Here is a 54,138-nt window from a genome sequence, read left to right as displayed (position 1 = left end):
AAAACCGAAGCCGGGGGGGCGACGCTGATGTTCATTGGCCCCGATCACTGGCTCCTGCGCGCCGATCTGACCCGAGAGGGCACGCTCGACGCCGCCCTTCGCCCCGCCGAGGCCCCGCCAGAGATCTCCCTCGTCCGCGTCTCGGACACGCTCGCGTGGTTCCGCATCACCGGGCCGGACGCGGCGGAGGTCATGGCCGTGGCCTGCCCGATGGACCTGCACACTAGCCGTTTTGGCCCGGACGGTGCCGGCTTCACCGAAGCCTTCGGCCTCAAGGCGCTCGTCACCCGCTGCGCGGACGGATTCGATCTGGCCGTCGAGCAAAGCTTCGGCCCGATGGTGGCGGATTATCTGACCCGCGTCATATCCTGACCTGCACCATACCGTCCTGAACCCGCGCCTCCAGCACCCGCATGGGCCGCGTCGCAGGTGCCGCCACGGGCCGCCCGTCGCGCACGTCGAAGGCGCCCTGGTGCAGCGGGCATTCGATGACATGGCCGTCGAAATACCCGTCGCACAGGTCCGCCCCGCCGTGATTGCAGAGCGCGAGCGAGGCATAAACCCCGCTCGGTGTGTCATAGACGGCAATCAGCCGCCGCCCAACCTCCACCCGCGTGACCCAGTTCTTCTCCAGATCCGCCACCGCGATCACGTCGCGCCAGTCCTTGCCGCTCATCCCCGGGCCTCGCGGATCTGGCGCAGGATGTCGAGATGCGCCCCGAGATAGCCGCGCGGCTCAACATGGATATGGTCGCGCAGCTTCGCGTGCAGGCGCGGCAGGGCGTGATAGGGCACCGAGGCCACGTAGTGATGTTCGGCGTGGTAGTTCATGTTCCAGCACAGGAAGCGCCAGGGGGCGGAGACGAGGTTGGTGCGGGTGTTGTCGCTCATCTGCGCCACGGTGGGGCGGCCCACATGTTCGGTCATCCGGATGAAGCGCATCACCGGTTCGCCGAGGAACAGGGGAATGATCCAATACCAGACCAGCCCCCACCAGCCAGTCAGTGCCATGGCGGCGAAGATCACCGCATAGACCCCCAGCATCATCCGCGCGTCCCAATAGACGGCGGCATGTTCCTCCTTAGGGATGAAGCGCTTTTCGACATCGGAAAGCCGCCCGCTGGCATGGCGGAAAACCTCGGTGAACTTGGCCCGCCAGTAGGGAATGGCGGAGAGATACCGCAAGTATTCCCCGTAGGTCTTCGGCATCGGGATCTGTTCGGGGTCCTGCCCGGTCAGCTGCGTATAGGTGTGGTGGTCGCAATGCTCATACCGGAAGAAGCGGTGCGGAAGCAGGATGATCAACCCGCAGATCTGGCCCACGATATCGTTGAGCTTGCGCGTCCGGAACACGGTGTAATGCACGCATTCATGCTGGAGCGAAAAGTGGTGCACCAGCACGATCCCTTGCAGGAACATGGCGGGCCAGATCAGCCAGCTGTCCCAGGCCAGCGCGATCAGCGTGGTGGTGCCGGCCAGCACCAGCACCCAAAGCGCCAGCCGCCGCAGCGCCGGGCCGTCGGATCGTTGCATGAAGGATTTGAGCTCGTCCCGGGTCAGCTTGCCCTCTGCAAGCGCCTGGGTCAGGGGCGTGACGATGCCGTGTGTCATTGTTGGTGGTCCATGAGTTCTGCCGGTGCCGGGGGCCGCAAGGGGCGCCATCTCGGACAGGACCGGCACCGGAGACGGGAGTGCTCCGCACCATGGGGCCGCCTCACACCGGCCCCATTACCTATTGATTATGGGGCCGCCCGCGATTCTGGCAAGCCCCCTGCCGCTACCCGGTGGCGCGCAGGCCGATATCCCGGTCTGGCGCGGCGAAGAGCGCCGCAGCGCAGGGATAGCGGGCAAGGATCGCGGGCCCCTCGGGCAGACGCTCGGCGCGGAAGACGCCCTCTTCCCACAGGGTCACGCCATCGACCTCGATCGTGGGGTCGAAGATGTTCCAGCTGATCTCGCCCGGCGCATAGGTGCCACAGGTGTGGAAATGCAGGATGCGCGGGTTGCCGAAGGCCGCGCCGCCCCACCGTTCGTAGTTCTGGCGCATGTCCCAGGGATAGCCGCAGCCGGGATGAATGCCCGCATGCCAGGAATGGACGAAATCGCGGTCGATCCCGAACATCGACGACACCCGGTCGTATTGCGCATTGGCGCGGGCGACATCCGCCGGTTCGCCCTCGAACCCGGTCAGGCGACCGTTCTCCATCAGGGCAAAAACCGGTGCGCTGAATTCGGGCGAATAGTCGTCGTAATACTTCGAACCGGTGCCGGTCAGAAAACTCATCGCCGCGCGGCCCGAGAAGCTATTGGCGGGCACCGGGGTAAAGACCGACATCGGAAAGCGCAGGATCGTCGTGTCGCCCTCTGGCGTCAGGTTCATTTCGGGCCGGCCGGTGATCTCGGTTCCGAGCGGACAGGTGATCCGCACATGTTCCGCCCGGTCCAGCGTCTCGTTCACGGCGGCTTTTAATTCCAGAAACGCCGCGTGATGGCCATTGGCAAAGCCCGACCCGAACAGATCGCGCGAGAGCGCGAAGCTGACGATGATGGTCTTGCCCTGCGGCATGTCGGAAAAGCGCAGTTGATCGCCGAGCCGTGCAAGGAAGACGATGATATCGGCCGCTTCGAACCGGGCCAGCAATTCCGGCGGCAGGTGCGGGTTGTCGGGGTTGAACCCCACGTCGACCGCATCGACCCGAAGCCCGAGGCGTTCGGCAGCTCGGGAAACGATACTGACGGCATCGGCATCGAAATAGCCATATTCAGGTGGCTCATAGGCGATGAGCAGCCTGTCACCCGCCGCCGCATGGGCGCAATTGCGCAGCAGGTTGAGCGCACCTTTTTCCGGGGACGGGGTCGGCATCTGGTGGGCTCCTTTCCTGATCTACACCAAAAATGTTGACGGATCGTGAAGTCACTCTAAATCACGCTGGTTGCATTCAGCTATTTGATTCCCGTAATGGGTGCCATTAGACTGACTTATATGATCATCAACCTTCCCTTCTCTGCCCTGCGTGCTTTCGAGGCGGTGGTGCGCCTGTCGGGCTTCTCAGCCGCCGCGCAGGAACTGGGCGTCAGCCAGAGCGCCGTCAGCCAGCATGTGAAGACCCTGGAGGAATGGCTGGGGCATGAGCTGTTGATCCGTGGTGCCCGCAAATCGGAACCGACGCGCGAAGGCGATCAGCTGGCCCGTGCAATCTCGGACGGGCTGGGGCGAATCTCGGACGTCTGCGCACAGCTACGAGACCGGACGCGATCGGAAAACACCATTGTCATCAGTTGTTTGCCGGGCTTTGCCTTTACATGGCTGTTCCCCCGCCTGCTCAATTTCGACACCACGCATCCGCATCTGGCCGTGTCCATTGCGACGGATACCGGCCAGCACCCGTTTTCCGCCGCCGATGCCGATATCGGCATTCGGTACGGTCTTGGTGACTACCCCGGTTTCCACGTGGATCACCTGATGCATGAATGCCTGACACCCGTCTGCGCCCCCGCATTGCTTGATGGCCCGCCCGGCCTGCACCGATTGCAGGATCTGGCCCATCACACCCTGCTGCATGACGAAAACGAAAGCTTCGGCAATGCTGCCCCTACGTGGGACTTCTGGGCGCGGAATTGCGGCCTGACCCTGCCGAAACCGGCCAAGTCCCGACGCTTCGGGCAATCGAACCTCGTGGTGCAGGCGGCGATTCAGGGGATCGGTGTGGCGCTCGGGCGTAAGCCGCTGGTGATCGACGCGCTGTGCGACGGGCGGCTGGTGCGGCCATTCCCCGAGATTGCGCAGTCGCCGCTCTCCTATTGGCTGGTCCTGCGCCATGACCGGATGGACAGCGCCAAGGTGCAAAGCTTCCTGTCATGGATCAGGTCCGAGGTCGCCTCGGAACCGGACCTGCCGGACGCTGTTTTGCCAATGAATTAGCCTGCCTAATGGGTGCATTACCTCTGCCCCATGGCGCAACCCTGCGCCTTGCGGCAGGATGGGGCGGAGCCACCCGAAGAAAGGACGCCACCCATGTATCTGAGAAACTGCTGGTATGTTGCCGCCTGGAGCAAGGATGTAGGCCGCGAGCTGAAGGCGGAGACCTTTCTGGGCGAGCGTATCGTGTTCTACCGCAAGGAAGACGGCACGCCGGTGGCGCTGGAAAACGCCTGCCCGCATCGTAAACTGCCGCTGTCCAAGGGCAACCTGATCGGCGATACGGTGGAATGCGGCTATCATGGGCTGACCTTCGATTGCACCGGCACATGCACCGACAGCCCCACGCAGCGCGGCATGACCCCGCGCCGGGCGGTGGTGAAATCCTACCCGGTGGTGGACCGCTACCGCTTCCTCTGGATCTGGATGGGCGACCCAGGCCTGGCCGATCCCGATACCATTTTCCCGATCCCCAATTTCGACGATCCCAACTGGGGCAAGACCGATGGCGGGGTCATGGATATCGACTGCCATTACCTGTGGGTCTGCGACAACCTGCTCGATCCCAGCCACGTGGCCTGGGTGCATCTCAGCTCCTTCGCGGGGGCGGGTACGGATGACGAGCCGCTCAATATCGACCGCCACGACAACGGCGTCGTCGTATCCCGCTGGATCGAGAACAAGCCGCCGTCGCCCTATTATGCAAAGCTGGTCCGCTTCGAGGGCGATTGCGACCGGCTCCAGCATTACGAAATGTGCATGCCCGCCATCGGGGTGAATAAATCGATCTACACGCCCGTCGGCACAGGGGGTTACGGCAAGCCGCAGGTGGAGCAGACCTTCGTCAACATCTCCTACAACTTCATGACCCCGATTGATGAGGACCGGACCCGCTATTTCTGGTTCCAGCACCGCAATGATCATGCGGAGGATCAGGCGATCTCGGACTACATGAATGACGGTGCCAGGATGGCCTTCCTCGAGGACAAGGAGGTTCTGGAAGAGGTTCACAAGGGCATGAAGAATCCGGTGACACCCCATATCGACCTCGGGCTCGATGCCGGGGCCAAGGCGTTTCGGCTAATGCTGGACCGGGCGATAAAGGCGGAAACCTGATGGCCGGTCACTCCAGATCGTAGATCACGCCGGTGCCGTTGGCATTCGTCCAGCGCAGGCGTGTGGCGCTGATCACCGTCAGACTGTTGCCATTACCGCTTTGGAACCGGTCCAACGCAATGCGGTGGTAGGGGACGGGCGGGGAGGAATAGCCCTGCCGTTGCAGCGTGATCAAGTCCGGGCCGATCACACGCAGGATCTGACGCAGTTCCTGTCCGTCGGCCCATTGACCCAGATAGGTTCCCCCGGTGATGCCGGCCTGTGCCGCGATGGTTCGCGTTGCGGGATGGGTTGGGAAGAGGTCGGCCTTTGCGGGAAACACCCCCAACAGGAAAGGCGCGAGCAGCAACTGGCGGCGGGTAGGACTGGGCATTTGCAGGGCCTTTCTCGGTTTGGGGTATGTGGCCAGCCTAGGGGGCGGATGCCCGGCTGCGGATAGGGTCGATCCCCCAAACGGGGCTGTGGAGCGCAAGGAAAACCCCGCCAGCGCAGGGCTGACGGGGCTGCATGACGCGATTGCGCACGGGGGTGGTGGTCAGTTTTGATCGTCCTCCTCTTCGAGAATGCTGTAAGAGCTGCCGACGCTCGTTCCCTCTTCCACTAGAACGCCACGGTTGTCGCCGACGATGCCTTGTCCGACGCTGATCCCGATGGGGGCGCCAATGGCAACGGTGCTGATGTCGGGCCAGGAGGGGCATCGAATGCGGAACGGGTGTTCGGTATGCGCCAGTTCCGGGCAATAGCGCGGCCCGGTATCGGCATTCGGGATGCCGGGATTGGCGACGTAGTCGTTCGGTCCGCTTGCGGATTGGGCAAGGGCGGGGGCGGCAGAAAGCGCCAGCAGGGCGGCAAGAATGAAATTGGTCATGGGGTGGGCCTTTCGGGTAGGACGGTGTCTGGGAAGAAGATAGCCGGGACTTCGGTCACCCTGGATGAGGGCGATCCCCCAATTGTTCCCCGGCCTATCTGGACCGCGCGTCGATGTTCTCGAAGGTCAGCGCAGAGGCTGGCATGCTGACGGCCAGCGTCACCGCGGCGGCAACGGGCAGCAGCACGGCAATGACAAGGGCGGCGGTGAGAGCGGTCAGAGAGGATGCGCTGTTCATGAGGTGCTGTCCCTGTTTCATGATGAAGCCGGGATCAGGGATACGGTGCCCATACCTGCCGGGGCATGGGGCCAATACCTCAATCAGACGGGGCTAGCCGTTTTCGCGGAAATCGTCGTCGGCGCTGCGCAGCTCGGAGGGGCTGGCGAACCCGTCCTCGTTCGCGTCCACACGGCGAAAAGCAATGCGATAGGCGGCGAAATTGCGGATCAGCCGCGCCGTGGGCTGGCCAGTGCGGGCCATCTGGCGCACGAATTCGCGGAACTCGGGAAAGCTGAGCATCCCGTCGCCGTTCTCATCGGCGATTACAAAGGCATCGACCTCGCCCTCGGTCACGGGGCCGACGCCCTCCACCTCGGTCTGGGCAAGGGCGGTCAGGGGCAGCACGAGAGAAACAACAAGGACCAGCACGCGTATCATGACGTCCCCTTTATCACGCTGTCTGCCGGGATGCGGAGAGAAAAAACGGTGCCCTGTCCGGGGGTGGAGGCCACCGTCAGCGCCAGCCCGTGCTGCGCGGCCAGTTCGTGGCAGATCGACAGGCCAAGCCCGTGGCCGCTGCTGTCCTTGCCCGATGACCAGGCCTGCCGGAAGCTTTCCAGTTCGTCTGCCGTCATGCCAACACCTGTATCGAGAATCTCGATGCTGGCCCCGTCCACCTTGCGGCGCGCCCCGGCCAGAACGGTTCCCTCGGTGGTGTATTTGACCGCGTTCGACACGAGGTTCGATACGATCCGCATCAGGATCAGCGGCGGCACGGTGGTGGTCAGAGAGGACGGCACGATCCGCAGGCGCAGACCCTTGGAAACGGCCTCCTCGCGGAACATCTGGGCGACCGTGTTCAGGATCAGCGACAGGGCATAGGGTTCGGGTGTGTCCTCTGGCTCCTCTGGCGTTGGTTCGCCGGGCAGATCCTCCTCGGGGCGGGTATCTTCCAGATGACCAAGCGCCAGATCCTGCATGTAGTCGAACGCCTCGGACAGCCGTTCCCGGATCTCGGGTGACTGGTCGCGGGTCATGGTTTCCATCGTCATGCGCAGCGAGGCGAGCGGCTGGCGGATATCGTGGGACATCGTGGCAAGCTGCTGCCGTCGCCGGTCGGCCAGATCGCGGGCGTGGCTGTAGTTGCGCTCGGCCTCCAGCAATTCGCGGGTGGTCTCCGCCTCTTTCTGAAGCGCCACCATCTCTCGTTCCAGCGCCGCCGCATGTTCCCGCCGCATGTCGATCAGCCCGACTGAAAGCCCCGACATGGTGCCGAACGCGATGATTGCGTAGATCGCCTTGATCGCCCAGGTCATCGGGATCTCGACCGAACCAAGCCGCGCCAGCGCCAGAAGGATCAGCAGGCCAAGCCCGACGAAGGCGACCAGCACCACGATGCGAAACACCGGCCTTCGGGCGCCGGTCACCATGTCCCACTGGAAGCCGGCCAACAGGTGGCTCCCAAGCATCAGCACAAGCAGGATGTAGGAGGCGGGGGCCATGATTTCTGGCGGAAGAATGAAGACAAGGGCAATGCCGATGATCGAGACAAACGTCAGCCCCCGCATGGCCTGTTTCAGCTTCGGCCGCCGGGCGAAGCGCGCCAAGGACAGGGCGGCGGTGGCAAATCCGGCGGCACACAGCGCATAGAGCAGCGACAGGCCAACCGGCAGGTGCCAGGTGGGATGGGCGGGATAGAGAAAGCGGAACAGCAGAATGTCGATATAGGCGATGAAGATCAGCCCAAGGGCCAGAAGCCCCGCATAGGCCCCGCCCACATCGCTGCGCATGGTGGCGCTGAAGACCGCGAAGAACAGGATGCAGGAGCCGAGGAAGGCATAGAACCCGGCCAGCGTCAGGCCGTCAGTGAAGGTGCGGGCCTGATGGTCGGCGGGGGTCTCAAGGCTCAGATCCACCAGATCGGTCGCGCCATAGGTCATGCGCACCATCAGCAGCGCCCGTTCCCCGGCAGTCAGTTCCACCGGCGCGCTGCTCAGCCTTGTGGCGCTGAAATCGGAAGGGTCGAAGGGCTCGCGGATGTCGTGGGCCAGCAGTTGCTCGGTCAGGCCGCCATCGCGCACAAGGAACACATCAAGCGCCACCAACCCGTGCGTGTCAGAGGCCAATATCCACGTGTCAGGAGGGCGGCCCTCATCGGGGGCAATGTTCAGCAGCTCGGTCAGCGCCCAGATCGGCTGATAGGGGGTGGCAGGTGCGATCACCGCGTCGAAATCGCCGCTCAGGGCGCCGTCCATATAGGCGTTGACGATATCGGCAATGGGCTGGCCCACATCGCGGGCGAAACGCATGGCGGGCGCGATATCGGGCGAGGAATAGGCCGGGTCGACCTCCATCACCGGGGGCGTTTGCGCGGCTACCGGAAGGCTTGCGAAAAGCAGGGTCGCGCAAACAGAAAGGAATGATAGGATCGCCCGCAACAGATTGCCTTTTCAAAAGATAATGGGGGGAGCTTAGTTTGCCCGAGCCAAGATTTCACGCGGTTATTGCCGATGATCATGCCATCGTCCGGGCGGGGTTGCGCACGGCGCTGGAAACCCCTGGCATGGTGGAAACCGACGGCATCGCCGTGGTGGACGAGGCGGCGGACGGGTTGCAGGCGATATCCGCCGTGCGTCAGCACCGGCCGCATTTGCTGCTTTTAGACGTACAGATGCCCCATGCGGGCGGGCTGGAGGTGTTGCTGGAGGCGCGCCGCTGGTCGCCCGATACCAAGATCGTGATCCTGACCGGCGTGATGTCCGTGGGCAAGATCAGCGAACTGGTGTCAAGCGGTGTGGATGGCCTCTTTTCCAAGGGGGAGGACAATACCGAGCTCTATCGCCAATTGCCCAACATCCTGCGCGGGCGCCGTCACATCGCGGCGAGCCTCGTGGCCATGCTGGAGGACGCGCCGGACGCGCCCGACCTGACCGCACGGGAACGGCAGACGCTGAACCTGATCGTCGCAGGCCAGTCGAACAAGGAGATCGCAGAAACGCTCGGGATCAGCGCCAAAACCGTGGATCGCCACCGCACCAGCCTGATGCAGAAGCTCGACGTGCATTCCGTCGCGCAGCTGATTGCCTATGCACTGCGTGAAGGGCTGATCGACCCGGCGGGCGGGCTGTAGCGCCGCCGGGTCAATGCGGCCTCAGGGCCGGTTGATCGCGGGGGCCGGGCGGCCCGCGGCTTCGGCGAGGTCCATGATACTGTCATGGATTGCCTGCAGCGTGTAGTTCGGATTGTGGGCATAGCCGCCCGGATCGCGCGTCACGAACTGGAAGTTATAGGCAGCCGCCAACAGGCGCGGGGTCCAGCTGGCATATTGGTTGGGGAAGATCGCTTCGCCTTCGTCCACCTCTCCATTCCCGTTCGTGTCGTTGAAGAAATACGGGTAGCTGTGCAGCTCATAGAGGATGGGCGCACCTGCAACCGTTTCCGCATAGGCGGCGATTTCTGCGGCCAGGAGCAGGCGCAGCCCCTCGACCTCGGCGGCGATGCCTTCGGTGATGTCTCCATCGCCATCATAGTCGATGCGCGAGATGCGGATCGTTTCGGGATCGGCGTTTTCGTGGCAGGTCAGGCAGCCGTCGGTGACCACCTCCAGCGAATGCGGGTCGTGGCAGGAGGAACAGGTGGTGATCGGCCCGGTATGGCTGAAGGCCCCGTCATAGGTCCGGCCCATGTATTCATAAAGCCCCGCGACTTCTGACCCGAAAGTTGTCGCACCCGCCGCCGCATAATGCGGGTTCACGAAGCGCAGCTCGCCATTCGGCGTGTCCGGGTCCATCCCCTCCAACTGCCCTTGCAGCGTCGGGCCGGACGACCGGCCCTGGTGGCAGGTCAGGCAGGTGCCCGCATTGGGCAGCGCGGTCATGGTCACGCCAGAGGGGAAGGTGATCTCGGAAATCGCCGATACGCCGTCCGTATGGCAGGTGTCGCAATCCACGACGCCCCCCGGCGCGATGGTCTGGTCAACCGTGCCCACGGCCGTGCCATCCAGCCCGTGAAAATCACGAAAGCCAGCCCCGGAATGGCAGACCGCGCAGGCGGCGGGCACCTCGTCTTCGCCGTTCCAATGGGCGAAGGCCTCGGCGGCGGCATCGCCATGGGCCGATTGCACCCAGGCCTGCACGGCGGCAGCGGTACTGTTTTCCTGCGCGAGAATGGCAGAGGGTGCAATGGCAGTCAGCAGGGCCAACAGGGTGGCGCGGGCGGTCTTCATGACAGTCTCCTTCAGGGCGGGAAAAGCTTGGGTCCAGATATGCCCGATTGCTTCGGTCCTGGCTTTGACCTCCATCAATCCGGGGCAGGGCGTTAGGCGCTATGTTGGGCAGACAAGAGCCCGCGACATTTCACCGGAGAATCCCGAATTGCCCCGTATCAAAGGTGTCAGACTGCCCAATCAGGGCGCACCCCGGCAGGAGATCGGGCCGGTCACTCTGCCCGATTGTGTCGGGCTGATCGGGGCGGATTATCCGGGGATGAAGCTGCGCGCGGTGGTCGCGCAAGGGGATCGGGTGTCTGCCGGTCAACCCGTGCTGCACGATCATGCCATGCCCGAGAGGGTGGTGACCAGCCCGGTCAGCGGCACGGTGGAGGAGATCGTGATCGGGGCGCGCAGGCAGGTGGCGCGGATGGTGATCCGGCGCGGAACGGGAGAAGCAAGGCGATTCGACCCCGCCACGGCGGACGACCCGGATGGTCTGCGTCGTCTGATGCTGAGCAGTGGTTTGTGGGCGGCAATACTGCGTCGGCCTTTCGGGCGGGTGCCATCGCCCGATGAAACACCCGCAGCCATTGTCGTGACCGCGATGGCCACCGACCCCGGTGCCGCCGATCCCGCGCCATTGATCCGGGCCGAGGCGGGGAACTTCAACACCGGCATTCAGGCGCTGAGCCGCCTTGGCGGGGGGGCGGTCTTCGTCTGTCAGGCTCCGGGCGCGGAACTGGCCCGCATTGGTGAGCGTGTGCGCATCGCGGTCTTTTCCGGCGCGCATCCCGCAGGATTGCCCGGTGTGCATGTGGAACGATTGTGCCCCGCCACCGCGTCGCATCCTGTCTGGCAGATGGGCTATGCGGACGTCTTGGCACTTGGCCACGTGCTGCGCGATGGCGCGCTGCCAGCTGACCGGGTCGTGTCCCTGTCCGGGCCTGCGGCGGCGGACCCCCGGTTGCTGCGCCTTCCCATCGGGGCGGATATCGAGGCGCTGGCGGGCGGCGAGACGCGCGGCACCGCTTACCGCGTTCTGTCCGGCCCGGTGTTGTCGGGGCAGGAGGGGCGGTTCCTGCGTCGCAGGCATGTGCAGATCAGCCTGACCCCGCGCGAAGCCCCTGTACCGCATGGCCGCACGGGGCCGGCCCTTCAACGTGCGGCGCTGATTCCGAATGCGGCTGTCTCCCGCTCTCTCGGCCCGGATTTCCCGGCGGTTGCCCTGTTGCGGGCGCTCAGCGTCGGAGAGGTCGAACAGGCCGAGAGGATGGGGGTTCTGGGATTGCTGGAAGATGACATGGCGCTTGCCAGCTATCTGGCCGGAGGGGGCGAGGATTTTGGCATTCGGCTGCGGGCCGTTCTTGACCGGTTGGAGGCAGCATGACAGCGCGCGGGCTCTGGTCACGGGACATGATCGGGTGGGCGGTTGTCGCCGCCCTTCTGCCGCCCGCCGCCATCGTGGTGGTCGAGCAAGGGGTGGAAGGCGTGCTGCGCATGGGCGCGGTGCTGGCTGTCGCGTCGTTGTGGCAGCTATTGTTCCGCAGGCTGCGCGGGGTGCCCTGGTCGCCCTCGGGTGCGGTTCTGGCGGTGTCGATGGCGGTGCTGGCCCCGGCGGGCCTCTCGCCCATGCAATTGGCACTTGGGGCGAGCTTTGGCATCGTGCTGGCCGATCTGATTTTCGGTGGCTGGGGTCGCAACGTGGTCGGGGCCGCGCCCGTGGCGCTGGCGATGGTGTTCCTGACATGGCCGGGCGGTGCCGCGCCGGGGGCGGAAACCACGATGTTGCTGGCTGTGGCCGCCTCGTGGGCTGTGCTTCTGGCGCTTGGCATCCTGCCATTGCCAGCGCTGCTCGGCGGGGTCGCGGGCGTGCTTGGGGCGATGGCCCTGATCGGCGCGCCGTTGGAGACCGCTCTGCTGGCCGGGGGCGCGGGCTTCGGCTTGCTGCTGCTGGCCGATCCGGTCACGGCGCCGACAACGCCAGTCGCGCGGCTGGTCTACGGCCTGCTTGGCGGCACGTTGATCGCGCTTCTGGCTGGATCGGACGGGCTGGCGGGGGCGGAACGGGCCACGGTCTTCGCGGTGCTTCTGGCGCAGGTTTTTGCGCCGACAATCGACTATGCGGTGCTTGCGGCAAAGCGCCATGCAAGGGGGCGGCGACATGCCTGATCTGAATCCGATATCCCTGTGGCAACGACTGCTGGCGGCCCCCAATGACAGCCGGGGCAAGACGCTGACCATGGCGTTTCTGGTGTCCTTCGCGGCGGCGCTTGCGGTGTCCAGCGCGGCGGTGCTGCTTGGCCCAAGGCTCGACGCCAACCGGGAAGCCGAACGCCGCGCCCGGCTGGAGGCGCTGATCGCCGAGACGCCGGGACTGGCCGAGGTGCTGCCGGGCAGCGGCATCGACAGCCTTGAGGTCCTGACCGTGGATCTGCGCGACCTGTCGCTGGCGGACGCGGTGGACCCCACGCAGATGACGGAACTGACCCCGGACGACGACATTGCGGGCATCGGGACGCGGCACGATCTGCAACAGATCTTCATGGCCCGCGACGGGCGTGATCTGGCCCTGGTCATTCTGCCGGTCTACGGGCAGGGCTATCAATCGACGATCCGGGGCTATCTGGCGCTTGGGCCGGACCTGAACACCGTGATTGGCCTGACCATCACCGAACAGGGCGAGACACCGGGGCTTGGCGCGACGATCCAGACGCCGGGCTGGCTGGCGCAATGGCCGGGCACGCAGTTGATGGATGAGGCAGGTGAAATCCGCGTCGCCGTGGTGCGTGGCGGCGGTTCGACGGCATATGAGGTCGACGCGATCACCGGGGCAACCCGCAGTTCCAACGGCGTCCAGAACATGATCCGCTTCTGGGTCGGTCCGCTCGGGTTCGGTCCGGTTCTGGATGCCCTGCGCAGCGGGGACCTGCCATGAGAGCCGCGCTGAAACCCCTCTTTGATCCGCTTCTGCGCGACAACCCGGTCACGGTGCAGATCCTTGGCATCTGCTCGGCCCTCGCGGTCACGACCTCGATGACCACCGCCCTGACCATGAGCCTGGCCCTGACCGCCGTTCTGGTCGCCTCCAGCGCGGTGATCTCGCTGATCCGCCGCCATATCCCGGCGCAAATCCGGCTGATCCTGCAAATCACCATCATCGCTGCCATGGTCATCGTCGCGGACCTGATCCTTCAGGCCTATGCCTATGCGATCAGCCAGCGGCTTTCGATCTTCGTGTCGCTTATTGTCACCAATTGCATCGTGCTTGGCCGGGCCGAGGCTTTTGCCATGTCGAACCCGGTTGGCCCCAGTATCCTTGACGCGCTTGGCAACGGGGTGGGGTATTCCGCGATCCTGATGGTCATTGCCTTCTTGCGGGAGCTTCTGGGTTTCGGCACGCTGTTCGGAGCGACCGTCTTCCCGACGGTGGCCGAGGGCGGCTGGTATCAGCCCTTCGGCTTCATGCTGCTGGCCCCCTCGGCCTTCATGCTGCTTGGCCTGCTGGTCTGGGCCCTGCGCAGTTGGCGGGTGGAGCAGGTGGAGCCCGCAACGACCCGCGTAGACCGGGAGGAGGCGCTGTCATGACCGACCTTTTCCTGCGCGCCGTCTTCGCCGACAACCTGATCCTCAGCTTCTTTCTTGGGGTCTGCACCTTTCTGGCTGTGTCGAAACGGGTGGAAACGGCGCTTGGCCTAGGCGCCGCGATCATCGTGATCCTGACCATCACGGTGCCCGTGAACCAGTTGATCCTGACATGGCTGCTGGCCCCCGGCGCATGGGGCTGGATCGGGGCGGGGGAGGTCGACCTGACCTTTCTCAGGCTCATCGCCTTCATCGGGGTCATCGCGGCCATGGTGCAGGTGCTGGAAATGGTGCTCGACCGCTTCGCCCCGGCACTATACGCGGCGCTTGGGATCTACCTGCCGCTGATCACGGTCAATTGCGCCATCCTGGGGGGCAGCCTGTTCATGGCGGAACGCAGCTACGGGTTCGGTGAGTCCATCGTCTTCGGCTTCGGCAGCGGGTTGGGATGGGCGCTGGCCATCGTTGCGCTTGCCGCGATCCGGGAAAGGCTGGCCTATGCCGACATGCCCGCCGGTCTGCGCGGGCTTGGAATGACTTTCATCGTCACGGGCCTCATGTCCATGGCGTTCACCGCCTTTGCCACGATGGCCGCGCCATGACCCAGATCCTGCTCGCCACCCTGCTGATGGTTGCGCTGATCATGGCGCTGGCGCTTGGTGTCATGGCCTCGCGGGCGGTGCTGGTGCCGTCGCGCCCCGTTCGCCTGACGGTAAACGGGCGGCGCGATGTTGACGCGCGAACCGGGGAGAAGTTGCTCGACGCGCTGAAGGCCGGGGGCATCCCGATGCCGTCAGGTTGCGCCGGGGCGGGCACCTGCGGGCTGTGCCGGGTGACCGTGGCAGATGCTGGACCACCGCTTGCCACGGAAACCGGAACCCTTGGCAAACCCGCGACGGACAGGGGTGAAAGGCTCGCCTGCCAGACCGTCCTGCGCGGGGCGATGGCGGTGCAGGTGCCCGAGGATATCCTGTCGGCGGAGCGATATGAGTGCGAGGTCATTTCCAACCAATCGCTTGCCCCGCTGATCAAGGAACTGGTGCTGGCCTTGCCCGATGGGGCCGATTTCGATTTTACCGCCGGGGAATACGGGCAACTGACCGCCCCTGCCTACGCGCTCGATTTCACCGATATCGACGCGGGTGCATTTGCCGATATCTGGGACCGTCGCGGGCTGCGCAGCCTGTCAGCCCACAGCCCCGAACCGGTGTCTCGCGCCTATTCCATCGCCAACCGGCCCGAGGATACGGGAAAGGTGGTGTTCAACATCCGCCTCGCGCTGCCGCCTGCGGGCAAACCCGGTGTTCCGCCCGGCATCGTGTCCTCCTACCTGTTCGGCCTGAAGCCCGGCGACCGGCTGGCCCTGGCTGGTCCCTATGGCACGTTCCGCGTTCGTCCGTCCGACCGGGAGATCGTGCTGATCGGCGGCGGGGTCGGCATGGCCCCCTTGCGCGCCATTGCCCATGAGCAACTGGCAGGCCCCGACGCATCACGGCGCATCTCCTATTTCTACGGCGCGCGCAGCCGGTCGGACCTGTTCTATGACGACGAGTTCAAGGCCCTTGCCGCCGCGCATCCGAATTTCAGTTGGACCGTCGCCCTGTCCGATCCGCTACCGCAGGACGGATGGACCGGCGAAACCGGCTTTATCCACGATGTCGCCCTGCGCGCCTATCTGGGCAATCATCCCGCGCCCGATGCCTGCGACTACTATCTCTGCGGTCCGCCCCTGATGATGCGGGCCGTGATCACCATGCTGGACGACCTCGGGGTCGAGCCGGATGCCATCTTCTTCGACGATTTTGCGAGCTGACCCATGACCCTGACCCGCCGCCATTTCCTCGCCCTTTCCGCCGCTACGCTGACAGCGCGACCCGCGTTCGCCTCGGACCCGCAGGTGATCGGGGGGCAGGCCTTCGGGTCCTACTGGCGCGGGATGTTTGGCAGCGATTTGCCCGCGGGCGATGTCTCGGCTCTGATCAGCAGGGTCGTGGCCGATGTGGACGCGCAGATGTCGCCCTATCAGCCGGGATCGGAACTGTCGGTGTTCAACCGTGCGGGCCAAGCAGCCCTGTCCGGGGACGTGGCCGAGACCACCCGCGCCGCGTTGCAGATCGCGTCGGACACGGGCGGGGCGTTTGACCCCACCGTCGGGCCATTGGTAGCGCGCTACGGGTTCGGCCCGATCGAAGGGGCCGAGCGGGCGGGCTGGCAGGCGCTGAGCCTGTCCGGCGACCGGCTGACCCGCGTGGCAGAGGGCATAACGCTGGATCTGTGCGGCATCGCAAAGGGGCATGCGCTGGACCGGATGGCGGATGAGCTGGAGATTGCCGGGGCAGGGGGCTTCGTTCTGGAACTGGGCGGCGAAGTGGTCGCCCGTGGCCAGCACCCGGAGGGCCGCCCATGGCAGGTGGGCATCGAGGATGGTGCGGGCGGTCTTGCCGGTGTGGCGCGGTTCGACGGGATGGCCGTTGCCACCTCGGGGCTGTGGGATCAGAGCTATGCCGTCGGGCAAGGGCGTTATGGCCACCTGATTGACCCGATCACCGGCGCACCCGCGGGCGACACCCTGGCCTCGGTCTCGGTCTTCCATGACCGGGCGATGATGGCGGACGGGCTGGCCACCGCGCTCTTTGTGATGGGGGCTGCGCGGGCAGCGCAGTATGCACAAGCCAACGGGCTGGCCACGGTCCTCGTGGCACGCGGCGGAGGCGTCACCGTCACCGGCGCGGCACAGAGTTTCGTCGAGACAGGAGGGTTGGGCTGATGGGTGTCTTTCTGGCGGTTCTGGCCGTCTTCCTTCTGGCGGCCCTTGGCCTTGGCCTTGGGCTTCTGTTCGGGGGAAAACCCGTGCAGGGCAGTTGCGGCGGTCTGTCTTGCGGGGCCTGTGAGACCTGCCCGAGAAAGAGGGCCACCGAATGACCCAAGGCGCCACGATAGACCGCTACATGAGCCGCAACCTCGTGACCCTGTCGCCGGATATGGAGGTGACCCGCGCGGTTGCCACGCTGATCGAACATGACATTTCCGCCGCTCCGGTGGTGGATGATCTGGGCCGTCTGGTGGGCATCCTGACCGCCAGGGACTGTTTCCGCGCGGTGCTGCATGCCCATTACCATCAGGAGCTTGGCGACACTGTCGCGGGTTACATGACCGCCGATGTGACAACGCTCGACAGCGGTATGGGCGTCGTCGCCGCCGCGCAGGCGTTCATGGACAGCAATCACCGCCGCTATCCGGTGATGCAGGACGGGCGGCTTGTGGGCATCATCACCCGAATGGACCTGCTGCGCGCGTTTCAGGCGGAAGGCTAGGGCAGGCTCAGGGCCTCTCGTCCGACCGGTCCCATCTGCCGGGTGATCTGGTCTGTCAGGCTTTGTGCGGCCATGTGGGCCACCCGTTCCGGCAGGTTCCCCAGTTCCCCGGCCCGAGCGACAACGGTGATGGATCGTGAGAAGCTGGCCGCAGGCAGCGGGCGCAGTGACAGAGGCATCTGTTCGACAAACCCGTCGATCAGCAGGCTTGGGGTCAGGATGGTAAAGCCCAAGCCCTGCGCCACACAGGCGGTGACCATGCTGGACCGGTCCGCCTGAATGACCCGGGGCACCGCCAGTTTCAGCCGCCGCAGATGCTGTTCGGTGCGCCGCCCGACACTGGTGGTGGCGGCAAATCGAACCAAGGGCAGGTTGTCGAGGATGTCGGACAGCGACCCGCTTGGGCCACGGTAGCGTTCGGGCAGGACCAGCAGAAAGGTCTCGGTCAGCACATCGTGCCGTTCCAGCCCGTCCATGTCGTAGAACGGGTTCGAGGTGACCACCAGATCGGCGCGTTTGCTGCGCAACAGTGCTTCGTGATCACCGCTTTGGCCCGCATGCAGGGTCAGATCCTCGACCCCGAAATCGGCCTTGGTCAGGTTGACCAGCGGCGGGGTCAGGGTGGTGGCGATGGAGGCCAGCATTCCCACCCGCAGCACGCTGATCGGGCGGGGGCCTTCATGGCGCATGGAGGTTGCGAGGTCTTCGATGCTGTTCAGGATGCGCTGTGCGTGGCGCAGGCATAGCTCGCCCGCCTGTGTCAGTCTGAGCGGCCTGACGGACCGGTCCACCAGCCGTGCGTCGCAGGCCTCTTCCAGCGAGGCCAGTTGCTGCGACGCCGCAGATTGGGTGATGCCAAGCAGTTTCGCCGCGCGGGTCACCTGGCGGGTTTCGGCAATGGCCACGAAGACCTCCAGTGCGGTGACAAGGTTCTTGTCGGACAGCAGCCGCGAGGACAGTTTTTCCTGCATCATAAGAATACCTAATGCTGTGTGGTTTCATTTGCCGTGGTGCGGGCCGTTGGGTCAAGCTCTGGTGAGGCGAAACAGGGGTTTGGCATGGCAAGGCGTGGCAAGAGACGAGAGGTGGATCAAAGCACCATTCGCGCGCCTTATATTGATCGCAAGATCGGGCCGCTGCCGGTCCTGTCGCAGGAAGGGCTGGAGCTGATCGAGGCCAATGCCGACCGCATCCTTGCCGAAACGGGCATGGAGTTTCACGACGATCCAGAGATTCTACAGATTTTCGAGGAGGCCGGGTGCGATATCGACGGCACACGGGTGCGGTTCGCGCCCGGTTTCTGCCGCCGGACCATCACCGCGACAGCCCCCGCCAGCTACTCGCAACATGCCCGCAACCCCGCGAAATCGGTCCGTGTGGGCGGCAGTACCAGCGTGCTCTGCCCGTCCTGGGGCCCTCCCTTCGTGCAAGACCTTGACCGGGGGCGGCGCTATGCGTCCTACGATGATTTCACCGATCTGGTGAAGCTGCACCATATGATCCCCTGGCTGCACCATTCCGGCGGCGTGGTCTGCGAACCGGTGGATCTGCCCGCCAACAAGCGCCATCTCGACATGCTTTACGCCCATATCCGCTGGTCCGATCGGCCCTTCATGGGGGCCTTTATCGGGGCGGAACGGGCGGGGCACGCGATTGATATGGCGCGCATCTTGTTCGGGGCGGACTACGTGGCCGAGAACCCGGTGCTCTACTGCGTGTCGAACACCAACGCGCCGCTGGTGATGGATGCGCATATGTCGGGCGCGCTGAAAACCTATGCCCGCGCGGGCCAGCCCGTGGCCTGCACGCCCTGGACCCTGACCGGCGCGATGAGCCCCACGACCGTCGCCGGAACGCTGGCGCAGGTGCTGGCAGAGGCGATAGCCTGCCTTGCGCTGGTGCAGCTGGTCAATCCCGGCGCGCCCTGCCTGATGGGCTCTTTTGCCTCCACCATGTCGATGCAGACCGGCGCGCCTACCTTCGGTACACCGGAAGCGGGGCAGATGGTGCTGGCCGCGGGGCAACTGGCGCGGCGGCTTGGGGTGCCGTTTCATACCGTTGGCACGCTGTCCGCGTCGAAATTGCCGGACGGGCAAAGCCAGCAGGAAGGCACCTGGGGCCTGCTCATGTCGATGTTCGCGGGGGCCAATATGATCAATCACGCCACCGGCTGGCTGGAGGGTGGGCTGGTCACGGGATATGAGAAAACCATGATGGACGCGGATCTGTGCGGCAAGGTTGCAAGGTTCTTCGACGGCATCGACCTGTCCGAGAACGCGCAGGCGATGGAGGCGATTGCCGAAACCGGGCCGGGCAAGCATTTCCTGGGGTCCGAGCATACGCAGGCAAATTTCCTCGGGGCGCTGTTCCGGCCCGACCTGCCCGACAACAATTCCTATGAGCATTGGTCCGGGGCGGGTGCGTTTGACATGGCGCAGCGGGCGAATGGGCTGTGGAAACAGCGGCTTGCGGAGTATGATGATCCGGGGCTGGACCCTGCCGTAGACGAGGAACTGCAAGACTATATCGCACGCCGCAAGTCCGAGACCGAAGACAGGGCCTATTTCTGATGCGCGTCCTCGTCCGCCGCCTGGCAGAGCAGATCGAAGAAGGGCCTGTGATGCGCGTCGTAGTCGGTATAGGGCGCACCGAGCGCCGCAAGCTCCGCCCGGTAATCCCGATCCTCTGCCGGTTTGATCCCCGTGGAGGACAGCACCTCCGCATGCCACGCCTCGACCGATTTCCAGCCCTCGGGCACGTCGCTGTCCCAGCTCAGCGCCTCGGGGCAGTCGGGCAACCCCACGGCCTGCCAATAGCGCGCCATCTGCCCCGCGGGATCCGCGCGCAGCGCCGCCGAGCGGATGACGACCGGCTTCAGCCCCGCCGCGCGCAACTGTTCGTAAAGCCGCCACAGCCCCTCGATGCCGACCTCTTCGCAGGCGAAACCGGGGTCCTTGCGGTGGTAGGACAGGATGCTTTCAGCCGGATCGCGGACCAGAAACGCATGGCTCATGGCGCGCATGAAGTCCGGGTCGGCGGGCAGGCTGTCCTGCACGTAGTAGGCCATGTCCTTGAAGAAGACCGGGCGGTCCGCGCCAAGGCGCAGGATCATGTCTCGGATGCCCGCGTAGTCGGTCGGATGGCCCGGTTCCGGCTCGAAATTCTCGAAGGGTTTGTTCCCCGCACCGATATAGTAGTCATACATGAAGGGTTCATGCAGGACGGTCAGATCGCCCCTTTGCCTCATGATGCGTTCAAAGGCGGTCGAGACGGAGCGGGGGTGGCACCAGAGCGCGTGAATGGTCATGCCTGCGAAGCTGCGCCGGTTCGAACGCCCTGTCAATTCCCCGCGATAGGAGGCCCCGCATGAGCCGTACCATCATCATCGGCGGCGGGGCGATTGGCCTGTCATTGGCGTATCACCTGGCGCAGCGTGGGGCGCGCGATGTGGTGCTGCTGGAACGCAACCAGCTGACCTCCGGCACCAGCTGGCACGCGGCGGGGATCGTTGGCCCCCTGCGCGCAACGCCCAATTTGACGCGGCTGGCGATGTATGCCGGAGAGTTGTTTCCACGGCTGGAGGCCGAGACGGGGCAATCGACCGGCTATCGCAAGACCGGCGGCTATTGGCTGGCGCGGGTGCCGGAACGGATGGATGAGTTGCACCGGATTGCAGCCCTCGGGCGGCATCTCGGGTTGTCACCCCGGATGGTCGGTCCCGATGATCTGGCCCGCGATGTACCTTGCGTCGATCCCGCTGGTCTGGTCGGTGTGATGGACGTGGCCGAGGATGCCAGCGTCAATCCGGTGGACCTGTGCATGGCCTATGCGCGGGCGGCCAGGGCGGCGGGGGTGGAGATTCGGGAAAACACGGGCGTGGAGCGTCTGCTGATCGACGGGGGCCGGGTAACTGGCGTGAGGCTGGCGGATGGCACCGAGATGCAGGCCGACCACGTGGCGCTCTGCGCGGGCGCTTGGTCCAAGCGGCTGGCCGCCACGGCGGGGCTGGCGCTGACCTTGCAGCCGGTTGAGCACATGTATGTGGTCACCGAACCCCGGCCAGAGTTCGCGGGCTTCCCCGTGTTGCGTGACCTCGACCGGGGGATCTACATCAAGGGCGACACGGGCAAGCTGGTGATCGGTGGGTTTGAGCCGAATGCCAAATGCTGGGACCCGCATGGGCCGGAAGGCAACCGCCCTTTTCTTGAGATGGCCGAGGATTGGGATCAGTTCACCCCCTTCATGGAGGCGGCGCTGGATCTGATTCCGGCGCTTGAAACGACTGGCATCCAGCATTTCATGAACGGGCCGGAGAGTTTCACCGCAGATACCAAACCACTCATTGGGCAGGCACCCGGCATGGACGGGCTCTTCGTGGCGGCGGGGATGAATTCGGTCGGTGTCATGTCGTCGGCGGGCGTGGGCCGCGTGCTGGCCGATTGGATCGTGGACGGAACCCCGCCCATGGATCTTTGGGAAGTCGATATCGCCCGCTGCGATCCGCTTGCCGCCAGTGACACCCACATGGCCGCGCGGATGGAAGAGGCGGTGGCCGACCTCTTTGCCCTGCACTGGCCGTTCAAACAGCCCAAGGCCGGGCGGGGATTGCGGCTGTCACCGCTGCACGATCGCTGGCAGGCGCAAGGTGCTGTCTTTGGCCTGACCGCCGGGTGGGAGCGCGGGTTGTGGTATGCCGAGAGCGAAGCCGAGCGCAGCTTGCCCTATTCCATCGGCGCGCAGCCATGGGAGCCCATCGTCGCGCGGGAAGCCGCGCGGATGGAGACCGGCACCGTCCTGCTCGATCTCTCGCCGTTCAGCAAATTCCACATCCACGGGCCAGAGGCGCTGGCTTTCATGGAGCAGATCGCCTGTTCCCGGATGGACGTGTCCGAGTGCAAGGTCGTCTACACCCAGCTTCTGAACGCGAAAGGCGGGATCGAGGCGGATGTGACCGTGACGCGGCTGGCCGCCGACCGCTTCCGCCTGACCTCGGGCGCGGTAACACGCTGGCGGGATGGGGCGTACTTGCGCCGGGCGTCCCGTGGCTTCGACGTGACCGTGACGGATGTAACCGAAGAAACCTGCGTGATCGGCGTCATGGGCGCGGGCGCGCGGGATCTGCTGACGGTGGTGGCGGGCGATCACTGGCAGGATTTTCCCTTCGCTACCGCCCGCACGATCCCCTTCGCCCGCAAGGATTTTCGCGCCACGCGGATCAGCTTCGTGGGCGAATTGGGATGGGAGCTGAGTGCCACGCCTGATGTGGCCGGGCCGCTTTTCGATCAGTTGATCGCGGCAGGGGCGCGGCCCATGGGGCATTACGCGGTGGATGCCTGCCGGCTGGAAAAGGGCTTCGTCCACTGGGGCCATGACGTCGGGCCGGAGATCACGCCACTGGAGGCCGGGGTGGGTTTCTGCGTCGATTGGTCGAAGGACTTTACCGGCAAGCCTGCGCTTGTGGCACAGCGCGGCAATCTCACCCGCAAGCTGGTGCTGTTGCAGGTCGAGGGCGATCCGCTTGCCCTGCACGACGAACCGGTATGGGAAGCGGGCCGCGTCGTCGGTCTGACCACCTCTGGCGGGCGCGGCGCGCGGACCGGGCAGACACTGGCCTTCGCGCTGCTGGACCTGACTGACACGCCTCTCTCAGACCGGCTGTTCGAGATCGACATCGCGGGGGCACGCTATCCGGCGAAGGTGCTGCCACAGCCCCCCTATGACCCCAAAGGCGAAAGGATGCGCGCATGACCGAGGCGCAGGTTTTCATTATTGGCGGCGGCGCCATGGGCGTGTCGCTGGCCTATCACCTCGCCAAGGCGGGCTGGTCCGACGTGGTGCTGACGGAAAAGAACGACCTGACCCATGGCTCGACCTGGCACGCGGCGGGGCTGTGCACCCATTTCGCCCATAGCGCCACGATCCAGGCGCTTCGGGCGCATTCGGTGAAGCTATATCGTGACGTGCTGCCGGAAGAGACCGGGCAAAGCTGTGGGTTCCATCGGTCCGGCGCCATGCGGGTAACGAAGAACCCCGACCGGATGGACGAGTTCCGCCATGTGGCGGGGCTCTCGGCCTTTACCGGTTACCCGCTGGAGGTACTGACGCCGGACCGGATCGCGGAACTGCACCCGCTGGCGCGGCTCGACGGTCTGTTGGGCGGGATATATGAGCCCGATGACGGCCATGTCGACCCCTCGCTGGCCACCAACGCGATGGCGCAGGTTGCGCAGCGGAACGGGGCCACGATCCTGCGCCAGAACCCGGTTCTGTCCATTGCGCGCGAGGACAAGGCCTGGATCGTGGAAACGCCCAAAGGAACAATCCGCGCCCGCCAGATCGTGAATGCCGCCGGAACCTGGGGCTTCGAGGTCGGCCAGATGATGGGGGTGAACGTGCCCTCCGTCCCCGTGCTGCACCAGTACCTTGTCACCGACACCGTGCCCGACGTGGCCGAGCGTATCGCGGCAGGTCTGCCCGAACTGCCCATGATCCGCGACCCGGAAGAAAGCTGGTATCTGCGGCAGGAACGCGACGGGCTGATCCTTGGCCCCTACGAGAAAGAAGCGCAGGTTTGGTCTGTCGATGGCGTTCCGCCGGAGTTCGGGGCCGAGCTGATGCCGCCCGATCTGGACCGGGTGGAGCATATCATCGAGGCCGCGATGGCCCGCGTTCCAGCCGTGGGGAATGGCGGGGTCAAGACGGTGGTGAACGGCCCGATTACCTTCACCCCCGACGCCAATCCGCTGATCGGTCCAGCCCATGGGGTGCCGGGGGCGTGGTTGCTGACAGGGTCTTCCATGGGGGTGATGGAAGGCGGCGGCGCGGGCTGGTTCCTGGCCCATTGGATGACGCATGGGGCACCGCCGATGGATGCGCTTGCCGTGGACAGCCGCCGTTTCGGGGCTTGGGCGGATCGTGACTTCCGCGTGGCCAAGGCGGTGGAATGCTTCGGCCTGCAATTCGGCGTGCACTACCCGTATGAGGAACGCCCCGCCGGGCGCGGGTTGCGCCTGTCGCCGTTGCATGACCGCATGGTTGCGCGCGGTGCCGTCATGGGCGCGGCGCATGGCTGGGAGCGGCCCAACTGGTTCTCCGACAGGCCCGATGATCATGCGAGGGAGAGTTTCCAGCGGACAAACTGGTTCGAGCCCGTCGCGCGGGAGGTCGCCTGTGTGACGAACAGAGTGGCGCTGGCCGATCTGTCGGTTTTCTCGAAATTCGAGGTCACCGGGCCAGGTACGTCAGACTTCCTCGATACGCTCGGGGCCAACAGGCCGCCGCGCATCGGTCGGATCGGGCTGATCCATGCGCTGACCCCGGCAGGGGGCGTGTTGTCGGAATTTACCGTGGCCCGGCTGGCCAAGGATCACGCCTATCTGACCAGCGCCGCAGCGGCGGAGGAGATCGACCTCGACCTGTTGAACACGCATGCGTCGGGCTTCAATGTGGCCGTGACGAATGTCACCGAGCGGCTCGGGGTCATCGGCCTGATGGGGCCAAAATCGCGCGATGTTCTGGGGGCGCTGACCGATGCAGACCTTGGCGACGGCTTCCCGTGGCTTGCCGTGCAGGAGATCACCGTCGCGGGTCTGCCGGTGCGGGCGCTTCGCGTCTCCTATCTTGGCGAATTGGGGTGGGAACTGCATGCCGAGGCAGCGCACCTGCCCGCGCTTTTCGATGCGTTTGAAGAGGCTGGCCAGCCCCATGGGATTGGCTTTTACGGGGCCTATGCCGCCAATTCCATGCGGCTCGAAAAAGGCTATCGCGGGTGGGGCGCGGACCTGACCACCGAACGCTCTCCGCTGGAAAGCGGGCTTGCCGCCTTCACAAAGAGCGAGGGCCGCGACTTCCCCGGACGGCAGGCCCTGCTGACGCGCCCCAACGATTGGCAGTCTGTCCTGCTGCGAATCGAGGACGGTCGGACCGATCCGTTCTATGCCCACCCTGTCCGGCAGGGCGACCGGATCATCGGCATCGTCACCTCGGGCGGGTTTGGCCATAGGGTTGGTCAGGCTCTGGCCCTTGCTTTGCTGCGCGAACCGCTGTCGGGTGAGGCCCTGAGTATCGAAATCCTGGGCCAGCGCCGCACCGCCACCGTGCTGGACCGCCCGCCCTTCGACCCCGACAACAGCCGCCTGCGCGCGTGAAAGGAGCCCAAGATGACCGACCTACCCATTGACTGGACGACCGAAGGCACCGCTCGCCGCCGCGACGCCTATTACGCGGCAACACAGACGAAATTCGTGCCCTTCAAGGATCCGATCGTCTTCCGCAAAGGGCAGATGCAATACCTGTGGGATGCGGAGGGCAACAAGTATACCGACCTTCTGGGCATGAACGTCTGCATCTCGGTCGGCCATTCGCACCCCAAGGTGGTCGCCGCCGCCCAAGCGCAGGCCGCCGATCTGACCCATTGCACGACGATGTTCTATCACCCGGTTCCTGCCCATCTGGCGGAGGAACTGGCCGCGACCATGCCCAAGGGCCATGACTGGGTGGTGCATTTCACCAATTCCGGGGCCGAGGCCATCGACCTCGCCATGACCATCGCGCGGACCTATACGGGCAATCTTGACCTGCTGGCGCTGCGCACCGCCTATCACGGGCCGACCGCCGCCGCGCAATCCGTCACCGGCATTTCTACCTGGCGCCACCCCGGCATGCCCGGCAACGTCGCCTTTGTGGCCGACCCCAACCAGTATCGCGGGATCTTCGGGGAAAACGCGGGGGCGGCCCCGTATCTGGATGAGATCGAGCGCACTATTGCCACCGCGACCTCCGGCAGGATCGCCGGGATGCTGGTGGAAAGCGTGCAGGGCTATGGCGGCATCATCGAGATGCCCAAGGGCTACATGTCCGGCGCGGCGGAGCGGGTGCGCGCAGCGGGCGGGCTTTACATCGCGGATGAGGTGCAATCGGGTTTCGGGCGCACGGGCGATCACATGTGGGGGTTCGAGGCCGATGGCGTGGTGCCCGATATCGTCGTCATGGCCAAGGGGATCGGCAATGGCTTCCCGCTTGGGGCCGTGGTGACCCGAAAGGACATCGCCGCGCCGATGGCGGAAAAGTTCATGTTCCACACCTATGGCGCCAATCCCACCAGCTGCGCGGCGGGACGCGCGGTGCTGAAGGTCATCCGCGAGGACAAGGTGCAGGAAAACGCCCGAACGGTCGGCGCGGCACTGCTCAAGCGCCTGCATGAGTTGAAGGACAAGCACGAGGCCATTGGCGACGTGCGGGGCAGGGGGCTGATGCTGGCCATCGAGATGGTGAAGGACCGGCGCAGCAAGGAACCCGACCGCGACACCACATCGGCGGTGTTCGAGAACTGCCGCGCCTCGCGCCTGATCCTGTCCAAATCCGGGCCCACGCAATCGGTGCTGCGCATGGTGCCGCCGATGTGCCTGTCTTTGGCAGATGTGGACGAGGTGGCGGAAGGGCTCGACCGGGCCTTCACCGCGCTCGGCTGACGGGGCATTGCCTGTCGCGCCCATCTGCGCTTTGACTTGGGGACAGTCGTCCAACTGAAAGCAAGCCTCATGACATTCACCACGCGGCCCGAAATCTCCGGCACGTTCGGCATGGTCACCAGCACCCATTGGCTGGCCACGGCGGCAGGCATGAAGATGCTGGAGGCGGGCGGTAGTGCAGCTGATGCGGCGGTGGCCACGGGCTTTGTTTTGAACGTGGTGGAGCCGCATCTGAACGGGCCTTTGGGCGACATGCCGCTGCTTTTCCGCGCTGCCGGGGCGGAGGAACCCGTTGTGATCTGCGGGCAGGGGACCGCGCCTGCCGGGGCGACGATTGACCATTACCGCGCCCAGGGGCTGACCCGTATCCCCGGTTCCGGCCTGCTGGCCACTGTCGTGCCGGGGGCTTTTGACGCGTGGATGTTGCTGCTCCGCGACCACGGTCGCCTGCCGCTGGCCGACGTGCTGGCCCCCGCGATCCACTATGCGCGCCATGGGCATCCGATCCTGCCGCGTGTCGCGAATGAGATTGCGGGCATGGCGGATGTGTTCCGAACGGAATGGCCAACCTCCGCCCCGGTCTGGCTGCCCGGTGGATCAGCACCCCAAGCAGGCGCGCTCTTCGCCAACCCCGCACTGGCCGATTTCTGGGAGAGGCTGGTCGATGAGGCCAAGGGCGCGGGCGTGGACCGGGTGGCGCAGATCGAAGCGGCGCGGGTTGCTTTCTACGAAGGGTTTGTCGCAGAAGCGATTGACGATTTCCTGCGCGATGCCGAGGTGCTGGACGCCTCGGGCCAACGCCACAAGGGCGTGATGACCGGGCAGGACATGGCCGATTGGCGGGCGAGCTTTGAGGCCCCGATCTCGGTCGATCATGCGGGCTGGACCGTCTGGAAATGCGGCGGCTGGACCCAGGGTCCGGTGCTGTTGCAATGCCTGCAAATGCTGCGCGGCGACGATCTGGCCGGGATGGACCCGATGGGGGCGGAGGTCGTTCACCTCGTCACCGAGGCGCTGAAGCTCGCCTTCGCGGATCGCGACGCCTATCTGGGAGAGCCGAATGGCAAGGATCTGCCGCTGAAAACGCTTCTGTCAGCCGAGTACGGCGTGGCGCGGCGGGCCGAAATCGGGGATAACGCCAGTTTCGATTTCCGGCCGGGCTCCATCGCGGGATATGAGGGATGGGCCAATGCCTTCCGCGCCCACGTGGCGGAACCCGTGCCGGACAATACCGGTATCGGCATCGGTGAGCCGACAATGGCGCATATGACGGCGAAAAAAGGCGATACCTGCCACGTCGATGTGGTGGACCAATGGGGCAACATGGTGTCTGCGACACCGTCGGGCGGATGGCTGAAATCCTCGCCCGTGGTGCCGGGGCTTGGGGTTCCGCTCAACACCCGTGCGCAGATGTTCTGGTTGGAGGAGGGGTTGCCCACCTCGCTCGCCCCCGGTCGCAGGCCGCGCACGACACTGTCGCCCTCGATGGCCCAGGCCCCGGACGGGGCGAGGCTGGCCTTTGGCACACCGGGCGGGGATCAGCAGGATCAATGGCAGCTGACCTTTCTGCTGCGGCTGATCCATCACGGCATGAACATGCAAGAGGCCATCGACGGGCCGCTTTTCCACACGGGCCACCTGCTGGAAAGCTTCTATCCGCGCGGCACCAGGCCCGGACGTCTGGTGATCGAGCCGAACTTCCCCAAGGCGACGCTGGCCGAACTGGACCGGCGCGGCCACCGGCTGGAGGTCTCGGACCCATGGGCCATCGGGCGGCTGACCGCCGCGCGCATCCGGCCTGACGGGATCATGTCCGCCGCTGCAACGCCGCGCCTGATGCAAGCCTATGCCGCCGGGCGTTGAGGGGCGCAGCCACATGATGCGGTCAGCGGTCCGGGCTTGTCCTGCCATGAGGGCGGAGTTCTGGCACATTCGATATATTCTCTGAGACATAATGAGCCCTTGCCATCGGGCGGCTCATGCGGCTAACTCCTTTTCATGTCCCACCCCGACCAGTTGCCATCACCACCCTCCCGCTTGCGCCTCAGACTTCTCTTCGGAGATGACCTGATGCTTGGCCCCGGCAAGGCGGATCTGCTGGAGGGCATACGCGACACCGGTTCGATTGCCGCTGCCGGACGGGCCATGTCCATGAGCTACAAAAGGGCGTGGACCCTTGTAGATCAGATGAATGGCGCGTTTCGAACGCCGCTCGTCGACAGCGTTCGGGGCGGGGCGAAAGGCGGCGGTGCAAGATTGACCGAAGCCGGGGAACAAGTGCTGAAGCATTATCGGAAACTGGAAGACATCGCTGCCGAGGCAGGTGCCGCGCGGATCAATGCCATATCGGATCTGTTGAAGACCGGGGATGCCGCCCCGGACAATCAGGGGCACGGCTGATGTCAGCGATGTGTTTCAGTGGCCATAACGTGGAGGGGATCACTCATCAACCCGGACCCGCGCGCCTTGTCTGTTTCATGGCATCTTTGTTGGCCATGATCTTGGCCTCTGCCCCGGCAGCAGCCGAAACGGTGACGGTCTTCGCTGCCGCCAGCCTGACCACGGCGCTGACGCAGGTTGCGGAGCAGTATGAAGACACAGAAGGCGGGGAGATCGCGCTTTCCTTCGCGGGATCGTCGGCCCTTGCGCGCCAGATTCAGCTAGGCGCCCCTGCCGATATCTTCATTTCCGCCAACCCCGATTGGATGGACCTTCTGCAGGCGGGGGATCTGATCGACCCCGACAGCCGAACTGACCTGTTGGGCAATAGCCTTGTGCTGATCGCGCATGAGCCAATCGACCATGTCGACCTAAACGCTGACCTGGATCTCTCCGCGCTGCTCGGCCCCGGTCGCCTCGCCATGGCGCTGACGCAAGCCGTGCCCGCAGGGATCTACGGACGCGCGGCGCTGAACACGCTTGGGCTGTGGGATCAGGTGGCCACGCAGGTGGTCGAGACGGATAATGTCCGGGCGGCGCTGGCGTTGGTTGCGCTTGGCGAGGCCCCGCTTGGCGTGGTCTATGCGACCGATGCACGGGCCAATCCCGAGGTTCACGTGATCGCGACATTCCCCCCGGACAGCCACCCGCAGATCACCTATCCGGCTGCCCTGTTATACGGTCCGGCCGGAGAGGAGGCCGGAGGGTTCCTGACCTTCCTTCTAGGCCCCGATGCCCGCGCGGTGTTCGAGGCTGAGGGCTTCACAGTGTTGGGGGACTAGGCCGGTGGACTGGCTGGGACCGGAAGAATGGCAAGCGGTGGCCCTGTCGCTGCGCGTGTCGCTTTGGGCGACGCTGGCCAGCCTGCCGCTTGGCATCTTTACCGCCTATGCGCTGGCGCGCTGGAGGTTTCCGGGGCATGGTTTGGTCAACGGACTGGTACACCTGCCGCTGATCCTGCCGCCCGTGGTCACCGGTTACCTGTTGCTCCTGACCTTCGGGACGCGCGGGCCTGTCGGGTCGGTTCTGCAAGACATAGGCATTGTCCTGGCCTTCCGCTGGACCGGTGCGGCGCTGGCTGCCGCCGTCATGGCCTTTCCGCTGATGGTGCGCGCCATTCGCCTGTCGATCGAAGCCGTCGATCCCAAGCTGGAACAGGCGGCCGCCACGCTCGGGGCCTCTCGCCTTTGGGTCTTTGCCACCGTGACCTTGCCGATGATCCTGCCCGGCATCATCGCGGGCGCGATCCTGGCCTTTGCCAAGGCCATGGGGGAATTCGGCGCGACGATTACTTTCGTGTCCAACATCCCCGGCCAGACCCGCACCGTGCCCTCCGCAATCTATGCCTTCCTGCAAGTGCCGGGCGGTGAAGACGCGGCGATGCGGCTTGTGCTGGTCTCGGTCGCCGTGGCCATGACCGCGCTGCTTGTTTCGGAAGTCATCGCGCGGAAGATTGCCGCAAGGGTGTCCGGCACATGACCCTGTCGGTCTCCCTTCGCCACGCTTTGCCGGGGTTTCTGCTGGACGCGGAGTTCGACGCTCCGCCCGGCATAACGGTGCTGTTCGGGCGGTCCGGGTCCGGCAAGACCACGATCGCCAACGCGGTGGCGGGGCTGCTTCGGCCAGACCGGGGGCGGATTGTGGCCGCGGATCAGGTGCTGATGGATAGCGACCGGGGCCTGTGGGTGGCGCCGAACAGGCGCCGGATCGGCTATGTCTTTCAGGAGGGACGGCTGTTTCCACATCTGACCGTGCGCCAGAACCTGGCCTATGGCCGCTGGTTCGCCCCCAAGGGCGCACGGATCGAGGACTTGGCGCATGTGGTCGATCTTCTTGGGATCGGGAACCTGCTGACCCGTCGCCCCGGAGCGCTGTCAGGCGGTGAAAAGCAGCGGGTGGCAATCGGTCGGGCCTTGTTGTCCGCGCCACGGCTGATCGTGGCGGATGAACCGCTTGCTGCCCTCGACGAGGCACGCAAGGCCGAGATCCTGCCCTTTCTGGAACGGTTGCGCGACGAGGTTGAAATTCCGATCCTCTATGTCAGTCATTCGGCTGCCGAGGTGGCGCGTCTGGCGACAACGGTGGTGGCGCTTGAAAACGGGCGGGTGATCCGGCAGGGGGCCGCGGCCGAGGTGCTGTCCGATCCTGCCGTTACCCCGCTCGGGGCGCGATCCGCCGGGGCACTGCTGATGGCTAGGGTGGTTGCCCATCATGACGACGGGTTGACACAGCTTGATGCCGGGGGATGTCCGCTGTTTCTGCCGCGCATTCCGCAACCGCCGGGCCATGCGGTCCGCATTCGCATCGCGGCGCATGACGTGATTTTGTCGCGCGTAAGGCCAGAGGGGCTGTCGGCGTTGAACATCCTGCCGGGGACCGTGCGGGATATCCGGGCAGGCGACGGGCCCGGCGCTATCCTGTCGCTCGACACTGCCGCAGGGGTGGTGCTGGCAAGGGTCACCCGCAGGTCAGTCGCATCGCTTTCGCTGGTGCCGGGAACGTCCTGCCATGCGGTGATCAAGACGGTGGCCATAGCGCCTGAAGATGTCGGCGCGCTTTAGCCAGCAAGATTTTTCCGGAAAAATCTTGCGGCGAAGGTAGGAAGACTTTTCTGGAAAAGTCTTCATGGTCTGCGAGAAAAATCTTCTGGAAGATTTTTCCGCGCCCGCTCAGCCAAGCAGCGATTGTGTCAGGGGGTGGTCTGCCTGTTTCAACCCGTCGATGACATCGAAATGGTGACGGCCGGGATCGTAGACCGCGGGAGAGAGGTTCGTCTTTTCGGCCCAGGCTTCTGCCAGGATCTGCGACTGGCGCAGGAACTCCGGACGTTCCAATGCGCCGGTCCAGCAGGTCACGGATTTGCCGGGCAGAGGGTCGAGCAGCACAGGGCTTTCGCTCTTGGCCTCATGCCCATCAATCTGCAGTGTTTCGTTCATCGAATGCAGGCGCACGGGGCGCAGATCGTGGACGCCGCTGATCGAGACAACGCGATCGATACGGTCGCTGACCGACGTGGGCAATGGTCCGCCTTCGCAGATCATCCGTGTCACCAGATGCCCGCCAGCGGAATGCCCGGCCAACCGGATCGGCCCGTCGACCATCGTGGCAGCCTTGCTGATAGCCGCGCCGATCTGGCGTGTGATGCCCGCGATCCTGGTCTCGGGGGCCAGCGTATAACTCGGCATCGCCACGGCCCATCCATGGGCAAGCGGACCGGCGGCCAGGTCGGAATACAGTCCCTTGTGCATCCGCATCCAGTAGCCGCCATGGACAAAGACGACGAGGCCTCTGGTCAGCCCATCCGGGCGGAACAGATCGAACCGTTCGCGCGCGGCGTCCCCATAGGCGATATCGGTTTCCGCATGGGGCCAGCTGTCGCGGAAGGCATGGGCGCGCTGTTCCCAGATCGCCGGAAAGCCGTCGCCGCCGGGAATGTGATCGGCGTTGGTGAAGGCGTCTTCCCAGTCGATTCCGCTCTCTGGTGCTGCGCTGTTCATATCTGCTGTCCTATGGTCGCAAAAAACCCGAGGCGCAGAGTAGACCCGCCTCGGGGGAATGATCAAACGGGAAAACTGCCGCTCAGATGATCTCTTCGAACAGCGCTTTGACGTTCTCTGCCGTCAACGTGACCGGATTGCCGCCGCAGGACGGATCTTCCAGCGCCATGGCGGTCAGCTCGTCGATGCGGTCGCGACCGACGCCCATCTCGGACAGACTGTGCGGTATGCCGAGGCTGTCGTTGAACGCCTGCACGAAGGTCTGGAACCCGGCAAACCCGCCCTCGATGCCCAGATAGGCGGCGGCGCGGTCGAAGCGTTGCTCGATGGCGGGCGCATTGAGGCGCAGGACGGCGGGCATGCAGACGGCGTTGGTGGTGCCGTGATGGGTGCCGTAGACCGCGCCAATGGGGTGGCTCAGCGCATGGATCGCGCCAAGACCCTTCTGGAAGGCAGTCGCGCCCATGGCGGCGGCGCTCATCATCTGGGCGCGGGCCTCGATATCGGTGCCGATGGCGTAGGCGCGCGGTAGGAACTCCTTCACCAGCCGCATGCCTTCCAGCGCGATCCCCTGGCTCATCGGGTGGTAATGCGGGCTGCTGAATGCCTCCACGCAATGGGCGAAGGCATCAAGCCCGGTACCTGCCGTGATCGCCTGAGGCATACCGACGGTCAGTTCCGGGTCGGCGATGACGACAGAAGGCAGCACTTTGGGGTGGAAGATGATCTTCTTCACATGGGTCACGGAATTGGTGATGACGCTGGCGCGCCCCACCTCGGACCCTGTGCCAGCCGTCGTGGGAACGGCGATGATCGGTGCAATGCCATCGGGGTCTGCCCGCGTCCACCAGTCGCCGATATCCTCGTAATCCCAGACGGGCCGGGTCTGGCCGGACATGAAGGCGACCATCTTGCCAAGGTCGAGCCCCGAGCCGCCGCCGAAGGCGATGACCCCGTCATGCCCGCCCGCCTTGTAGACCTCCAGGCCCGCTGCGAGGTTCATCTCGTTCGGGTTCGGGTCCACATCGGCGAAGATCGCGCGGCCTAGCCCGGCGGCTTCCATGATATCCAACGCCGCCGTGGTGATCGGCAGATCGCGCAGGCCCCGGTCGGTGACCAGAAGCGGGCGTTTCATGCCGGTTTGGGCGCAGGCCTCGGGCAGTTCTGCAATGCGGCCTGCGCCGAATTTGATCGCGGTCGGGTAGGACCAGTTTCCGGTGAGACTCATTTGGTCACCTTCTTGAGATGGTAGGATTTGGGACGCGTCAGGTTGTGGTAGCCGATGACCGACAGGCCACCGCCGCGCCCGGTGTTCTTGCAGCCGGTCCAGCACAGGCCCGGGTCGAGATAGTCGGCGCGGTTGAGGAAGACGGTGCCTGTTTCCACCCGGTCGCCCACGGCCATGGCCCGGTCGATATCGGCGGTCCAGAGACTGGCGGTCAGGCCGAACTCGCTGTCATTCATCAGGGCGATGGCCTCTTCGTCGTCTATTACGGGCATGATGCCGACGACGGGGCCGAAGCTTTCATCGCGCATGACGCGCATGTCATGGGTGACATTGGTCAAGATTTGCGGGGTCAGGTAGGCACCGCCGTCATCCTCGGCGAAGGTGGGGATATGGGCGGTTGCGCCTGCCGCGACGGCCTCGGCCACCTGCGCGCGCACCTCGTCGGCAAAGCGGGTGCTGGCCATGGGGCCAAGCGTGGTTTCCGGGTCCAGCGGATTGCCGAGCCTGTAGGTGTTGACCAGCGCCACGGATTTTTCGACGAAGGCGTCGAACAGGCTTTCGTGGACGTAAATCCGCTCGATCCCGCAGCAGCACTGGCCGGAATTGAACATCGCCCCGTCAATCAGCGTGGCGACGGCGGCGTCCAGATCCGCGTCTTCCATCACATAGCCGGGGTCCTTGCCACCAAGCTCCAGCCCAAGGCCGGTAAACGTCCCCGCCGCTGCCCGTTCCATGGCCTGGCCGCCCCCGACAGACCCGGTGAAGTTGACGAAGTCGAAGGCTCTGTCAGCGATCAGCGCGGATGTCGTGTCATGGTCAAGGAAGACGTTCATGAACACATCCTCCGGCACGCCCGCAGACTGGAAAGCGCGGGCCATGCGTTCGCCAACCAGCAGCGTTTGCGTGGCATGTTTCAGCACCACCGTGTTGCCCGCGATCAGGGCAGGCGCGACCGTGTTGATGGCGGTCATGTAGGGGTAGTTCCACGGCGCCACGACGAAGACGACGCCATGCGGCACCCGCCTGATGTAGCGCTTGAAGGTGGCGTCCTCTCCCACGGCGATATCGGTCAGCGCCTCCTCGGCAATCGCGGCCATGTGGCTGGCGCGTTCGTTGAAGCCGCCGAATTCGCCGCCATAGCGCACCGGGCGGCCCATCATATGGGCCAGTTCCGGCACGATCTCGTCATTCATGGCACCCACGGCAGCGACACCGGCCATGACCAGTTCAGCACGCTCGGACAGAGGCCGGGCGGCCCAATCCGCCTGCGCCGCGCGGGCACGGTCCACAAGCGCACGGGCAGCCCCGGCTTCTAGGGTTGTGCGTTCGGCGAACACCGATCCGTCAATGGGTGAAATACACTTCAGAACACTCATTCGGAGATTCCTGTCTGGTCATCCTCAAGCTCATTGAGGCTGGTGTGGCGAATTTTCCAGTGGCCATCGGGCTGCCGGAGAAAGGTGTTAAGGCTGGAACCAAAGACGCGCTCGGTATTGCCGCCCTCGACCGGGACATGCGCGGAATAGATCAGCGAACAGAACGCAATATCGCCATCAACCCGCGCCTCCAGGATGGTCATCTTCTTGTCGGTCTCTCCTTCGGAAAACCATGCCTCATGGGTTGCGACAATGGCGGCGGTCCCCGTGACCGGCGGCCCGTAGGGTGAAAAGATCTGCCCGTCGCGCGTGTAGGCCGCGGCACAGCCCGCAGCATCGTGGGCCGTGTAGGCTTGCAGATAGCTGTCGAGTACCTCTTGCAGCAGGGCGCGGGCCGACATGCGATCAGGCCCGCTCGAACCCGCGCGCGACCTCGTAATCGGTCACCACGCGGTCGAAATCCTCGATCTCCACCTCGGCGGCGCGGGTGTAGTGGTCGACCACCCAATCGCCCATGGCCTCGCGCAGCATGGCTGAATTGCGCAGCGTCTCTGCCGCGTCGCGCAGGGTGCCGGGGATATGGCCCACATTGCCCTCATAGGCGTCGCCCTTGAAGGGGGCCTCAAGCTCCAGCTTGTCCTCGATGCCCTTGATGCCAGCGGCCAGCATCGCGGCCATGGCCAGATAGGGATTCATGTCGGACCCGCCGATGCGGCATTCCACGCGCACGGCCTTGCTGCCATCGCCGCACAGGCGGAAGCCCGCAGTGCGGTTGTCCACCGACCAGACGGTGCGGGTGGGCGCGAAGCTGCCCTTCTGGAAGCGCTTGTAGCTGTTGATATAGGGGGCCAGGAAACACGTGTAGTCGCTGGCATATTTGATCAGCCCGGCCATGTAGCTTTTCATCAGCGCCGACATGCCGAGCGGGTCGGTTTCATCGTAGAAGACCGGCGCGCCGTCCTTCCACAGCGACTGGTGCACATGGCTGGAACTGCCCACCTTGTCGTGATGCCACTTGGGCAGGAACGTCACCGCATGGCCGTTTTGCCAGGCGATTTCCTTCACCGCATTCTTGGCGATGGTGTGGTTGTCGGCGGTGTCGAGCGCCGCGGAATAGCGGATGTTCAGCTCTTCCTGGCCGGTTTCGGCCTCACCTTTCGAATTTTCCACCGGGATGCCCGCAGCATAGAGGTGATTGCGGATCGGCCGCATCACGTGTTCTTCCTTGGTGGTCTGGAAGATGTGGTAATCCTCGTTATAGCCGCTGATCGGCTGCATGTCGCGGAAGCCCGATTTGCGGATCTCGTCAAAGCTCTTCTCGAAGAGGAAGAACTCGATCTCGGTCGCCATCATGGCGTCATAGCCCATGGCCTCCAGCCGCTTGACCTGTTTCTTCAGGATCGCCCGGGGCGAGTGCGGCACGTCCTCATGGGTGTGGTGATCGAGCAGATCGCACAGCACCATGACGGTTCCCTCAAGCCACGGAACCGGGCGCAGCGTGGTCAGGTCCGGCTTCATCACATAGTCGCCATAGCCCGCGCGCCAGCTGGTCGAGGCGTAGCCATCGGGCGTTGCCATTTCCAGATCGGTGGCCAGCAGGTAGTTGCAGCAATGGGTTTCCTTCCACGCGCTTTCGACGAAGTTCACGGCATGGAAGCGCTTGCCCATCAGGCGGCCCTGCATATCGACCGCGCAGACAAGAACGGTGTCGACCGAACCGTTTGCAACTTGGTCTTTCAGGGCATCGAAACTCAGGATGGCGGACATGGTGTGTTCCTGTAAGGCAGTGGGGATGCCCCGGCCCGGTGGCGGGCCGAGGCAAGCGTTTGATCAGGTGTAGCGATAGGGCCGGCCAGCGGCCTGCATATCGGCGTTATACTGCCGGAAGATTTCCACCACACGCCGTTTCGTTTCCGACTCGGCTGCGATTTCTTCCCAGAAGTCCTGTGCAGCAGCTTCGACCTGGGCCCATTCCTCATCGGGGATAGAGGTCAGTTCCATCTCGGTCCCGTGGACGCGCAGCGCGGCCTCACCGCCCCAGTACCACCACTGGCGGTAGTAGTGCGACTGGTCACAGCAGACGCGGAACAGGGTCTGCAGGTCTTCGGGCAGTTCGTTCCAGCGATCCATATTGGCAAAGAACGATCCGGCCCATGCGCCAGAGATGTTGTTGGTTAGGAAGTAGTTGGTCACGTTGGCCCACCCGACGGTGTAATCCTCGGTGATGCCCGACCAGGCGATGCCGTCCAGTTCGCCGGTTTGAACAGCCACCTCGATATCTTCCCAGGGCAGGGTCACCGGCACAACGCCGAACTGGCTGAGGAAGCGGCCCGCGGTCGGGAAGGTGAAGACCCGCTTGCCCTGAAGATCGGCGAGGCTGCGGATCGGGTCGACGGTGGCGAAATGGCAGGGGTCCCAGGCACCGGCGGAAATGTGTTTCACACCAACCGCCGAATAGGCTTCGTCCCAGATCTCGTTCAGCCCGTACTGGTTGAACAGCACCGGCACGTCGAGCGAGTAGCGCGAGGCGAAGGGGAAGTAGCCACCGAACACCGTCACTTCCGTGGGCGAGGCCATGGAGTCGTCGTCCGACTGCACCGCGTCGATCGTGCCGCGCTGCATGGCGCGGAACAGCTCACCCGTGGGCACCAGCTGATCGGCATAGAACAGCTCGATCTGCATCCGGTCGCCGGCAATCTGGTTGAACATGTTGATCGCCGGGGTGATCACATGCTCGGCCAGCGCCGCACCGGCATAGGTCTGCATCCGCCAGGTGATGGTGTTCTGAGCGATGGCAGGCGTTGCCAGCCCGGCCGCCGCCGCGCCGACACCTGCGGTTTGCAGGAACTTACGTCTTGTCGTCATGTCACTTCTCCTTGTTGATGGGGTGCCCCGGTTCGCGGGGTCTGTTTGCTATCGGTTGTAGACATAGTCTGGCAGCCACAGCGCGATCTGCGGGAAGACCATGACCAGCGTCAGGGCCAGCACCATCACGAGCGCGAAGGGAATGATGGATCGGTAGATGTCGCGCAGGCCGATCTCGGGCGGGGCCATGGCGCGCATCAGGAAGAGGTTATAGCCGAAGGGTGGCGTCATATAGGCGATCTGCGTGGTGATCGTATAGAGCACGCCGTACCAGATCAGGTTGAAGCCAAGCTCATCGACCAGCGGCACGTAAAGCGGCGCAACGATCACCAGCATCGCGGTGTCATCCAGAAACGTGCCCATCACGATGAAGGAAAGCTGCATCAGGATGAGGATCATCCAAGGCGACAGTCCCCATTGTTCGGTGAAGAGGCTCTCAATCGCGTTCACCGCGCCAAGCCCGTCGAAGATCGCGCCAAAGCCAAGTGCGGCCAGGATGATCCACATGAACATGCAGGAAATGCCAAGCGTATTGCGCACCGAGGTCTCGAACACCTCTTTCGTCATCCGCCCCTTCAGCACGGCGGCCACGAAGGCCGTCAGCGCCCCTATGGCAGAGCTTTCCACCAGCGATGTCCAGCCATTGACGAAGGGGATCATCATCGTCGCGAAGATCACCAAGGGCAGCAGCCCCGCGCGCAGCAGGCGCAGTTTCTCGGCCATGGGAACGTTGCGTTCCTCTTCCGGCAGGACGGGGCCTAGGTTCGGCTGAATGCGGCAGCGGATATAGATGTAGATGATGAACATCGCCGCCATCATCAGACCCGGCAACACGCCCGCCAGCCACAGCTGGCCCACCGGCTGGCGCGCGATCATCGCGTATAGGACCAGCACGACCGAAGGCGGCACGAGGATACCGAGCGACGACCCGGCCTGAATGACCCCTGTCACCATGATCTTGTCATAACCCCGGCGCAGCAGTTCCGGCAGCGCGATGGTGGCCCCGATGGCCATGCCCGCGACCGACAGCCCGTTCATGGCAGAGATCAGCACCATCAGCCCGATCGTGCCGATGGCCAGACCGCCCCGGACAGGCCCCATCCAGACATGGAACATCTTGTAAAGATCGTCGGCGATCTTCGATTCCGACAGGATGTAGCCCATGAAGATGAACATCGGCAGCGTCAGCAGCGGATACCACCGCATCAGCTTCATCGCGTTGGCGAAGGGGATCTCGATGCCGCCCACACCCCAAAGCAGCACGCCCGACAAAGCCGCAACAAAGCCGATGGCCCCGAAGACGCGCTGCCCGGTGAACAGCATCAGCATCATCGAGCTGAACATCATGATGGCGATGAGTTCATAGGACATCACAGATCCTCCCCGCGAATGCGGCCGATATCGCGGAAGAATTCAGCCGAGGCCTGAAGGATCATGAGGAAGACACCGATGCAAAGCGTGACCTTGATGGGCCACAGGATGGGACGCCACGCCGTGGGGCTGCGTTCGAGAAAGCCGATTTCCTCTGCCGCGCCGCTGAACCCGCCGGTCAGGAACGCCCAGGCCAGATCGCGGAAGAAGGTGAAGGGCTCCATCCCGAAATAGCCAAGCGCATAGGCGGTGGAACTGACCGCGCCGATGAACAGCACGACGAGGTAGTACATCAGGAACAACACGGTGAAGGCATCGACCCAGGCTTTGGTGCGCGGGCTCCAGTTGCCGTAGAACAGGTCCATCCGCACATTCGACCCCAGTTGGATCGAATAGGGACCGCCAAGGATGTAATAGGCCACCATCACGAATTGCGCGGTTTCCAGCGTCCATTGCGCCGGGTTGAAGAAGGTCTTGGAAATCGAGCTCCACAGCAGAATGCCGATCAGGACGAAGATCAGGTACATCGCGATGCGCCCGATGAAACGGTTCATCCGGTCGATGGCGCGGATATAGGCGAGGATGACCCTAGGCATTCCCGGCCTCCCGGTCGGTCAGGCCCAAAGCCGCCAGCGCGGGGACCAGAAGCAGGTGGATTTCACGGGCAAGCGCGGCCTGATCGGCCTCATTCGCCAGCAGGTCGTTGCGAATCTCGATCATCACATTCGGCAGATCCCGGTCGATCCCGTGCAGGCGCAGGGAATGGGTGACGCCATCGGCGGGGCCGTAGGGTTCATTGCGGTCAACGCGCCGGTGCGGCAAAGCGGTGGCACGGTCCAGCATCGCATTGGCAACGCGGCTGTCGGTGTCGTGCAGAATGCCGATCTCAACCGCACGGGTGCGTCCGTGAAACACCGGGGTGAAGCTGTGGACGGTCACCAGCGCAGTGGGAGACTGGCTGACCCGGCGACCGTCCAGAACCGCCCCGACCGCATCGCAGAAAGGGCGGTAGACCGTGGCTTCCCGCTCGGCCCGTTGATCGGCTGAAAGGCCATGATTTCCAGGCACGTCTATGGCTTCGGACCGGGCGGGCATGGCGCTGGCGGCCTCGGGCGGGCGGTTGCAATCGTAGACAAGGCGCGACACGCGGCTGGCCACGAGAGGCGCATCCAACAGGTTGGACAATTCCCGCGCGACGCCAAGCGCGCCGGGGTCCCACGCGGCATGGCTATGCCGGTCCTGTGGGGCCAGCCCAAGGCCGTCATAGCGGGCGGGAATGTGATGCGAGGCATGTTCGCACAGCAAGACGACGGGGCCTTTGCCCCCGCGATTGATCACCTCAACCGCATCGCTCTCTGTCATGTCGAGTGCCGCAGACATGCCGATTCCGTCCCTGTTCTGTAAATATTGTTTCCTTGTGCGTCGTTTCTGTCAATATATTTCCAGAGCGCTTGGACCGGGCTGCGCCAACTGCTAAGAACTGCAGCCAACCTGCCCGGGATTTCGGCAGAACCTGTCTGGTGGAGGGACTTCATGGCCGCAACGACCGTCCGGGAGCTGATCCGCGAACACTATTCCCTGCTGACCCAGTCAGAGCGCAAATTCGCCAATGCGCTGTTGGAAAACTATCCTTCCGCCGGTTTGGCCTCGATCACTGCCGTTGCCGCCAATGCGGGCGTCTCCACGCCGACAGTGGCGCGGATGGTGCAAAAGCTTGGGTTCAAAGGATATCCGCAGTTTCATCAGGCTCTGTTGAAGGAGCTTGAGGCGCGGGCATCCGGCCCTACACAGCGCCGGGCCACATGGGCGGCGGCGGCGCCGGATACCCATATGCTGAACCGGTTCGCCGAGGCGGTGCAGCAGAATATCGGGCAGACCTTCGAGAATATCGACACCGCGAAGTTCGATCAGGCGGTTGAACGGCTGTCCGATACATCCGGGCGGCTTTACGTGGTCGGCGGGCGCATCACGCGGGCTTTGGCCGACTATTCCTTCACCCATTTCCAGGCGATTCGACCGCGCGTCACCCATATGACATCGTCCTCTGCCACCTGGCCGCATTACGTGCTGGACATGGTCGAAGGCGACACGCTGCTGATGTTCGACGTGCGCCGCTATGAAACCAATCTGGAACGGCTGGCCGATCTGGTGGCCCCGCGCGGGGTGAACATCATCCTGATCACCGATCAATGGGCTTCGCCCGTGGCCAAGGTGGCGGGGCAGGTGTTCAATTGCTGGGTGGAAATCCCGTCGGCCTGGGATTCCAACATCGCCACCATGATGCTGGTCGAGGCGCTGATCGCTGCCACTCAGGAAAAAAGCTGGCCCGATACAAAGGACCGCTATGACCGTCTGGACGAGCTTTTCGATATGACCCGGCTGTTTCGCAAGTTCACCTGATCCGTCTGCCCGATGCCCGGATTTTGGGCATTCACGGCTGGACTGCCCGACCATTCAGCATCCATGTATGGGGGAACGCCCGGATTTTATGCTCGGCCTTCCGACTCTGGCGACATCGGGGGCACCTCTGGTGTCGGACAACCCGACGGAGGCTCCCATCAACAAGCCGCTCTCAGCGCATGACCTGTCCGGGGTCGCAAGCCAGCCAAGGGCAATCGGCGCGGCACGATTGACCGTCGGGCCGTCAGGATTGCGCGGATTGCGGCAATCCGGGTCGATGCGCGTGCTGTTCCCGCGACAGACGCCGGGCTGGCCGCAGGCGGTGCTGCTGAACACCTCGGGCGGGGTGACGGGCGGTGACTGCTTCACCGTCGAGGCCGACGCAGAGCCCGCCGCGCGCCTGACCCTGACCACGCAGGCCGCCGAACGCATCTACCGGGCGCAGCCGGGGGAAACCGGACATGTGGACGCGCGCCTGACCATCGGCGCGGGCGGACGCATCGACTGGCTGCCGCAGGAAACCATCCTGTTTGACCGAAGCAGCCTGCGCCGGCGTCTGTCGGTGACCATGGCCAAAGACGCCAGCCTTCTGGTCGTGGAACCGCTGGTCTTCGGTCGCCGTGCCATGGGTGAGGTGCTGCACGACATTCGCCTGTCTGACCGGATCGAGATTTTCCGTGGTGGCGCGCGTCTCTTCACCGATGCCACCCGGTTGACCGGCGATGTGTGCGGGCTGATGCAGGGCCATGCCATCGGTCACGGCGCGACGGCACTGGCAACGGTGATCTTCGCCGCGCCGGGGGCCGAGGCGTTTTTGGGCGATGTCCGCGATCTGCTGCCGGAAACCGGTGGTGCAAGCCTGATCCGCCCCGATCTGCTGTTCATCCGCATTCTGGCCGAAGACAGCTTCGCCCTGCGCGCCAGCCTGATCCCTGTCATCTCCCTTTTGCACCGGGCGGACCTGCCCCGAACATGGATGTTGTGACATGAACCTGACCCCCCGCGAAAAGGACAAGCTGCTGATCGCCATGGCTGCCGAGATTGCCCGCAAGCGGCTGGCGCGCGGCGTCAAGCTGAACCACCCCGAGGCCATCGCCCTGATCACCGACGCGGTGGTCGAGGGCGCGCGCGACGGGCGCAGCGTCGCCGACATGATGGAGGCGGGCGCCCAGGTGATCACCCGCGACCAGTGCATGGAGGGCATCCCCGAGATGATCCACGAAGTGCAGGTCGAGGCCACCTTCCCCGACGGCACGAAGCTCGTCACCGTTCACAACCCCATTCGCTGAAAGGAGTCACCGATGAAATACCTGTTGCCGGGTCTTGGACTGATCCTCGCCACTGCCGCGCAGGCCCATGAGGGCGGCCACCTGCACCCGCATGAGGCCAACGGATGGTTCGCGGGCGCGCTTTTGCTGGCGGCGGGGTTGGCGGGCGGCTACCTGATCGGCCGGGTCCGCCGATGATCCCCGGAGAGCTGTTTCCCGCCGAGGGCGATCTGGTTCTGAACGAGGGGCGCGAGGCGATCACGCTTATGGTGGCCAACACCGGCGACCGGCCCGTGCAGGTGGGCAGCCACTACCATTTCGCCGAGGCCAACAGTGCGCTCGAGTTCGACCGCACCGCCGCGCGCGGGCACAGGCTCGACATTGCCGCGGGCACCGCCGTACGCTTCGAACCGGGACAGCGGCGCGAGGTCAATCTCATCCCCATCGGGGGCGCACGCCGCGTCTTCGGCTTCAACCAACAGGTGATGGGAGAGCTCTGATGGCAACACTACCCCTTCTGACCGACGATCAGCTGACGCCCGAAGCGGCGGCGGTCTTTGCCGATATCCGCGCCACGCGCGGCACGGAGTACGTCAACAACTTCTGGCGCGCGCTGGCCCATAACCCGGCGCAGCTGAAGGCGACGTGGGAAGGGTTGAAGCCCGTCATGGGCCCCGGCGCGCTGGACCCGCTGGTGAAAGAGATGATCTATATCGCCGTCTCGGCCGCCAATGCCTGCGAATATTGCTGTCATTCCCACGCGGCCTCGGCCCGCGCCAAGGGGATGACGTCCGAGATGTACAATGAACTGATGTCGGTCGTGGCCATGGCCAGCAGCACGAATGCGCTGGCCAACATGCTGCAGGTGCCCGTGGACGAGGCGTTCCGCGCATAACGACCGGCCCAAACCAGGAGCCTCCGATGCCCGCCACCCTATCCCGCCGCGACCATGCCGCCATGTTCGGCCCCACCACGGGCGACCGGCTGCGGCTGGCCGATACCGACCTGATCATCGAGGTCGAACGCGACCTGACCGGCCCCTATGGCGAAGAGGTCAAGTTCGGCGGCGGCAAGGTGATCCGCGACGGCATGGGGCAGGGGCAGGCGACGCGGGCCGAGGGCGCGGTCGATACCGTGATCACCAACGCGCTGATCGTGGACTGGACCGGGATCTACAAGGCCGATGTGGGCCTGAAGGACGGGCGCATCCACAAGATCGGCAAGGCGGGCAACCCCGACACGCAGCCGGGGGTGACCATCGTTGTCGGCCCGGGGACCGAGGTCATCGCGGGCGAGGGGCGCATCCTGACGGCGGGGGGCATCGACAGCCACATCCACTTCATCTGCCCGCAGCAGATCGAGGATGCGCTGCATTCGGGCCTGACCACCATGATCGGCGGCGGCACCGGACCCGCGCATGGCACGCTCGCCACCACCTGCACGCCGGGGCCGTGGCATATCGGGCGGATGCTGCAGGCCGCCGATGCCTTCCCGATGAACCTTGCCTTTGCGGGGAAGGGCAACGCCTCGCTGCCCGCCGCGCTGGAGGAACAGGTGCTTGCGGGCGCGTCCTGCCTGAAGCTGCACGAGGACTGGGGCACGACGCCGGGTGCCATCGACTGCTGCCTGTCGGTTGCGGACGCCATGGATGTGCAGGTGATGATCCACACCGACACGCTGAACGAGTCGGGCTTCGTGGAAAACACCGTGAAGGCCATGAAGGGCCGCACGATCCACGCCTTCCACACCGAGGGCGCGGGCGGCGGCCATGCGCCTGATATCATCAAGATCTGTGGCGAGGAGCACGTGCTGCCCTCCTCGACCAATCCGACGCGGCCCTTCACGGTGAACACGCTGGAAGAGCATCTGGACATGCTCATGGTCTGTCACCACCTCGACAAGTCGATCCCCGAGGATGTGGCCTTCGCCGAAAGCCGCATCCGGCGCGAAACCATCGCCGCCGAGGATATCCTGCACGACATGGGGGCGTTTTCGATCATCGCCTCGGACAGTCAGGCCATGGGCCGGGTGGGCGAGGTCGTGATCCGCACCTGGCAGACCGCCGACAAGATGAGGAAACAGCGCGGGCGGCTGGCGGATGAGACCGGTCAGAACGACAATTTCCGCGTCCGCCGCTACGTGGCGAAATACACGATCAACCCGGCGATCGCCCACGGGATCAGCGCCCATGTGGGCAGCATCGAGGAAGGCAAGCGCGCTGATCTGGTGCTGTGGTCGCCCGCGTTTTTCGGCGTGAAGCCCGAGATGGTTCTTCTTGGGGGCACCATCGCCGTGGCGCAGATGGGGGACCCGAACGCCTCGATCCCCACGCCGCAACCGGTCTATACGCGGCCCATGTTCGGGGCCTATGGCCGGTCGGTTGAACGCTCTGCCGTGACCTTCGTCTCCGCCGCCGCGCAGGAGGACGGGATCGGTCGGACGCTCGGGCTGGCCAAGGATACGCTGCCGGTGGTCAATACGCGCGGCATCGGCAAGCGCGACCTTCGGCTGAACGATGCGCTGCCGCAGGTCGAAGTGCATCCCGAAACCTACGAGGTGCGCGCGGATGGCGAGTTGCTGACCTGCCAGCCCGCCGAGGTGCTGCCGATGGCGCAGCGGTATTTCCTGTTCTGAGGCGCGCGGATGTTACCAGGGTTCGATCAGTTCGATGTCCTCCTCCTGCGGGACCGGCCCCGGTCGCGGAAGGGGCTTGGTGACGACCGTCCGCGTCGTGCTGGTTTTCCAATACCTGTCGTCGCGGTGAATGGCGTCGGGCAGGGCGTTCATGTCGATGCTGCGCCGGCTGCTTTCACGGACCGTCACGACAAAACGGCTGCCCGCGACCGGGCCGTTGTTGCGCGCATCGAGCAGGGCGGCGCGCAGCTCCGCCTCGCGCTGCTTCAGCGCCTTGATGTCTTCGCGGACCGCGCCAAGCGCATCGGCGAGGTCGCGCGGTGTCGGGTGGCTTCTGTTCATGCGGGCATCCTGTCACGCGAAGATGAACGCCCGGTTAACCGCCCGCGGGCCTTGCGCCCTGCTTTTTCGGAGTTCCAACCATGACCGACCTCACCGCCACCGCCTATCACGGCCATGCCCATGCAACGCCCGTCGGCACCGTCCGGCTGGATTACGAGGGGCGGTTCCTGCGCCGCAAGGTGCTGAGCCTGACCGATGGCCGGGCGCTGCTGGTGGACCTGCCCAAGACGACCTCGCTCGATCATGGCGGGGTGCTGGTGACGCCCGAGGGCGAGATCGCCATCGAGGCCGCGCCCGAGCCGCTGCTGGAGATCACAGCGCCCGATCTGGCCCGCATCGCGTGGCACGTGGGCAATCGCCACACCCCCTGCCAGATCGAGGCCGGGCGGCTGCTGATCCAGCCCGATCACGTGATCGCCGACATGCTGGCGCGGCTCGGGGCTACGACGCGCGAGGTTCTCGAACCCTTCACCCCCGAAGGGGGCGCCTATGGCCACGGGCGCACCCACGGCCATGATCACGGCCACGCCCACTGACCCGATGACCGACGCCGCGACCCTTCTGACGCTCATGCAATGGTTTTCGCCTGCCTACCCGGTCGGGGCCTTCGCCTATTCCCATGGGCTGGAACAGGCCGTTGCCGAGGGGCGCGTCAGCGATGCGGCCAGCGCCGAGCGGTGGATCGGCGAGGTGCTGACCCTCGGCAGTCCGCGCACCGATATCACCCTGCTGCGGGCGGCCCATGACGCCGACGCCCCGGCGTTGGTGCGGATCGACGCGCTTGCCCGCGCGCTGGCCCCGTCGAGGGAACGGCTTCTGGAAACCGTGCAGCAGGGCCAGTCCTTCGCGCAGACCACCCGCGCGATCTGGGGCGGGGATCTGCCGGTTCTGACCTATCCCGTCGCCGTAGGGCGGGCGGCGCGGCTGATGGGCTTCGCGCCGGCAACCGTCGCCACGCTCTACCTGCATGCCTTCGCCGCGAACCTGACCTCCGCCGCGATCCGCATCGTGCCGCTTGGCCAGACCGAGGGGCAGGCGGCACTGGCGCGGCTGTCGCGGCTTTGCTCCGCGATCGCCGCCGAGGCCCTGCAAGACACGCTCGACGATATCGGCAGCTGTGCCTTCCTGGCCGATATCGCATCGATGCGCCATGAAACCCTGTATTCGAGGATATTCAGATCATGAGCATGAACGGCCCCCTTCGCGTCGGCATCGGCGGCCCCGTCGGCGCTGGCAAGACCACGCTCACTGCGGCCCTGTGCGAGGCGATGCGAGATCGCTGGTCCATCGCCGCGATCACCAACGACATCTACACGCAGGAGGACGCCGAGGCACTGATGCGCCTGCAGGTCCTGCCGCAGGAACGGATCATGGGCGTCGAAACCGGCGGCTGCCCGCATACCGCGATCCGCGAGGATGCCTCGATCAACCTTGCCGCCATCGCCGAGCTGACCGCGCGCATTCCCGATCTCGACGTGGTGCTGATCGAAAGCGGGGGCGACAACCTGTCGGCCACGTTCAGCCCGGAACTGGCGGATATCACGCTATACGTCATCGACGTGGCGGCCGGAGAGGAGATCCCGCGCAAGGGCGGGCCCGCGATCACGAAGTCGGACCTTCTGATCATCAACAAGACCGATCTGGCGCCTTACGTGGGGGCGCGCCTTGACGTGATGGACCGTGACGCCACCCGGATGCGGGCCGGGCGGCCTTTCCTCTTCGCGCAGCTCAAACATCGCAAGGGGGTGGACGGGGTCGTCGATCAGATTGCGCGGATCGGCGGGCTGCCTATGCGGAACGCCGCCGGGGCCTGACCGGGGTCAAGAGGCGGATTATCAGCTTCTGCCACGGATACCTTCAGCCAAGACAGGGCGCATTTGACTGTGGTGCGGGGGCCGGGCTTCGGGTTTGATGGGATCTGACTGTCCTGATCGGAGCCTGCCCAGAATGCCCCCCCGCACCTACCATGCCCCCACGGGCGGCTTGCCGCCGCAAACGCAATTGCTGACGGATCGGGCCGTGTTCACCGAGGCCTACGCGGTCATCCCGCGCGGTTGCTTCTCTGACATCGTCACCTCGCAATTGCCGTTCTGGGAACAGTCGCGCTTTTGGGTGATCGCTCGTCCCATGTCCGGGTTTTCCGAGACCTTCTCGCAATATATTGCCGAGGTCCAGCCAGGCGGTGGCAGCGACCGGCCCGAGACGGACCCCCGCGCAGAGGCCGCCATTTTCGTCATGGAAGGTCATCTGGCGATCACCATTGCCGGGACGGATTACGAGATCGGTGCCGGCGGATTTGCCTTTGTTCCTGCCGGTACCGAGTGGCGCCTGCGGGCCATGGCAGGGGTGCCGGCCCGGTTCCACTGGATACGCAAGGCCTACCAGCCGGTGGATGGGCTGGGGCTGCCGGACCCGTTCGTAGTGGCGAACGAGGCGGCGATAGCGCCCAATGTCATGCCGGACACGGACGGAGCCTGGGCCACGACGCGCTTCATGGATCATGACGATCTGCGCCATGACATGCACGTCACCATCGTGACGCTGCAAGCCGGGGCGGTCATTCCCTTCCTGGAAACCCACGTGATGGAACACGGGCTTTACGTGCTGGAAGGCAAGGGTGCCTACCGGCTGAACCGGGACTGGGTCGAGGTCGAGGCGGGCGATTTCATGTGGCTGCGCGCGTTTTGCCCTCAGGCTTGTTACGCTGGCGGTCCGGGGCCGTTCCGTTACCTGCTCTACAAGGATGTGAACCGGCACGCGGTGCTCTGACGTCTCACATGGGGCGGGGGAAGGATCTTCCAAGATCCTTTTGAATTTTCTTGCAAGAAAATTGGGCCGCGCCTGTGGTTAGGCGCGGCCCTTTCACGTCTGCGATGTGCAGCTTGGCTTACCGACCGTGGCCGGACATGCCGCCCGAGACTTCCTCGGTTGCCTCAGCGGCCAGTTCCTGCGGAAGAACCAGGTTCAGCACGATGGCGATCAGGGCCGCTGGCAGGATGCCGGAGGTGGCCAGAACCTTCAGCGTGGGCGGCAGGTACTGCAGCGCACCGGGTTCCAGTTGCAGGCCAAGCCCGAGCGACAGGGCGATTGCGAAGATCACCATGTTGCGGCGGTTCCAGTTCACGTCCGACAGCATCGAGACCCCGGCCGCGACCACCATGCCGAACATGACGATCACGCCGCCGCCAAGCACTTCGATCGGCACCGTTGATATGGCGGCACCGATCTTGGGCACCAGGCCACAGGCAATCAGGAAGATCGCCCCGATGGTCACCACGTGGCGGCTCATCACGCCGGTCATGGCGATGAGACCCACATTCTGGCTGAACGAGGTGTTGGGCAGCGCGCCAAAGAGGCCGGAGACAGCCGTGCCGATCCCGTCCGCGAAGGTTGCGCCCTGGATCTCGGTATCGGTCGCCTCGCGGCCCGCGCCCCCCTTGGTGATGCCGCTGACGTCGCCCACGGTTTCGACCGCTGAAACAAAGCTCATCAGGCAGAATCCGACAATGGCGGCGACGCTGAATTCCAGCCCGAAATGCAGCGGGTTGGGCAGCGCGAAGCTGGCTGCGCGGCCGATGCCGCTGAAGTTGACCATTCCCATGGCCATGGCCACGACATAGCCAGCGATCAGCCCGAGCAGCACCGCAGACACGGACAGCATGCCACGGGTGAAGAACTTGAGCCCGAGGGTGACGAGGATCACCACGCCCGCAACCGTCCAGTTCTGAAGCGACCCGTATTCTTCGGTCCCGATGGCGGGCACGCCGCCCGCGGCATACTGGATACCGACCTTGACCAGTGCCAGACCGATCATGGTGACGACAAGACCGGTCACCAGCGGCGGCAGGGCAAAGCGGATCTTGCCGATGAAGAGGCCAAGGCAGGCATGGAAGAGGCCACCCACAAGAATGCCGCCCATCAGCACGGCAATCGCATCGACGCCCTGGCCCGCGACCAGCGGGATCATGATCGGGATGAAGGCAAAGGACGTGCCCTGCACGATTGGCAGCCGCGCACCCATGGGGCCGATCCCGATCGTCTGGATCAGTGTCGCGACGCCCGCAAAGAACATCGACATCTGGATCATGTAGATCATCTGCGGGAAGTCGGGCGAGTTCGAGCCGAACCCGAACCCGGCCGCGCCGCAGACGATAATTGCCGGTGTGACGTTCGAGACGAACATCGCCAGCACATGCTGGATGCCGAGTGGCACAGCCTTGGCCAGCGGCGGTGTGTAGTTGGGATCGCGCAGTTGTTCTGCGGTCCCGATTGACGTGTCAGCCATCTCTCGTTTCCCTATTGTTTGATGGTGCCGAAAATCCCGCTCTTGCTGGCGGGTTCAGATCATCGGGCCGACCTTCAGCGGTTGATCGAACCAATGCTCCTCCAGGTTGTCGCCGGGGCCGATACGGTCGACCACGGCGTAGAGCCCGCGTTCCCCAAGCGGGCAGAGTACCCCGTGCCAGACCCCGCGATGGAGGTTCACGGACTGGCGGGGATGGGTGACGAAAGCCCGGATGTTGACGGGCGTGCCGCCGTCATCCTCGGCCACGATCACGAGGAATGGGGTGCCCGAGATGGGAATGAAAGCCTGTGACCCAAGCGGGTGACGCTCGACCATGGCAACCTCGCAGGGCAGGTGCCGCGCCTCGGCGTCGAATAGGCTGATCCCCGCATGGCCATCGGCGAAATCGAGGCTGGCGAGGTCATGGTGCCGCCCGCACATCCCCTGATTGATGATCTTATCGGGCGCGTCCTTCAGCTCGACCACGTCCCCGAAGGGCGCGAATTCGGCCTGCGTCAGGGGGCGTGGGGTCAGCAGAGTCACGGCAGAAGGTCCATCAGCCTGAATTCCGCGATGCGCTCGACCTGTCGGCAGGCCTCGGCGAATTCGGTCTCGGTGTCATTGTCGATGCGGCGTTCGAAATTGGCACGGATGCTGGCCTTGTCATGATCGCGCACCGCGATGATGAAGGGAAAGCCGTGCTTGTCCACATAGGCCGTGTTCAGCCCGGTGAAGGCCTCGCGTTCCTCGTCGGTCAGCATGTTGAGCCCCGCGCCCGCCTGTTCCGAGGTCGATTCCGCCGTCAGCCTGCCCGCCGCCGCCAGTTTCCCGGCCAGATCGGGGTGGGCGCGCAGCACACCGAGCCGTTCTTCACGGCTGGCGCTGCGGAAGGCACGGGCCAGCGCGTTGTGCACCCCTGCGGCGCAGTCATGGGCGGGGCCAAGCTCCAGCCCCCAGGCCCGTTCCGCGATCCAGGGGGAATGTTCGAAGATGCCGCCATAGGCCGCGACGAAGTCTTCGCGGCTCATCTGCGAGGGCAGGGGGCTGTCCATGGGGGGATGTTCCCGCGCCCAATGGTCGGCGATGTCGATGCGGCGGGCGAACCAGACGCCCTCATGCCCGGCGGCATAGTCGAGGAAGCGCTTCAACGCCATCACCCGGCCCGGTCGGCCAATGAGGCGGCAATGCAGCCCGATGGACAGCATCTTGGCCTGTCCGGCCTCGCCTTCGGCATAAAGCGAGTCGAAGCTGTCTTTCAGGTAGGCAAAGAACTGGTCGCCCGAATTGAACCCCTGCGGCGTGGCGAAACGCATGTCGTTGCAGTCGAGCGTGTAGGGGATGATCAACTGATCCTTGTCGGCAATCTTCACCCAATAGGGCAGGTCGTCGGCATAGGTGTCGGAGATATAGTCCATCCCCGCCTCGGCGGCCAAGGCAACGGTGTTCACCGAACAGCGCCCGGTGTACCAGCCGCGAGGCCGGTCGCCCGTCACTTCCGTGTGCAGGCGGATGGCCTCGGCGATCTGCGCGCGCTCCTCCTCCTCTGGCATGTCCTTGTGTTCGACCCATTTCAGTCCGTGGCTGGCAATCTCCCACCCCGCCAGTTGCATGGCACGCACCTGTTCGGGGCTGCGGGCGAGGGCCGAGGCGACGCCGTAGACCGTGAGCGGAATGCTCATCGAGGTGAACAGCCGATGCAGCCGCCAGAACCCGGCGCGCGCGCCGTATTCATAGATCGATTCCATATTCCAGTGACGCTGACCCGGCCATTGGGCGGCGCCTACGATTTCCGACAGGAAGGCCTCTGACGCCGCATCGCCATGCAGGATGCAGTTCTCGCCGCCCTCTTCGTAGTTCAGCACGATCTGCACGGCGATCTTCGCGCCGCCCGGCCATTTCGGATCGGGCGCGTCGGGGCCATGGCCGCGCATGTCTCTGATATAGCGTGTCACGGGGGGTCTGTCCTTGTCGCGTTTTTGTTACCATATAATAGGGAATGCCTTTTGACTTTCTGGAGATTTTTGAAACTGCTGTTGTCGGAGCGGCAGTGCGCAGAGCGTCGCAACGCTGCATAAACAGGCGCAAGGACCAAGGAGAGGGCGATGGCCGGATATCTGACGACACATGTGCTGGACACGGCGCGGGGCTGCCCCGCCGCGGGGCTGAAGATTGCGCTTTACTCGATCGACGGGGACGCCCCGGCGTTGCTGGTCGAGATGGTCACCAACGACGATGGCCGCACCGACAGCCCGATCCTGCCCCAAGGGAGCTTTGCGACCGGCAGCTATGAGCTGGTGTTCTTTGCGGGTGACTATCTGCGAGCATCGGGGCAGGGCGGAGATGAGCCGCTGTTCCTCGATCAGGTGCCGATCCGCTTCGGCATGTCGGACGCAGAGGCGCATTACCACGTGCCGCTCCTGCTCTCGCCCTACGGGTATTCCACCTACCGGGGCAGCTAGGCGGGGGAATGCCCTTGCAAGGGCATTGAAAGGATCTTCGAAGATCCTTCCCCGCGCCCCTTACGGCAATTCGCGCCTGATGTGATCTGACATGAAGTCGATCAGCAGGCGCGCCTTGGGGTCCTGCCGCTTGCGGTGCATGTAGAGACAGGCCATCTGGATCGGCACCGGCGGCTCATTCTCCAGCACCGGCACCAGCGTTCCGGCAGCCAGTTGCTCGGCCACTTCGAAGACGGGCTTCAGCACGATCCCCTGTCCGGCCAGAGCCCATCCTGTCAGGACATCCCCGTCATCCGATTCGAAGGGCCCTTGCACGGCAATCCGCCTGATCCCGTCGGGCGTTTGCAGCGGCCACTGGAACTCCGGCGCACCGGGGTAGCGCAGGTTGAGGCAGTCATGTTTCCCCCCGATCAGATCGGCGCCGCTTCGGGGCATGCCCTTTCGCGCGACATAATCCGGCGAGGCGCACAGCACCCTGGGGCAATCGGCGATCTTGCGGATGCGCAGCGTGCTGTCCTCGGGCACGCCCAGAAAGAAGGCAACGTCGAGCCCTTCCTTGGCCACGTCGAGCCGCCGGTCCGACAGGCGCAGGCGGATGTCGATGAGCGGGTATTTTTCCTTGAAGGCCGGCATCGCAGGCGCGACCAGCCGGCGTCCGACCCCAAGCGGCGCCGCGATATACAGCGTGCCGCGCGGGGTCTGCGTGACCTTGTTGATCTCGGCCTCGGCTTCCTCCACCGCTTCGAGGATCTTGCAAGCCCCGCGATAGAAGATCACCCCTTGTTCCGTCGGGTTCAACTGCCGCGTCGTTCGCTGGAAAAGACGCACATTCAGGTGCTCTTCAAGCTGCGAGATGCGAGACGAGGCCACCGCCGCCGAGATACGCTGATCGCGCGCCGCGGCCGACATCGACCCGAGTTCGAACACCCGCACAAAGGTGCGCACATTGTCCAGATAGGCCATGTGAATTCGTAGCCTTTATTTGAAACAGATCGGTAATTTCTTGCAATACCGGCTAAACATGCGCTGCGATAGGTCTAAACTGGAATGAAAGAACCAAAAAGGGAACGGGGATGCAGGATTTCCTGATCATGTGGGACTGGCTGGAGACCGCCGTTCGGTGGCTGCATGTCATCACGGCAATCGCCTGGATCGGATCGAGCTTCTATTTCATCGCGCTCGACCTTGGCCTGCGGCGCGAGGGCGACCTGCGCGGGGCAGATGGCGAGGAATGGCAGGTCCATGGCGGCGGCTTCTACCATATCCGCAAATACC

At 64.7% G+C, this 54,138-nt stretch carries 60 protein-coding genes (2 of these 60 only partly in view); 35 read left to right on the top strand and 25 right to left on the bottom strand.

Translation table 11 applies throughout. The features are described 5' to 3' along the window. Positions 1-372, top strand: partial view of a sarcosine oxidase subunit gamma gene (locus RBB16_RS04385; RefSeq protein ID WP_306044995.1) — the 3' portion only. The gene continues 126 nt to the left of window position 1, outside the view; the window shows 372 of its 498 coding nt (coding positions 127-498); the start codon falls outside the window, past its left edge; the stop codon is at positions 370-372. Here the strand turns inward: RBB16_RS04385 and RBB16_RS04380 are convergent. From RBB16_RS04380 to RBB16_RS04370, 3 genes are all read right to left on the bottom strand, one after another. Beyond that, complete coding sequence (locus tag RBB16_RS04380; protein WP_306044994.1) at positions 362-676, bottom strand: non-heme iron oxygenase ferredoxin subunit; 315 nt, start codon at positions 674-676, stop codon at positions 362-364. The genes RBB16_RS04385 and RBB16_RS04380 overlap by 11 nt on opposite strands. Then, positions 673-1,611: a fatty acid desaturase family protein gene (locus RBB16_RS04375; RefSeq protein ID WP_306044993.1), complete on the bottom strand. Its 939-nt coding sequence runs from the start codon at positions 1,609-1,611 to the stop codon at positions 673-675. Before RBB16_RS04375 ends, RBB16_RS04380 begins: the two co-directional genes overlap by 4 nt. A 166-nt stretch (positions 1,612-1,777) precedes the next feature. Next, a complete protein-coding gene (locus RBB16_RS04370; RefSeq protein ID WP_306044992.1) occupies positions 1,778-2,863 on the bottom strand; it encodes a hypothetical protein in 1,086 nt (361 codons plus the stop codon). 120 nt (positions 2,864-2,983) lie between these two features. Between RBB16_RS04370 and RBB16_RS04365 the strand changes: the two genes are divergently transcribed. After that, on the top strand, positions 2,984-3,922 hold the full coding sequence (locus tag RBB16_RS04365) for a LysR substrate-binding domain-containing protein (RefSeq protein ID WP_306044991.1): 939 nt from the start codon (positions 2,984-2,986) through the stop codon (positions 3,920-3,922). Between the two features lie 93 nt (positions 3,923-4,015). Next, on the top strand, positions 4,016-5,035 hold the full coding sequence (locus RBB16_RS04360) for an aromatic ring-hydroxylating dioxygenase subunit alpha (protein WP_306044990.1): 1,020 nt from the start codon (positions 4,016-4,018) through the stop codon (positions 5,033-5,035). Between the two features lie 7 nt (positions 5,036-5,042). Here the strand turns inward: RBB16_RS04360 and RBB16_RS04355 are convergent, their stop codons facing one another. The 5 genes from RBB16_RS04355 to RBB16_RS04335 form a co-directional block, all read right to left on the bottom strand. Then, positions 5,043-5,408, bottom strand: coding sequence for a hypothetical protein (locus tag RBB16_RS04355; protein WP_306044989.1), 366 nt, complete (start codon positions 5,406-5,408; stop codon positions 5,043-5,045). A 162-nt stretch (positions 5,409-5,570) separates the two neighbouring features. Next, positions 5,571-5,903, bottom strand: coding sequence for a hypothetical protein (locus RBB16_RS04350; protein ID WP_306044988.1), 333 nt, complete (start codon positions 5,901-5,903; stop codon positions 5,571-5,573). A gap of 94 nt (positions 5,904-5,997) precedes the next feature. Then, the gene (locus RBB16_RS04345) at positions 5,998-6,141 is read right to left on the bottom strand and encodes a hypothetical protein (RefSeq protein ID WP_306044987.1); all 144 of its coding nucleotides are present in this window, start codon (positions 6,139-6,141) and stop codon (positions 5,998-6,000) included. Positions 6,142-6,234: 93 nt separating this feature from the next. Further along, positions 6,235-6,561 (bottom strand): hypothetical protein, encoded by a 327-nt coding sequence (locus tag RBB16_RS04340; RefSeq protein ID WP_306044986.1) that lies wholly within the window; start codon positions 6,559-6,561, stop codon positions 6,235-6,237. Further along, entirely contained in the window at positions 6,558-8,477 is a 1,920-nt protein-coding gene (locus tag RBB16_RS04335; RefSeq protein WP_306044985.1) for a sensor histidine kinase, read from the bottom strand. The genes RBB16_RS04340 and RBB16_RS04335 overlap by 4 nt, the downstream gene beginning before the upstream one ends. A 122-nt stretch (positions 8,478-8,599) precedes the next feature. Between RBB16_RS04335 and RBB16_RS04330 the strand changes: the two genes are divergently transcribed. Continuing rightward, positions 8,600-9,253, top strand: a complete 654-nt coding sequence (locus RBB16_RS04330; RefSeq protein ID WP_306044984.1) for a response regulator transcription factor — start codon at positions 8,600-8,602, stop codon at positions 9,251-9,253. 21 nt (positions 9,254-9,274) lie between these two features. Here the strand turns inward: RBB16_RS04330 and RBB16_RS04325 are convergent, their stop codons facing one another. Beyond that, on the bottom strand, positions 9,275-10,348 hold the full coding sequence (locus tag RBB16_RS04325; protein WP_306044983.1) for a cytochrome c3 family protein: 1,074 nt from the start codon (positions 10,346-10,348) through the stop codon (positions 9,275-9,277). Between the two features lie 148 nt (positions 10,349-10,496). Here RBB16_RS04325 and RBB16_RS04320 point away from each other — a divergent pair, with 148 nt between their 5' ends. The 9 genes from RBB16_RS04320 to RBB16_RS04280 are packed head-to-tail and all read left to right on the top strand — an operon-like array spanning position 10,497 to position 17,229. Beyond that, entirely contained in the window at positions 10,497-11,720 is a 1,224-nt protein-coding gene (locus tag RBB16_RS04320; protein WP_306044981.1) for a hypothetical protein, read from the top strand. Beyond that, complete coding sequence (locus RBB16_RS04315) at positions 11,717-12,502, top strand: RnfABCDGE type electron transport complex subunit D (protein ID WP_306044979.1); 786 nt, start codon at positions 11,717-11,719, stop codon at positions 12,500-12,502. The genes RBB16_RS04320 and RBB16_RS04315 overlap by 4 nt, the downstream gene beginning before the upstream one ends. Beyond that, complete coding sequence (locus RBB16_RS04310; RefSeq protein ID WP_306044977.1) at positions 12,495-13,268, top strand: FMN-binding protein; 774 nt, start codon at positions 12,495-12,497, stop codon at positions 13,266-13,268. Before RBB16_RS04315 ends, RBB16_RS04310 begins: the two co-directional genes overlap by 8 nt. Then, a complete protein-coding gene (locus tag RBB16_RS04305; protein ID WP_306044976.1) occupies positions 13,265-13,918 on the top strand; it encodes an NADH:ubiquinone reductase (Na(+)-transporting) subunit D in 654 nt (217 codons plus the stop codon). The genes RBB16_RS04310 and RBB16_RS04305 overlap by 4 nt, the downstream gene beginning before the upstream one ends. Then, a complete protein-coding gene (nqrE, locus tag RBB16_RS04300) occupies positions 13,915-14,517 on the top strand; it encodes an NADH:ubiquinone reductase (Na(+)-transporting) subunit E (RefSeq protein WP_071690486.1) in 603 nt (200 codons plus the stop codon). Before RBB16_RS04305 ends, nqrE begins: the two co-directional genes overlap by 4 nt. Then, complete coding sequence (nqrF, locus tag RBB16_RS04295) at positions 14,514-15,728, top strand: NADH:ubiquinone reductase (Na(+)-transporting) subunit F (RefSeq protein WP_306044975.1); 1,215 nt, start codon at positions 14,514-14,516, stop codon at positions 15,726-15,728. Before nqrE ends, nqrF begins: the two co-directional genes overlap by 4 nt. Before the next feature lie 3 nt (positions 15,729-15,731). Continuing rightward, complete coding sequence (locus tag RBB16_RS04290; protein WP_306044973.1) at positions 15,732-16,682, top strand: FAD:protein FMN transferase; 951 nt, start codon at positions 15,732-15,734, stop codon at positions 16,680-16,682. After that, positions 16,682-16,837, top strand: coding sequence for a hypothetical protein (locus RBB16_RS04285; protein WP_306044972.1), 156 nt, complete (start codon positions 16,682-16,684; stop codon positions 16,835-16,837). Before RBB16_RS04290 ends, RBB16_RS04285 begins: the two co-directional genes overlap by 1 nt. Next, on the top strand, positions 16,834-17,229 hold the full coding sequence (locus RBB16_RS04280) for a CBS domain-containing protein (RefSeq protein WP_306044971.1): 396 nt from the start codon (positions 16,834-16,836) through the stop codon (positions 17,227-17,229). The genes RBB16_RS04285 and RBB16_RS04280 overlap by 4 nt, the downstream gene beginning before the upstream one ends. Here the strand turns inward: RBB16_RS04280 and RBB16_RS04275 are convergent. Then, positions 17,226-18,203, bottom strand: a complete 978-nt coding sequence (locus RBB16_RS04275; protein ID WP_306044970.1) for a LysR family transcriptional regulator — start codon at positions 18,201-18,203, stop codon at positions 17,226-17,228. The two genes, RBB16_RS04280 and RBB16_RS04275, sit on opposite strands and share 4 nt — an antisense overlap. An 84-nt stretch (positions 18,204-18,287) precedes the next feature. Between RBB16_RS04275 and RBB16_RS04270 the strand changes: the two genes are divergently transcribed. Then, the gene (locus RBB16_RS04270) at positions 18,288-19,799 is read left to right on the top strand and encodes a trimethylamine methyltransferase family protein (protein WP_306044969.1); all 1,512 of its coding nucleotides are present in this window, start codon (positions 18,288-18,290) and stop codon (positions 19,797-19,799) included. Here the strand turns inward: RBB16_RS04270 and RBB16_RS04265 are convergent. After that, on the bottom strand, positions 19,790-20,536 hold the full coding sequence (locus RBB16_RS04265) for a hypothetical protein (protein WP_306044968.1): 747 nt from the start codon (positions 20,534-20,536) through the stop codon (positions 19,790-19,792). The genes RBB16_RS04270 and RBB16_RS04265 overlap by 10 nt on opposite strands. Positions 20,537-20,595: 59 nt before the next feature. On the opposite strand from RBB16_RS04265, the gene RBB16_RS04260 reads away from it, so the two are divergent. The 8 genes from RBB16_RS04260 (at position 20,596) to modC (ending at position 31,699) form a co-directional block, all read left to right on the top strand. Beyond that, positions 20,596-22,977: an FAD-dependent oxidoreductase gene (locus RBB16_RS04260; RefSeq protein ID WP_306044967.1), complete on the top strand. Its 2,382-nt coding sequence runs from the start codon at positions 20,596-20,598 to the stop codon at positions 22,975-22,977. Next, a complete protein-coding gene (locus RBB16_RS04255; RefSeq protein ID WP_306044966.1) occupies positions 22,974-25,376 on the top strand; it encodes an FAD-dependent oxidoreductase in 2,403 nt (800 codons plus the stop codon). The genes RBB16_RS04260 and RBB16_RS04255 overlap by 4 nt, the downstream gene beginning before the upstream one ends. A gap of 12 nt (positions 25,377-25,388) precedes the next feature. Further along, positions 25,389-26,699, top strand: a complete 1,311-nt coding sequence (locus RBB16_RS04250; RefSeq protein ID WP_306044965.1) for an aspartate aminotransferase family protein — start codon at positions 25,389-25,391, stop codon at positions 26,697-26,699. Between the two features lie 69 nt (positions 26,700-26,768). Beyond that, positions 26,769-28,562: a gamma-glutamyltransferase family protein gene (locus tag RBB16_RS04245; RefSeq protein ID WP_306044964.1), complete on the top strand. Its 1,794-nt coding sequence runs from the start codon at positions 26,769-26,771 to the stop codon at positions 28,560-28,562. Between the two features lie 207 nt (positions 28,563-28,769). Further along, positions 28,770-29,099, top strand: a complete 330-nt coding sequence (locus RBB16_RS04240; RefSeq protein WP_306044963.1) for a winged helix-turn-helix domain-containing protein — start codon at positions 28,770-28,772, stop codon at positions 29,097-29,099. Between the two features lie 95 nt (positions 29,100-29,194). Continuing rightward, positions 29,195-29,920, top strand: a complete 726-nt coding sequence (gene modA / locus RBB16_RS04235; RefSeq protein ID WP_306045010.1) for a molybdate ABC transporter substrate-binding protein — start codon at positions 29,195-29,197, stop codon at positions 29,918-29,920. A gap of 4 nt (positions 29,921-29,924) precedes the next feature. Further along, the gene (gene modB / locus RBB16_RS04230; RefSeq protein WP_306044962.1) at positions 29,925-30,617 is read left to right on the top strand and encodes a molybdate ABC transporter permease subunit; all 693 of its coding nucleotides are present in this window, start codon (positions 29,925-29,927) and stop codon (positions 30,615-30,617) included. Next, positions 30,614-31,699 carry a molybdenum ABC transporter ATP-binding protein gene (gene modC, locus RBB16_RS04225; protein WP_306044961.1) on the top strand — a complete coding sequence of 362 codons (1,086 nt, stop codon included), beginning with the start codon at positions 30,614-30,616 and terminating at the stop codon, positions 31,697-31,699. Before modB ends, modC begins: the two co-directional genes overlap by 4 nt. Positions 31,700-31,807: 108 nt before the next feature. On the opposite strand, the gene RBB16_RS04220 is transcribed toward modC, so the two are convergent. The 9 genes from RBB16_RS04220 to RBB16_RS04180 form a co-directional block, all read right to left on the bottom strand. Continuing rightward, the gene (locus tag RBB16_RS04220) at positions 31,808-32,635 is read right to left on the bottom strand and encodes an alpha/beta hydrolase (RefSeq protein WP_306044960.1); all 828 of its coding nucleotides are present in this window, start codon (positions 32,633-32,635) and stop codon (positions 31,808-31,810) included. A gap of 82 nt (positions 32,636-32,717) precedes the next feature. After that, complete coding sequence (locus RBB16_RS04215) at positions 32,718-33,863, bottom strand: iron-containing alcohol dehydrogenase (protein WP_306044959.1); 1,146 nt, start codon at positions 33,861-33,863, stop codon at positions 32,718-32,720. Beyond that, a complete protein-coding gene (locus RBB16_RS04210) occupies positions 33,860-35,239 on the bottom strand; it encodes an aldehyde dehydrogenase family protein (RefSeq protein ID WP_306044958.1) in 1,380 nt (459 codons plus the stop codon). The genes RBB16_RS04215 and RBB16_RS04210 overlap by 4 nt, the downstream gene beginning before the upstream one ends. Further along, the gene (locus tag RBB16_RS04205; protein WP_306044956.1) at positions 35,236-35,640 is read right to left on the bottom strand and encodes an SgcJ/EcaC family oxidoreductase; all 405 of its coding nucleotides are present in this window, start codon (positions 35,638-35,640) and stop codon (positions 35,236-35,238) included. Before RBB16_RS04205 ends, RBB16_RS04210 begins: the two co-directional genes overlap by 4 nt. 4 nt (positions 35,641-35,644) lie before the next feature. Continuing rightward, on the bottom strand, positions 35,645-37,006 hold the full coding sequence (locus RBB16_RS04200; protein ID WP_306044955.1) for a glutamine synthetase family protein: 1,362 nt from the start codon (positions 37,004-37,006) through the stop codon (positions 35,645-35,647). 63 nt (positions 37,007-37,069) lie between these two features. Beyond that, on the bottom strand, positions 37,070-38,104 hold the full coding sequence (locus tag RBB16_RS04195; protein ID WP_071690504.1) for a TRAP transporter substrate-binding protein: 1,035 nt from the start codon (positions 38,102-38,104) through the stop codon (positions 37,070-37,072). A 48-nt stretch (positions 38,105-38,152) separates the two neighbouring features. After that, positions 38,153-39,475: a TRAP transporter large permease subunit gene (locus tag RBB16_RS04190; protein WP_306044954.1), complete on the bottom strand. Its 1,323-nt coding sequence runs from the start codon at positions 39,473-39,475 to the stop codon at positions 38,153-38,155. Then, positions 39,475-40,071, bottom strand: coding sequence for a TRAP transporter small permease subunit (locus RBB16_RS04185; RefSeq protein WP_071690506.1), 597 nt, complete (start codon positions 40,069-40,071; stop codon positions 39,475-39,477). Before RBB16_RS04185 ends, RBB16_RS04190 begins: the two co-directional genes overlap by 1 nt. After that, a complete protein-coding gene (locus tag RBB16_RS04180) occupies positions 40,064-40,855 on the bottom strand; it encodes an N-formylglutamate amidohydrolase (RefSeq protein WP_306044953.1) in 792 nt (263 codons plus the stop codon). The genes RBB16_RS04185 and RBB16_RS04180 overlap by 8 nt, the downstream gene beginning before the upstream one ends. Positions 40,856-41,008: 153 nt before the next feature. Here RBB16_RS04180 and RBB16_RS04175 point away from each other — a divergent pair, with 153 nt between their 5' ends. From RBB16_RS04175 to ureC, 7 genes are all read left to right on the top strand, one after another. Next, the gene (locus RBB16_RS04175; protein WP_306044952.1) at positions 41,009-41,875 is read left to right on the top strand and encodes a MurR/RpiR family transcriptional regulator; all 867 of its coding nucleotides are present in this window, start codon (positions 41,009-41,011) and stop codon (positions 41,873-41,875) included. A gap of 88 nt (positions 41,876-41,963) precedes the next feature. Next, positions 41,964-42,860, top strand: coding sequence for an urease accessory protein UreD (locus RBB16_RS04170; RefSeq protein ID WP_306044951.1), 897 nt, complete (start codon positions 41,964-41,966; stop codon positions 42,858-42,860). A 1-nt stretch (position 42,861) separates the two neighbouring features. Continuing rightward, positions 42,862-43,164 carry an urease subunit gamma gene (locus tag RBB16_RS04165; RefSeq protein ID WP_306044950.1) on the top strand — a complete coding sequence of 101 codons (303 nt, stop codon included), beginning with the start codon at positions 42,862-42,864 and terminating at the stop codon, positions 43,162-43,164. 12 nt (positions 43,165-43,176) lie between these two features. Then, a complete protein-coding gene (locus RBB16_RS04160; protein ID WP_164744581.1) occupies positions 43,177-43,341 on the top strand; it encodes a hypothetical protein in 165 nt (54 codons plus the stop codon). Next, positions 43,338-43,643: an urease subunit beta gene (locus RBB16_RS04155; protein ID WP_306044949.1), complete on the top strand. Its 306-nt coding sequence runs from the start codon at positions 43,338-43,340 to the stop codon at positions 43,641-43,643. Before RBB16_RS04160 ends, RBB16_RS04155 begins: the two co-directional genes overlap by 4 nt. Then, the gene (locus RBB16_RS04150; protein WP_306044948.1) at positions 43,643-44,038 is read left to right on the top strand and encodes a carboxymuconolactone decarboxylase family protein; all 396 of its coding nucleotides are present in this window, start codon (positions 43,643-43,645) and stop codon (positions 44,036-44,038) included. The genes RBB16_RS04155 and RBB16_RS04150 overlap by 1 nt, the downstream gene beginning before the upstream one ends. Before the next feature lie 26 nt (positions 44,039-44,064). Then, on the top strand, positions 44,065-45,777 hold the full coding sequence (gene ureC, locus RBB16_RS04145; RefSeq protein ID WP_306044947.1) for an urease subunit alpha: 1,713 nt from the start codon (positions 44,065-44,067) through the stop codon (positions 45,775-45,777). A gap of 12 nt (positions 45,778-45,789) precedes the next feature. On the opposite strand, the gene RBB16_RS04140 is transcribed toward ureC, so the two are convergent. Beyond that, positions 45,790-46,119, bottom strand: a complete 330-nt coding sequence (locus tag RBB16_RS04140; protein WP_306044946.1) for a hypothetical protein — start codon at positions 46,117-46,119, stop codon at positions 45,790-45,792. A gap of 80 nt (positions 46,120-46,199) precedes the next feature. Here RBB16_RS04140 and RBB16_RS04135 point away from each other — a divergent pair, with 80 nt between their 5' ends. From RBB16_RS04135 to RBB16_RS04120, 4 genes are all read left to right on the top strand, one after another. After that, positions 46,200-46,655 (top strand): urease accessory protein UreE, encoded by a 456-nt coding sequence (locus RBB16_RS04135; RefSeq protein ID WP_306044945.1) that lies wholly within the window; start codon positions 46,200-46,202, stop codon positions 46,653-46,655. Between the two features lie 4 nt (positions 46,656-46,659). Next, positions 46,660-47,304, top strand: coding sequence for an urease accessory protein UreF (locus RBB16_RS04130; RefSeq protein WP_306045008.1), 645 nt, complete (start codon positions 46,660-46,662; stop codon positions 47,302-47,304). Beyond that, on the top strand, positions 47,298-47,933 hold the full coding sequence (gene ureG, locus RBB16_RS04125) for an urease accessory protein UreG (RefSeq protein WP_306045007.1): 636 nt from the start codon (positions 47,298-47,300) through the stop codon (positions 47,931-47,933). Before RBB16_RS04130 ends, ureG begins: the two co-directional genes overlap by 7 nt. 133 nt (positions 47,934-48,066) lie before the next feature. Beyond that, positions 48,067-48,888 carry a bifunctional allantoicase/(S)-ureidoglycine aminohydrolase gene (locus tag RBB16_RS04120; RefSeq protein ID WP_306044944.1) on the top strand — a complete coding sequence of 274 codons (822 nt, stop codon included), beginning with the start codon at positions 48,067-48,069 and terminating at the stop codon, positions 48,886-48,888. Between the two features lie 118 nt (positions 48,889-49,006). On the opposite strand, the gene RBB16_RS04115 is transcribed toward RBB16_RS04120, so the two are convergent. The 3 genes from RBB16_RS04115 to puuE are packed head-to-tail and all read right to left on the bottom strand — an operon-like array spanning position 49,007 to position 52,356. Next, positions 49,007-50,404, bottom strand: a complete 1,398-nt coding sequence (locus tag RBB16_RS04115) for a uracil-xanthine permease family protein (protein ID WP_071690517.1) — start codon at positions 50,402-50,404, stop codon at positions 49,007-49,009. Between the two features lie 54 nt (positions 50,405-50,458). Then, the gene (locus RBB16_RS04110) at positions 50,459-50,947 is read right to left on the bottom strand and encodes an ureidoglycolate lyase (RefSeq protein WP_306044943.1); all 489 of its coding nucleotides are present in this window, start codon (positions 50,945-50,947) and stop codon (positions 50,459-50,461) included. Next, entirely contained in the window at positions 50,944-52,356 is a 1,413-nt protein-coding gene (puuE, locus tag RBB16_RS04105; RefSeq protein WP_306044942.1) for an allantoinase PuuE, read from the bottom strand. The genes RBB16_RS04110 and puuE overlap by 4 nt, the downstream gene beginning before the upstream one ends. A 150-nt stretch (positions 52,357-52,506) precedes the next feature. Here puuE and uraH point away from each other — a divergent pair, with 150 nt between their 5' ends. After that, positions 52,507-52,863, top strand: a complete 357-nt coding sequence (uraH, locus tag RBB16_RS04100; RefSeq protein ID WP_306044941.1) for a hydroxyisourate hydrolase — start codon at positions 52,507-52,509, stop codon at positions 52,861-52,863. Positions 52,864-52,923: 60 nt separating this feature from the next. Here the strand turns inward: uraH and RBB16_RS04095 are convergent, their stop codons facing one another. After that, positions 52,924-53,826 carry a LysR family transcriptional regulator gene (locus RBB16_RS04095; protein ID WP_306044940.1) on the bottom strand — a complete coding sequence of 301 codons (903 nt, stop codon included), beginning with the start codon at positions 53,824-53,826 and terminating at the stop codon, positions 52,924-52,926. Positions 53,827-53,936: 110 nt separating this feature from the next. Between RBB16_RS04095 and RBB16_RS04090 the strand changes: the two genes are divergently transcribed. Continuing rightward, positions 53,937-54,138, top strand: the beginning of a protein-coding gene (locus tag RBB16_RS04090) for a urate hydroxylase PuuD (protein ID WP_306044939.1). The gene runs 1,055 nt beyond the window's last position; 202 of the gene's 1,257 nt are visible here — the first part of the coding sequence; its start codon is at positions 53,937-53,939; the stop codon falls past the right edge of the window.

It is taken from the genome of Nioella sp. MMSF_3534, assembly GCF_030732985.1.
Classification (GTDB): Bacteria; Pseudomonadota; Alphaproteobacteria; order Rhodobacterales; family Rhodobacteraceae; genus Nioella.
Note: the sequence above shows the minus strand (reverse complement) of the source record. Positions and strands in the feature narration are given on the sequence as shown.

Bases quoted from the DNA above. Each gene is read 5' to 3' on its own strand.
- RBB16_RS04380 (WP_306044994.1), bottom strand. From the start codon at position 676: ATGAGCGGCAAGGACTGGCGCGACGTGATCGCGGTGGCGGATCTGGAG.
- RBB16_RS04375 (WP_306044993.1), bottom strand. From the start codon at position 1,611: ATGACACACGGCATCGTCACGCCCCTGACCCAGGCGCTTGCAGAGGGC.
- RBB16_RS04370 (WP_306044992.1), bottom strand. From the start codon at position 2,863: ATGCCGACCCCGTCCCCGGAAAAAGGTGCGCTCAACCTGCTGCGCAAT.
- RBB16_RS04365 (WP_306044991.1), top strand. From the start codon at position 2,984: ATGATCATCAACCTTCCCTTCTCTGCCCTGCGTGCTTTCGAGGCGGTG.
- RBB16_RS04360 (WP_306044990.1), top strand. From the start codon at position 4,016: ATGTATCTGAGAAACTGCTGGTATGTTGCCGCCTGGAGCAAGGATGTA.
- RBB16_RS04355 (WP_306044989.1), bottom strand. From the start codon at position 5,408: ATGCCCAGTCCTACCCGCCGCCAGTTGCTGCTCGCGCCTTTCCTGTTG.
- RBB16_RS04350 (WP_306044988.1), bottom strand. From the start codon at position 5,903: ATGACCAATTTCATTCTTGCCGCCCTGCTGGCGCTTTCTGCCGCCCCC.
- RBB16_RS04345 (WP_306044987.1), bottom strand. From the start codon at position 6,141: ATGAACAGCGCATCCTCTCTGACCGCTCTCACCGCCGCCCTTGTCATT.
- RBB16_RS04340 (WP_306044986.1), bottom strand. From the start codon at position 6,561: ATGATACGCGTGCTGGTCCTTGTTGTTTCTCTCGTGCTGCCCCTGACC.
- RBB16_RS04335 (WP_306044985.1), bottom strand. From the start codon at position 8,477: ATGGAGGTCGACCCGGCCTATTCCTCGCCCGATATCGCGCCCGCCATG.
- RBB16_RS04325 (WP_306044983.1), bottom strand. From the start codon at position 10,348: ATGAAGACCGCCCGCGCCACCCTGTTGGCCCTGCTGACTGCCATTGCA.
- RBB16_RS04315 (WP_306044979.1), top strand. From the start codon at position 11,717: ATGACAGCGCGCGGGCTCTGGTCACGGGACATGATCGGGTGGGCGGTT.
- RBB16_RS04310 (WP_306044977.1), top strand. From the start codon at position 12,495: ATGCCTGATCTGAATCCGATATCCCTGTGGCAACGACTGCTGGCGGCC.
- RBB16_RS04305 (WP_306044976.1), top strand. From the start codon at position 13,265: ATGAGAGCCGCGCTGAAACCCCTCTTTGATCCGCTTCTGCGCGACAAC.
- nqrE (WP_071690486.1), top strand. From the start codon at position 13,915: ATGACCGACCTTTTCCTGCGCGCCGTCTTCGCCGACAACCTGATCCTC.
- nqrF (WP_306044975.1), top strand. From the start codon at position 14,514: ATGACCCAGATCCTGCTCGCCACCCTGCTGATGGTTGCGCTGATCATG.
- RBB16_RS04290 (WP_306044973.1), top strand. From the start codon at position 15,732: ATGACCCTGACCCGCCGCCATTTCCTCGCCCTTTCCGCCGCTACGCTG.
- RBB16_RS04285 (WP_306044972.1), top strand. From the start codon at position 16,682: ATGGGTGTCTTTCTGGCGGTTCTGGCCGTCTTCCTTCTGGCGGCCCTT.
- RBB16_RS04280 (WP_306044971.1), top strand. From the start codon at position 16,834: ATGACCCAAGGCGCCACGATAGACCGCTACATGAGCCGCAACCTCGTG.
- RBB16_RS04275 (WP_306044970.1), bottom strand. From the start codon at position 18,203: ATGATGCAGGAAAAACTGTCCTCGCGGCTGCTGTCCGACAAGAACCTT.
- RBB16_RS04270 (WP_306044969.1), top strand. From the start codon at position 18,288: ATGGCAAGGCGTGGCAAGAGACGAGAGGTGGATCAAAGCACCATTCGC.
- RBB16_RS04265 (WP_306044968.1), bottom strand. From the start codon at position 20,536: ATGACCATTCACGCGCTCTGGTGCCACCCCCGCTCCGTCTCGACCGCC.
- RBB16_RS04260 (WP_306044967.1), top strand. From the start codon at position 20,596: ATGAGCCGTACCATCATCATCGGCGGCGGGGCGATTGGCCTGTCATTG.
- RBB16_RS04255 (WP_306044966.1), top strand. From the start codon at position 22,974: ATGACCGAGGCGCAGGTTTTCATTATTGGCGGCGGCGCCATGGGCGTG.
- RBB16_RS04250 (WP_306044965.1), top strand. From the start codon at position 25,389: ATGACCGACCTACCCATTGACTGGACGACCGAAGGCACCGCTCGCCGC.
- RBB16_RS04245 (WP_306044964.1), top strand. From the start codon at position 26,769: ATGACATTCACCACGCGGCCCGAAATCTCCGGCACGTTCGGCATGGTC.
- RBB16_RS04240 (WP_306044963.1), top strand. From the start codon at position 28,770: ATGCTTGGCCCCGGCAAGGCGGATCTGCTGGAGGGCATACGCGACACC.
- modA (WP_306045010.1), top strand. From the start codon at position 29,195: ATGATCTTGGCCTCTGCCCCGGCAGCAGCCGAAACGGTGACGGTCTTC.
- modC (WP_306044961.1), top strand. From the start codon at position 30,614: ATGACCCTGTCGGTCTCCCTTCGCCACGCTTTGCCGGGGTTTCTGCTG.
- RBB16_RS04220 (WP_306044960.1), bottom strand. From the start codon at position 32,635: ATGAACAGCGCAGCACCAGAGAGCGGAATCGACTGGGAAGACGCCTTC.
- RBB16_RS04215 (WP_306044959.1), bottom strand. From the start codon at position 33,863: ATGAGTCTCACCGGAAACTGGTCCTACCCGACCGCGATCAAATTCGGC.
- RBB16_RS04210 (WP_306044958.1), bottom strand. From the start codon at position 35,239: ATGAGTGTTCTGAAGTGTATTTCACCCATTGACGGATCGGTGTTCGCC.
- RBB16_RS04205 (WP_306044956.1), bottom strand. From the start codon at position 35,640: ATGTCGGCCCGCGCCCTGCTGCAAGAGGTACTCGACAGCTATCTGCAA.
- RBB16_RS04200 (WP_306044955.1), bottom strand. From the start codon at position 37,006: ATGTCCGCCATCCTGAGTTTCGATGCCCTGAAAGACCAAGTTGCAAAC.
- RBB16_RS04195 (WP_071690504.1), bottom strand. From the start codon at position 38,104: ATGACGACAAGACGTAAGTTCCTGCAAACCGCAGGTGTCGGCGCGGCG.
- RBB16_RS04190 (WP_306044954.1), bottom strand. From the start codon at position 39,475: ATGTCCTATGAACTCATCGCCATCATGATGTTCAGCTCGATGATGCTG.
- RBB16_RS04185 (WP_071690506.1), bottom strand. From the start codon at position 40,071: ATGCCTAGGGTCATCCTCGCCTATATCCGCGCCATCGACCGGATGAAC.
- RBB16_RS04180 (WP_306044953.1), bottom strand. From the start codon at position 40,855: ATGTCTGCGGCACTCGACATGACAGAGAGCGATGCGGTTGAGGTGATC.
- RBB16_RS04175 (WP_306044952.1), top strand. From the start codon at position 41,009: ATGGCCGCAACGACCGTCCGGGAGCTGATCCGCGAACACTATTCCCTG.
- RBB16_RS04170 (WP_306044951.1), top strand. From the start codon at position 41,964: ATGCTCGGCCTTCCGACTCTGGCGACATCGGGGGCACCTCTGGTGTCG.
- RBB16_RS04165 (WP_306044950.1), top strand. From the start codon at position 42,862: ATGAACCTGACCCCCCGCGAAAAGGACAAGCTGCTGATCGCCATGGCT.
- RBB16_RS04160 (WP_164744581.1), top strand. From the start codon at position 43,177: ATGAAATACCTGTTGCCGGGTCTTGGACTGATCCTCGCCACTGCCGCG.
- RBB16_RS04155 (WP_306044949.1), top strand. From the start codon at position 43,338: ATGATCCCCGGAGAGCTGTTTCCCGCCGAGGGCGATCTGGTTCTGAAC.
- RBB16_RS04150 (WP_306044948.1), top strand. From the start codon at position 43,643: ATGGCAACACTACCCCTTCTGACCGACGATCAGCTGACGCCCGAAGCG.
- ureC (WP_306044947.1), top strand. From the start codon at position 44,065: ATGCCCGCCACCCTATCCCGCCGCGACCATGCCGCCATGTTCGGCCCC.
- RBB16_RS04140 (WP_306044946.1), bottom strand. From the start codon at position 46,119: ATGAACAGAAGCCACCCGACACCGCGCGACCTCGCCGATGCGCTTGGC.
- RBB16_RS04135 (WP_306044945.1), top strand. From the start codon at position 46,200: ATGACCGACCTCACCGCCACCGCCTATCACGGCCATGCCCATGCAACG.
- RBB16_RS04130 (WP_306045008.1), top strand. From the start codon at position 46,660: ATGACCGACGCCGCGACCCTTCTGACGCTCATGCAATGGTTTTCGCCT.
- RBB16_RS04120 (WP_306044944.1), top strand. From the start codon at position 48,067: ATGCCCCCCCGCACCTACCATGCCCCCACGGGCGGCTTGCCGCCGCAA.
- RBB16_RS04115 (WP_071690517.1), bottom strand. From the start codon at position 50,404: ATGGCTGACACGTCAATCGGGACCGCAGAACAACTGCGCGATCCCAAC.
- uraH (WP_306044941.1), top strand. From the start codon at position 52,507: ATGGCCGGATATCTGACGACACATGTGCTGGACACGGCGCGGGGCTGC.
- RBB16_RS04095 (WP_306044940.1), bottom strand. From the start codon at position 53,826: ATGGCCTATCTGGACAATGTGCGCACCTTTGTGCGGGTGTTCGAACTC.